This is a genomic window from Bartonella sp. F02, from assembly GCF_026929975.1.
Lineage (GTDB): Bacteria > Pseudomonadota > Alphaproteobacteria > Rhizobiales > Rhizobiaceae > Bartonella.
The window spans coordinates 1-57671 of record NZ_JANHOK010000004.1; the positions used below are offsets into that span (position 1 = coordinate 1).

Consider the following 57671-nt stretch of genomic DNA (forward strand, 5'->3'; position numbering starts at 1 on the left):
TGAGCTCTCCATTTTCTTGTCCAAAAAAGAATAAAGGACTACGTTAAAATCAATACGTAATCAGAAAATTACGCGTATTTCTTTTGAATCTCCTGAGCCACAGCTGAAGGAACAGGCTCATAATGATCAAATTGCATTGTATATTGAGCACGCCCCTGACTCATAGAACGAAGCGTATTCACATAACCAAACATATTTGCCAAGGGAACCATTGCATTCACCACTGTAGCAATACCACGTGCTTCAGTACCCGAAATTTGTCCTCGACGAGAATTCAAATCGCCAATCACATCCCCAACATAATCTTCAGGCGTTACAACTTCTACCTTCATAATCGGCTCAAGAAGCTGTGCACCAGCCTTTTTCGCTCCTTCTCGAAACGCTGCACGCGCAGCAATCTCAAAGGCCAAAACAGAAGAATCCACATCATGATAACCACCATCAATCAAAGTGGCTTTTATACCAAGCATAGGAAAGCCTGCAAGAGGTCCTGATTGCATAACACTTTCGATACCCTTCTGAACTCCAGGAATATACTCCTTAGGAACAGCCCCTCCAACAATCTTTGATTCAAAAATAAACTCATCACCTTCATGAGGTTCAAAAACAATTTTCACTCGAGCAAACTGCCCAGCACCACCAGATTGTTTCTTATGGGTATAATCAATTTCAGAATTTTTTGTGATAGTCTCACGATAAGCAACTTGAGGTTGACCAATATTGGCCTCAACCTTAAATTCACGCCGCATACGATCAACAATAATATCAAGATGAAGCTCACCCATTCCAGCAATAATAACCTGACCAGATTCTTCATCCGATTTAACACGAAATGAAGGGTCTTCTGCAGCCAAACGATTAAGAGCAACACCCATTTTTTCCTGATCAGCTTTCGTTTTTGGCTCAATAGCAATTTCAATAACAGGATCAGGAAATTCCATTCGTTCTAAAACAACAGGCTTTAAAGGATCACAAAGAGTATCACCCGTTGTTGTCTCCTTAAGACCTGCTAAAGCCACAATATCACCTGCAAACGCTTCCTCAATATCTTCACGAGAATTCGAATGCATTTGCAACATACGCCCCACACGCTCTCTTTTTTTCTTTACACTATTTTCAAGAGAAACACCCTTTTGAAGCTTTCCAGAATAAACACGACAAAAAGTCAATGATCCCACAAATGAATCATTCATAATCTTAAAGGCAAGCATGGAAAGAGGAGCATCATCTGAAGATTCACGCGTTATCTCAGCCTCAGTCTTAACATCAACCCCCCTAATAGCAGGAATATCAACAGGAGAAGGAAGATAAAAAACTACAGCATCCAAAAGCGGTTGAATTCCTTTATTTTTAAAAGCTGTACCACAAAAAACAGGATGAAACTGAACCCCTATTGTTCCTTTTCGAATGAGAGATATAAGCTGCTCATTTGTTGGCATAACACCTTCCAAATAAGCTTCTGTTGCAGCCTCATCAACCTCAACTGCCATCTCAATTAATTTTTCGCGATATTCTTCTGCTTTCTCTTTCAGATCAGATGGAATTTCCCCTTCTACAGCTGCAGAACCAATAGAACCATCCCATCTCAAGGCCTTCATTTTTATAAGATCAACAACACCTTCGAAATCATTTTCAGAACCAATTGGTAACTGCAAAACAAGAGCTTTAGCACCCAATCGTGACCCAACCATTTCTACACTACGATAGAAATCAGCTCCAATCTTATCCATTTTATTAACAAAAACCATACGCGGTACGTGATATTTTTCAGCCTGGCGCCAAACAGTTTCTGTTTGTGGCTCCACCCCAGCATTTGCATCAAGTAGCGCTATCGCACCATCAAGAACACGCAAAGAACGCTCAACCTCAATTGTAAAATCAACGTGACCAGGCGTATCAATAATATTAAAACGACGCTTCTTACCATCACTACCTACCCAAAAAGTCGTCGTCGCAGCTGATGTAATCGTAATACCACGCTCTTGCTCTTGTTCCATCCAATCCATTGTAGAAGCACCATCGTGTGTTTCTCCAACCTTATGGTTTTTACCCGTATAAAACAAAATACGTTCTGTCATCGTAGTCTTACCGGCATCAATATGCGCCATAATACCAAAATTACGATAATCTTCGATTTTATATTCACGAGCCATTTTATTTGCCTTAAACTTCTAACACATCACCAACGATAATGAGAAAACGCGCGATTAGCTTCCGCCATACGATGAACATCTTCACGTTTTTTTACTGCAGAACCACGATTATTAGCCGCATCCATCAATTCAGCAGAAAGACGATCAATCATCGTTGTTTCATTCCGTCCTCGCGCCGCTGCAATCAACCAACGAATAGCAAGAGCTTGACGACGATCAGGACGAACATCAATAGGAACTTGATAAGTAGCACCCCCAACACGACGCGAGCGAACCTCAATATGCGGAGCAACATTCTCTAACGCCTGATGAAATAATGCCACAGGATCTGTTTTCACCTTGTTTTCAATAGCATCAAGCGCACCATACACAATACGCTCAGCAACTGACTTCTTACCGTCAAACATAACGGTATTCATAAATTTTGTAATAACTAAATCACCAAACTTAGGATCTGGATTGATTTCACGTTTTTCTGCTCTATGACGACGGGACATCAGCTCTGTCTCTCAATTTATTTTGGACGTTTTGCGCCATATTTTGAACGGCGCTGTTTACGATTCTTAACACCTTGTGTATCAAGCAAACCACGGATAATATGATAACGAACCCCCGGCAAATCTTTTACACGACCACCACGAATCATTACAACAGAGTGCTCCTGAAGATTATGCCCTTCACCAGGAATATAACCAATCACTTCAAACCCATTTGTTAAACGCACCTTAGCAACTTTACGAAGAGCAGAGTTTGGCTTCTTCGGCGTTGTTGTATACACACGCGTACAAACACCGCGCCTTTGCGGACTCGCTTGAAGAGCAGGAACCTTATTACGCTTAACCGGCGTTACACGCGGCTTGCGAATTAATTGGTTTACTGTAGGCATACAACCTTCCTCTCTAATAATCTGCATTCACTTCGCTCATTTAGAGCTCTTTTGATTTCCGTTTATATACAAAAAACAGAAAAACACTTAATCTAATACACAAAGCAGGTAAAACTGTAAAACAGCCTACCCTAAAAAGCAGAGGAGGCAAAAGCCTCTTGCAACAGCGCTCGCTTTTATTTTTTAACGAACTCCATTTGAAATAATCTTATCTGAAAGAAAATCCCACTTAGTTCTGATTTCCTAATAGCGAGAACACATACATTCGTCAAGTACTAAACAACAGAAAGTTTACAAATACTAAAAATTAAGATGATATTATAATCTTCGATCTTCAATTTAAAGGAAAAATGAAGATAAAAACTATGAGTAATAATTTTACAGTCTCAAACAATTTGATGTAGTAGCTTGAAATATTATAAACAACTCAATATAGCCGCTTGCTAATTATGTGTATAAAGTTTAGAATTTAGCTATGAAAATAGTAACATGGAATATTGCTGGAATAAAAGCGCGACATGAAACATTATGTAAATGGCTACAACAAAATAAACCTGATATAGTTTGTTTACAAGAAACCAAAAGTCTTGATGATAAGTTTCCGCGCGATACAATTGAAAGCTTAGGATACCATATAGAAATACATGGTCAAAAAAGTTTTAATGGAGTAGCAATTCTCTCTAAAAAAACACCTGATGAGGTTATCCGCCAGTTACCAGGAAACGATAATGACGAACAAGCGCGCTATATTGAAGCCGTTTATTCAACAAATAAAGGGGTTATACGTGTCGCTTCTCTTTATCTTCCCAATGGTAACCCCATTGATAGTGAAAAATATCTCTATAAAATGGAATGGATGGACAGACTATACACACATGCCAAATCATTACTTGCATATGAAGAACCTTTAATTCTAGCTGGTGATTATAATGTAATTCCTGCTCCAATAGATGCAAGAAAACCTCAAGAGTGGACAGAAGATGCATTATTCCTTCCACAAACAAAAAAAGCATTTCGGCGTATTATTCATTTGGGTTTTTATGATGCTGTACGAAGTGTTACAGATAATTCTTCATTTAGTTTTTGGGATTTTCAAGCTGGTGCATGGTTCAAAAATAATGGGATTCGTATTGATCATTTTTTATTATCACCAGAAGCTGTTGATCAACTTATTTCCTCTTACAGTCAAACAGAAGTAAGAGGCTATCAAAAGCCATCAGATCATACCCCTGTTTGGGTAGAGCTTAACTTTAGTTAAATTGTAATATAACATTAGGATAAAGAAAAAAAACATCTCATTTAAAATCACAAATATACTACATTATACATAACAATACATTCTAAATATATTTACACAAAATAAAATTATAAAGCATGGAGAAAGTAATGAAAAAATTACTGCTGGCGTTTGTTGCAGCAAACATCATTGAACTCGTGAGTGCAGCACAAGCTAATAATGATACACTTGAAAAAATTAAACAAACAGGTGAAATCACTATAGGGGTTCGAGAAGCCTCAGGTCTAGCCTATGCACTTGGAAATGGCAAATATACAGGTTTCCATACAGAAATGGCAGAAAATATTATTAATGACATTTCAAAAAAAATCGGCAAACCAATCAAAATTCACTATCTTCCTATCACATCACAAAATCGAATTCCTTTATTACAAAACCACACTTATGATTTTGAATGTGGTTCCACAACAAATGATTCTGCTCGCGCAAAAGAAGCAGCATTTGCTTATACAACTTATGTTGAAGAAGTTCGTATGGCTGTAAAGAAAAACTCTAATATTAATTCTCTTGATGATTTAAATGGAAAAACAATTGCAACCACTACTGGCACAACATCTGTTCAACTTATTCGAAAAAACAAACGTGCCAAAAATATTGACTTTAAAGTTGTAAAAGGAAAAGATCACGGCGATAGTTTTTTACTACTAGAATCAGGCCGTGCTGACGCATTTATTATGGATGCCTCAATACTTGCTGGACATATTGCTAAATCGAAAAATCCGTCGGATTATGTGATTCTCGATACTATATTCTCAGTAGAGCCTATTGCTTGTATGCTCCGCTTAAATGATAAAAATTTTGAACAAGAAATCAATAATAGCATTGTACGCCAAATCAAAGATGGCACGCTCAACAACCTTTACCACAAATGGTTTATGGAACCAATTCCTCCTACATATACCGTTGTCAACCTCCCCTTATCTCAAATAACCCAATACGCTTGGGAACACCCAAACAATAAATCTCGAGAAGATTATGTTGAAAATAATCTCTAAAATTACAAAAATATATCCGCACTCTTTGAAAATTTGAGTGCGGTTGTCTTTTGGTTTATTTTCCAATAAACTAAACATTAATATACATAAATAACTCATTTATTGACTTGCAAAAAACTAACAGATTTTAGGAAATATCGATTTAATGGACTTTTCTTTCCTTTGTGCAGATGATATCACTCAGACACTGGTTTCTGGATGTTTTGGAACTCCTGGTGTAAGCCATACTTATTTAGACACACTCATAGAAAGTTTAAAAAATACAGTTATATTGTCGATCTTCTCGTTAATATTAGCGGTATTTGTTGGGATTGTTATAGGAACAGTGCGTACACTGCCAAACACATCAATATTGAATTGCATACTTCGCGCTATTGGCCGTATTTGGGTAGAAGTTATGCGCAATATTCCTCTACTCGTACAAGTATTTTTGTGGTATTTTGTTATTCCTAAGATTTATCCTCCAGCGATGAATTTTTCTTCTATTTTCTTAATGATTTGCGCCTTAGGATTTTTTACATCTGCACGCGTTGCAGAACAAATTCGATCGGGAATTGAGGCTATTCCTTCTGGACAGCGCTACGCAGCTATGGCAATGGGATTTACAACCTATCAAAGTTATCGCTATATTATATTGCCGCGCGCTATTCGAACAATTATTCCACCACTTACTTCAGAAGCAATGGGAATTGTAAAGAATTCATCTGTAGCATTTGCTATTTCTATTAATGAATTAATTCAATTTCAATACCAAACAATCGAAGAAATAAGCCATGTCTACGAAAACTATATTCTTATTACAGTTCTTTATGTTGTTATAGCTTTATTCATATTTGTCATTATGACAATGATTGAAAAAATGCTTCAAATTCCAAATTTTCAAACAGAGGAACATTGAAATATGGTAGATTTCATGAGCTCTCATTATTGGTCTTCTTTTTTTGATTATTTTTTGGAATTTGATTTTTCATTTTTTACTTTTGATGTCTTTCAGACTTATATTCTACCAGGTTTAATTTTTAGTATTTTTCTAACAGTTTTTGCAACAGTATTTGGCTTTATCTTTGGCGTATTGTTAGCAATGATGAGACTTTCGTCTATAAAACTGCTCTCTTTCTTTGCAATAATTTATATAACAGCTATGCGTTCAATACCACTTATTATGGTGATATTATGGTTTTTTGTGCTTCTCCCTTTCTTAACGGGGACATCAATTGGTGCAAATAAATCAGCGCTCATTACTTTTACTGCATTTGAAGCTGCTTATTTTGCTGAAATCATGCGTGCTGGTATGTGTTCAGTCTCACAAGGACAAAAATATGCAGGACAAGCTCTCGGAATGACATATTGGCAAAATATGTATATCGTCATTCTTCCTCAAGCTATCAGAGATATGCTGCCTGTTTTTTTAACGCAAATCATCATTCTTTTTCAAGATACAACCCTCATTTATGCAATTAGTGGGAATAGTCTTCTTAATGGTTTTGATCTTGTCGCAAATAATTTTGGTGTAAAAGAAGAATCTTATATCTTAGCAGCGGCTTTCTATTTTGTTATTTGCTTCACGTTATCGCAAATGGTTTTATACTTACAGAAAAAAATATCTATTATTCGCTAATATTTGCTAAAAAATTATTCGCTAAAAAATGTCCACTATCTGCTAACAGGAAAAAAAATGTCTACCCATATGATCGAAATAAAGAATGTTTCCAACTGGTATGGCGAAATTAATATTCTTAAAAATTGTACAACAAATATTAATAAAGGAGAAGTCGTTGTCGTTTGTGGACCGTCAGGATCAGGTAAATCAACTCTTATAAAAACTATTAACGCTTTAGTCCCTTTTCAAAAAGGTGAAATTTGGATTGATGGAGTACCAGTTCATTCGAAACAAACAAATTTATCTAAATTGCGTAGCCATGTAGGAATGGTGTTTCAACATTTCGAACTTTTTCCACATCTATCTGTTACGGAGAATTTAACAATTGCGCAAAGAAAAGTTCTGAAGCGTACTAAAAAAGAAGCTCTTGAACGTGGTTTATCATACCTTGAACGTGTCGGACTTATTGAACATAAAGATAAATATCCTGGTCAACTTTCTGGAGGTCAACAACAGCGTGTCGCTATTGCTCGTGCCTTAACTATGGATCCATTGGTTATGCTTTTCGATGAACCTACTTCAGCTTTAGATCCAGAAATGGTCGGAGAAGTCTTAGATGTTATGATTAGTTTAGCAGAAGAAGGTATGACCATGATTTGTGTAACGCACGAAATGGGTTTTGCTCAAAAAGTATCTCAGCGTGTAATTTTTATGGATCAAGGAAGAATTCTTGAAGATTGTTCGTCCGAAGATTTCTTTTCTGATCCACAAAAAAGAACACCACGCGCTCAAGAATTTTTATCAAAAATTCTTAGTCACTAATTTATTATATTTAAATTTGATATATTTTAGTGTAAATTTAAATACAAAAAGGAGAGTTTTTACTTTAAAATATTTAAAAACTATAATCTTTTCTAAATGCCTAAAAGATTATCATGTTATCGCATGATCCTTTAAAATCATTATCAAAAACAATATTACTTTTTATAGACGCTTATATCATTTTTTTACAGTTATAATAAACGTTTTGTAGCGCAAAGCGTTTCTCTATGTAAAAAACATGCGATCTCTCAACAAAAAATTTTTATAATATTGATATTTGAATGAAAATAGCCCAAAATTTTAAATTGGACTTTAATCTTCATAAAAAACTAAAAATCATAATCAACTGAGACGCTCTAAAGCAACAGATATTTTTTTCTTTGCAATCTGTAATTCTGCTATTCTTTTACGCTCAATTTCAACAACTTCAGGTTTCGCATTTGCTACAAATTTTGGATTATTCAACTTAATTGATATTTTTTCCATATCTTGTTCAACTTTGTTGATATCTTTTATTAAACGAGCACGCTCTACATCTAAATTAATCAATTGTCCTAACGGCAAACAAAAAGTTGCTTCCCCCACAATGATTTGCGCCGATATATCTGGAATTTTATCAGCAAAGTCTACCGTTTCGATCCGTGCCAGCCGTTTTAAAAGAGCTTCATAACGTTGTACACGTCCTTGTACTATCTTGCCTTCACTGATAATAACAAGTGGTGCTAATGCAGCTGCTGGAATATTCATTTCAGAACGAACAGAACGGATCTCACTAACTACATCAATAAGCCAATTAATATCGGCAGCAGCTTCCTCATCTACAAATGTTGCTTGCGGCCATTGCGTTAATGCCAACATATCTTCACGCCCTACATCTTGCATTGCTGTAAGAGACCATAATTCTTCAGTCATATAAGGCATAAAAGGATGGAGCAGTTTGTAAACTTCATCAAGAACCCAAGCAGTACATGCCTGAGCCTCCTTTTTAGCATATTCATCTGATCCTTGAAAAATAGGCTTGAGAAATTCAAGATACCAATCACATAAGGTATGCCAAATAAAATGATATAATGCGCTAGCAGATTCATTAAATTTATAATTTTCTATACCCGCAGTCACTGCCGTAACAGTTTTAGAGAGTTCTGTTAAAATCCAACGATTAAGTGCAAGCTTTACTTCTTCTGGTTCAAAAGCCAAATCATGGCAAGCGCCATTCATTTTTGCAAACCGTGCAGCATTCCACAATTTTGTAGCAAAATTGCGATAACCTGCAATGCGAGAAACATCAAGTTTTACATCGCGTCCCTGCGCTGCCATAATAGCCAAAGTGAAACGCAATGCATCCGCGCTATATTGATCAATTAATTTCAATGGATCAATAATATTTCCTTTTGACTTTGACATCTTTGCGCCTTTTTGATCCCGCACCAGAGCATGGACATAGACTGTTGGAAAAGGAACTTCACCCATAAAGTGAATCCCCATCATCATCATACGCGCAATCCAGAAAAAAATAATATCAAACCCTGTAACCGACAGAGATGTCGGATAAAAAGTTGCTAACTCAGGCGTTTTATGAGGCCATCCTAATGTAGAAAACGGCCAAAGAGATGATGAAAACCAAGTGTCTAATACATCTTGATCCCTCGTTAACTCAACTTCTCGACCATAATAAGATAACGCTGCAGCGAAAGCTTCTTCTTCACTTTTTTCAACAAAAATCATTCCATCAGGACCATACCAAGCTGGAATCTGATGCCCCCACCATAATTGACGAGAAATACACCAAGGTTGAATATTCTCCATCCAATTGAAATAGGTTTTCTCCCAATTAGTCGGAATAAAGCGCGTTTTTCCTTGACGAACAGCCTCTATCGCTGGTTTTGCTAATTCTTCAGCATTAACATACCACTGATCCGTTAATAACGGCTCGATTGGAACTCCACTCCGGTCACCGTGAGGAACAGTATGTGGATGATCATCAATAGCAACAAGATATCCCTCTTTTTCCATCAAAGAAACAATCCGATTTCGTGCAACAAAACGATCGGATTGATCTAAATCCTCCACCAATGCATTTAACTCATCAGATAAAGATAAACCATCAAAAAATGCTTCATTTTTACGCAAAAAAATCTCAGCCTTTTGTGTAAAAATATTGATTAAGCGTAGATTATTTCGCTTTCCTACTTCAAAATCATTAAAATCGTGTGCTGGCGTAATTTTCACAGCACCACTCCCTTCTTCAGGGTTGGCATGAGAATCCGCAACAATTGGTAATTTGCGTCCAATGAGTGGCAAAATAGCATTCTGACCTATAAGATTTTTATAACGATGATCTTCAGGATTAACAGCAATTCCTGTATCACCAAGCATTGTTTCAGGTCGCGTCGTCGCGATTGTTATAAAAGTTGTAGAATCCTCGGGGTTAAAAATTTTACCTTCAAGCGGATATCTAAAATGCCACAAAGAACCTTGAATCTCTTTTGATTCCACTTCAAGATCTGAAATAGCGGTTAATAATTTTGGATCCCAATTGACTAAACGCTTATCTTTATAGATTAATCCTTGCTTATAAAGAGTAACAAAAACCTCACAAACAGCCTGAGATAAACCTTCATCCATTGTAAAACGTTCACGCGACCAATCACATGAAATGCCAAGACGTTTTAATTGATTAGCAATAATTCCACCTGCTTCATCACGCCATTTCCACACACGCTCAACAAATTTTTCTCTGCCCATTTCTTGACGTGTTGGCTCTTGATTTTCTGCAAGTTTTCGCTCAACAACCATTTGTGTTGCAATCCCTGCATGATCCATACCAGGCTGCCACAAAACATTTTTGCCACGCATTCTCTGAAAGCGCACTACAATATCTTGAATTGTTGTATTTAATGCATGCCCCATATGCAACGAACCAGTAACATTTGGTGGTGGAAGCATAATACAGAAAGCTTCTTTATTTAATTTTGAGTCTAAGTTGGCTTTAAAAACGCCACGACTTTCCCATTTTTTTGCAATCCGTGCTTCTACAGAAGCGGAATCATAGTTTTTTTCTAACATCCTTATTACGCACCCATAATGCCGCTAGAAAATGCGACTTACAATAATTCCAATATAACTACATTCTTTCTTTGTGAATGCTATCTATCTCATAATAACAACGGAAAAGCAAAAAAATGTGCAAAGTTCAATATAAACTTTCCACAGCAAGATAAAATACAAAATTACAAGAAACGATAAATAACCAAATACTTAAGATATTTTTTTAATCGCTTTGACAATTTCCTCGCGTAATATTCTCTCAAGAAAAATAGGCAATTGACACTGTAACCATTCTGCTATCGCTGGACGTAATACATCCTCGGCAATTTTTTCTGCAGCAGAAATACAATATGCCGACAACTCTAAAGAATCATGAGTTATATTCTCTTGTCGCGATGTAAATGTTCTTTCACCAGTTTTTTCTGTTTCATGCAAAGAAAATTGTTCTGTAGGAGACAATTTCATATTTTGTCTATCCATTTTAACTGTATTATTTTCTGTCTCTACATTAGTGTTCACTCGTTTGAGAGATAAGTCCTGATGTTCTGAAGAAAGACCGATACGATCAGCTAAAGCTTTCATCGCATCATCAACTGATAAAGTCGCTCCATCAGTGTCTTCTGACAGCTCTGTTGAAGAATTTTCTGAAGTATTGACAACAACACCTTCATTTGAAAAACGATCCGTTTGAACAACGTTCTCTTCGATTATTTCACGGATAGATGTCAAAATTTCATCCATACTTGGCTCGCGCAATGCGTTTGAACTCTGTACCATACTTTAAAACCTCTCAAAGACGCAACAACAAACAGAATCACCATTCCAGTGTAACCAGAAGAATCACGCTATAACATATATCCTCATTCTGAATATGGCATCACACATAATTTTCTTACCTTTGATAAATAAAATGACATGCACATTTTTCAACACAACCAACTATAGATTTGTTTATTCTTTCAAAAAACACTTCTTTTTCAGAAAAATAATTTGCCATGATCGTAGAAAATTCTATTTAATCACTTTTTTAAACCTAAATCATTTGCCGTTAATTTACCAATAGCAGATTGAACGCTATAACTTGCGATAATAGCATTACGCTCTGCAATCGTTAATGCAATTTGCGCATTAATCAACTGAGTTTGAGAGTTCAAAACATCCAATGTTGTAGCCTGTCCTACACGATTTTCTTGAACACGACCTCTAAGAGCAATTTCAGCAGCATGAACGCTTTCACGATAAGCAATAACAGATGCTTGCGCACCTTCTAATTGAAACCAAGCAGAGGTCAATACCTGCTTGACATGATTATACGCCATATCAAGTTGGATACGAGCTTGTAACAACTGCTCTCTTGACTGGCGAATTTGTGCAGTAGTGCGTCCGCCTTCAAAAATCGGAATACTTAATGAAAGTCCCATAGAATGAGAAGACCCATCAATTCCAGAACCATTATAAGTTCGATTGTAAGACGTCGTTGCAGAAAAATCAATCTTAGGAAGAAGTGCTCCTTCCTTCGCTTTTACATTATAAGAACTTGCATCAATTAAATATCGTGCGTACAAAATTGCCGGATGCGTCGCAAGACTAATCTGATAAGCAGCATCAAAATTTCTTGGGAGATTTTGTGCAACAAATGGAGGTTCCAATTTTTTAGGATCAGAGCCAATGATTTGCCGATAAATAGCTTCTGCTGACTTTACATCAGCACGCGCAAGACTAAGTTCAGAAACAGCTAAAGCACGTGCAGCTTGTGCTTGAGCAAAATCAACACGAGCCCCTTCTCCTACATCAAGTTTTGCTTTCTCAGAACGAACTTGCTCTTCAAGAGTATTTAAATTTTCTTTACGAAGCTTAGCAATACGACGTGCTTGATATACATTAGCATACGCTGTGACAACATCTAAAAACATATCTTGTTCAGAATTACGAAGATATTCACGCTGTGCCTGCAACTTAACTTGAGCAGAAAAAAATGTATTTTGCGTAGTAAAACCATCAAACAATCTTTGATTGAGTCTTACCCCTATAGATCCAGAAGTGCTATAAGAGCCGGTAATCGCTTTACTTCGACCATAATTCCCAATGCCCTCAATATGCGGCAACAAACCAGAACGCGCAATAGCTACATCTTCATGCGCAATTCGAATAGCAGCACGGTCGCTATTTAATTTAGCGTTATACATGTAAGCTTGAGAAAAAGCATCCATTAATGTCTCAGAATAAGCTGATTCTACTACAAAAACACCTAATGTTAGAAATAAACATGCCTGAAATTTCTTGTTTAATTTAAACACAATAATAAATCCCAAATTAATCACACAATCGTTTGTGACCATAGATATAAAAAATATTAAAATACAAAATCAGCTGTTTTTAAAAAACCTGGAAGACATTTGACAGAAAGGTTAAAAGCGCGACGACCTGAAACAATTCCATCTTTTTTCACATAAATTCGCGCAACACCAGCATTGCCATGCCCTTCAACAACCACAAGACGCCCTCCCTCTTTTACTTGATCAAAAAGATCATCAGGAATAAAATCAACAGCACCTTCAACAAAAATCACATCATAAGGCCCTTCAGCAGCATATCCTCGTTCTAAAGACCCATGAACAACGACAACATTATCACATTGATTAGCTTCTAAAAGTTTTCTTGCTTGTTCTGAAAGAGCTTTATTGCTCTCTAACGCAACCACAAACCCAGAAAGCTTTGAAAGCAAAGCAGCACAATACCCGCTATTAGCTCCGATATCTAAAACAACATCTGATGGCTGTACTGCTGCAAGCTGCAGTAATTTTGCTAGAGAAGCAGGCCTCATCAAATAACATGCGGGCACATTTTCTTTTTGCGGAGAAATGAGAACATCAGCATCAAGATAACTCAAATCTTTAACATCTTCTGGCACAAAATCTTCACGTGGCATTGTTAAAAATGCTTCTAGAACCGATAAATTCGTTACATCGACTGTACGAATTTGATTGTCAACCATTTTGCGCCGAAGATCTGCAAAATCTACAATCATAACTAACGTCTTCTCCTACATACAACAAAACTACAATTAAAGTAGCAATAGTCAAAACCTGAATATCTTATATTCTGGGTGTTACAAAAAAGCATGCTACAGTCAATAATAAGATTTAAATTGCTCTCATTTTCATGTGCAAATATTTTTCGTCAAAAAGAAAAATTATTCAAGAGCATTATTCTCAAAAAGCATTTTGGTAAATTTAACTGGAGGCCTCGCCCGGAATCGAACCGGGATACAAGGATTTGCAGTCCTCTGCGTAACCATTCCGCCACGAGGCCTCATAAATCAACATAAAAATGTCAATAAGGGAAGGCAATGCATCCGTCAAGACATAGAAATCTATTATAATCTTTTTTCTTCTATTTATAAAATTTCCACCATTTTTTTTAAAAAAAAAATTTTTACTCTTTGCAAATCGATGTTGCTTTGCTATAGCCTTTGCTTGTTAGACAATTGAGATACTGTTCCTCGGTAGCTCAGTGGTAGAGCAACCGGCTGTTAACCGGTTGGTCGCTGGTTCGAATCCGGCCCGGGGAGCCACTTTACAACTACGTGCAGTCATACACTGAAAGATATTGGCACAGAGAGATATTGGTGCTGTTAAATTAACTAAATCCAAGTTTGCGTTTAGAAGTTTGCCAGAAATTTAGGTGTGTTTTTTCAGTTTATCTCTAACAAATTCAATAATCACTATTTAAAAATAGCGTCTAAGAAACTGCATTGTTATTTTAGAAAATGAATGATTGTTAGAAAATAAAAAATGTGAACTCTTAGCATCTTATCTGATAAATTGTTCCCACTCTATTTTTAATTTATAGATAACAGGAATAAGCTTTATTAAAAATGAGACCATCTCTTTTATAGAGTTCGTTTCTTTGTAAATCGATTGATTCCTTTTCATAAAGTCTATCAACGAACAATTTCTTATATGGTTTAAGACTCAAAAAAACACCATAAAAAGCTTGTCTCGTTTTGTGGTGTATTTTTGTATCAATTTGAATAAATATTAACGTGTAATTATAACCTATTAGAATCTCATACATTCAAAATTTGCTAAGCGTAATTTGCTTAACGCTACCATAAATCGTCATTTAGATTTCTTTTTTAATCTAAATTAACAAAAGCCAAAAACCTAAAAATATGTTCCTTACTTTCTTGGCCAAATTATTTATTCAAGATATTGATTTTTTATATCTTTCTAACACGAAATAACTTTCTATCTTTTGTAGTTTTTGTTTCTTTTTTAGATTTTCCACTTTTAGATGCAGATTGTCTGTTATCTACACGCATAGCTGTATCCGCACGAAAAGAGGATATTTTTTTACGTTGAGCTTTTTTAAAATAACGTTTCTTTATGTTTATTTCAGGTTTTAATAAAATTGGTTTTTCTGGAAATTCTCCAAACTGCGGCGGAATTTCTTCACGGATTAATTTAATCCGTATTAAACGTTCTACAGCACGCAAACGTGCTCCCTCTATATCCTTGTCAAAAAGTGTAATTGCATCACCAGAAGCACCGTTACGTCCAGTACGACCAATACGATGAACATAACTTTCTGCTTCATCTGGTAAATCATAATTAATAACGTGACTAATTCCTGGAACATCAATACCACGTGCAGCAATATCCGTTGCAACAAGAACTCTTACAGCCCCTTCACGAAAAGCCTTTAATGCACGTTGTCGAGCGTTTTGTGATTTATTTCCATGAATTGTTGCGACAGAATACCCTGTTTTCTCCAAATAATGAGAAACTGCATCAGCGCCATGTTTCGTTCGCGTAAAAACAATAACTGAAGTCAAAGCTGGATTTGTTAGAAGTTTACTCAAAGCGTTCTTTTTTTCACGCGTAGGAATACAATACAGTTTCTGCACAATTTCCGTAGCTGTTGTTCCTTGAGGAACAATTTCTATTTTTACAGGATCATTAAGTAAACTATTGGCAAGTGCAATAATTTCTTTTGGCATTGTTGCAGAAAAAAGAGCCGTTTTTCGCTTTTCATGCAAGAGCTTTGCAATTTTCTGCACATCATTAATAAATCCCATATCTAACATACGATCTGCCTCATCTAAAATCAAAAAATGAGACTGAGAAAGATCAATATACTTTTCACGAACAAGATCCATCAAGCGCCCCGGCGTCGCAATTAAAATATCCACACCAGCTTTCATACGCTTAATTTGTGTAAAACGCGATACTCCACCTAAAATCAAACACGTAGATAGGTGTGCACCTTTTGTAACAAGACGAATTGTCTCTTCAATCTGCACAGCAAGCTCACGCGTAGGAACCAAAATCAAAGCGCGTGCAGTTTTAGGAAAACGTTTATCCCCTAAATTCAAAATCTGGCTAACAACAGGTAATCCAAATGCTAACGTTTTCCCAGAACCAGTTTGTGCAATTCCTAAAATATCTCGTCCTTCCAACATCATTGGAATTGTCTTCTCTTGAATAGGTTTTGGTTTGACAATACCTGTTGCTATGAGGTTTTTAGTGATAACAGAAGGCAAGCCTAATGCTGTAAAGGAATTGACTTTATCCATATGAAAAACAAAACTTTCTTCAGCTTAATAGATTATACAAATGTAAAAAGCTGATTACATTATTCAAAAACTTGCGCAATAGAGTTCTTGATACTTAATATCTATGAATCAACGCTCAGAATAAATATAAGCGATTTGCGCAACTCATGAATGTTGTGAAAAAATACAATGAAAACGTCTAAACCAACTTTAATAAAAAGCTAATCAAAGAGCTTAAAGATGTTCTTACTTATTTTATTCGTAAGCGGATAAAAACAAAAAAAAGACATTCCTGCAAGAGATATTTATTATAAAAAACCATTTTTATTTCTCTATTATTTTTTCTTGTGGCAAATTTATTCCACTTAAAGCAGGATAAATCTCAAGAAAAACTGAATTTTCTATAGTTTTTCGTCCTCCATAAATTAAATACCACTGAGCATTATCAACAATTGCCAATGTATTATACTGAATAATACGATTCTTCGTTTCAAATACCGTTGGAATCAAAGCGTATAAAGCGCCTTTATCTGTTTTCCGATATGCTATTTTCTTTTCATCTAAATGATAAGAACCAGCAGAAATATTTTCGAATTGAGTATACAGTTTTTTAAGAAAACTCGTGCGCAAATTAGCTTCTGTTGTATCTAATCGACGTGCCATTTCCTTATAAAGACGATCTGGCATTTTAGTAGCAATTATAGCAACATCACCCTTTTTGATAGCAATATTGATATCATTTACTAAACTTGAAAGCTCGGTTTTTTGTATAACGGTTGCTTCATCAGCGCGACTTTGTCCACTTATTCCTAAAAATAAGAATATGCTCACTAAAAAGTAAAAAATAGATTTCACCATTATATCTCTTCTTTCAGTAAAAAGCTTAAATTCTCAAACAACAAAATCAAATAATGTTTGATCATTGGTAATATCACGATAAGGCCAGTCCAGCATTTTAAATTTTTCTTCTAACACGCAAAAATTATCATGTTTTGTTGTTTCAATTGCAATCAATACAGATCCAAAACTTCTAGATGATTTTTTTAAATATTCAAAACGTACAATGTCATCATCCGGAGATAATTGCTTAAGAAAATTACGCAACGCTCCAGGTTGTTGAGGAAAACTAAAAATGAAATATTTTTTTAACCCCTGACATCGCAAAGAACGCTCTTTGATATCTGGCAAACGTTCAAAATCAAAATTTCCACCTGAAACAATTAAAACAATTTTTTTTCCTTTCAATCTTTGATGAGACATACTTTTAAGAGCATCAATGGATAAGGCACCAGCTGGCTCTAAAACTATACCTTCAAGATTAAGCATTTCAATCATTGTAGAACACAATCTATTTTCAGGAACCGTAATAACAGAATCTGGCGAAAATTCCTTCAACATTGTATAATTTAACGCACCAATCTCTGCTACAGCTGCACCATCAACAAACGTATCAATACAATCAAGCTTAATACGTCTTTTACTATTCAAAGAAGCAAGAAAGCTTGCTGCCCCTTGCGGTTCAGCAAAAAGTAATTCTGTTTTCCAATGATGTTCTTGTAAAAAATTGCTGACACCACTGGCCAAACCACCTCCACCAACAGGAACAATAATTAAATCGGGTTCATTGTCTCCATTAAGTCTTTTCCACTGTAAAGTAATCTCATACAAAACTGTCGCCTGCCCTGTAATCACATGAATATCATCAAAAGGTGGCGCCATAACCCCTCCCTCGTTAGCAACAAAAGATTGCGCAGCCGCATAGCATTCATCAAACGTGTTACCAATTAAACGAATTTCAACAAACTCCTCACCAAAAATACGCGTTTTATCAATTTTCTGCTGAGGTGTTGTTATGGGCATAAAAACAACTCCTTTGCGCTTAAAATGGCGACAAGCAAATGCGACTCCTTGAGCATGATTACCTGCTGATGCACAAACAAATACTGTATCTTTCGATATTTTATCAAATAGTTCTGATACAAAATTAAATGCACCACGAATTTTATAGGATCGTATAGGTGTTAGATCTTCACGTTTCAAATAAATTTCTGCATCATATTTCTGACTAAGAAAATCATTTCGTTGAAGAGGAGTTTCAGCAAAAACATTATGAAAAACCTTCATAACTTTGGCTACATCTTGAACAAAATTACCCATAGCATCTATATTTTCTATTTTATTAATCTTCTAAAATTTCTTCTATCTTTAAAAACAATAATTGTCAGTCAATTTTTAAAAAATAAAAGAAGTTTTCCTTCATTATTAATTCTTGATTCAAGAAAAGATATAGCTTATGAAGAGGCAATCATTGCGGACGTGATGAAATCGGTAAACATAGCAGACTTAAAATCTGCCGGCCCTAAAGGCCTTGCGGGTTCAAGTCCCGCCGTCCGCACCATTTTTTCCTTAATGGTTAAAATCTCTTTTTAAGATATTGAGATTCAAGTTTTTTCTTAATTTTGTAGTAAGACTCAGTGATTTTCTAAATAATCCATCAATCGTTGGTGGGTCTCAAACACAAATACGATTATAAATATAACATGCAATCCAGAGAAATGAGAAAAAGTTTAAACATGTATAGGTTGTCTAAGTTTAACTTTTATATTCAATAAGTTCACAAATTCATAAAACTTCAATAATTAAAAAGCTTAAAACTTTGAAATATATATAAATATTATAAAAACACTTTTCCTATTTTAAAAATAAAAATTACGTTTTTTATAAAATGGAAGGTCTTCAGCTTTCACTAAAACCATATAAGAAGTTCGTGTGATTCTACTTCATCTATTTAAACGAGTATGCTGATTTTACCTAAATCATAACAATCCACTAAAATAGTGCTTCTTTAAAAAAGACAATATTTCAAATAGTTACACAAGATTAAGAATAAAAAATTATCAATGTATTCAAAAAATAATTTTTAAATGCAAGCATATCAACGGTAAGATAAATGAAACTTCACACTGTACATTAGCTTCACACTGTACATTAGATTGTATTATTTATTTGAACAATTTTGCATCAAAACAACAAACATTATTACAAAAATTCTTAAAAAAATTAATATATAAAATATATTAAAAGATTTTTTTAAAGTTATAACTGAAATAAAAAACATCACTTGGATATTTATTTCACCGAACATTAATTTTGAGTAAAAATTTACAACAAGAAAAAGCTCTATCTAAAAAATGATAGAGCCTTAATAACTGTTAATTGAAAAATTAAAATTTATAAGCTACTCCCACGCGAAAATCATTCGTCTTATAAGCAACTTCAACTTTATCATCAGAGAATTTTTTCTTCCCAAAATCTGAGTAACGATATTCCGCCCGCAAAACTACATTGTCAGTCATCGCAAAATCTGCGCCAGCACCAACAGTATAACCAACCATAACTTTTTTATCATTTGATGAATCTGTATTACTTATTAGAGGTCCTTCCTTTTCATTAACCGAAGTTGAAATTATATGCCGAAGCTGCGTATACGCAACTCCACCTGCAAAATAAGGCATAACACGGTCAGTAGCAAACCCTATACGCAACCGAGTAGCTCCAACCCATTTTTGTTTTAAGGTATGTTTTACAGTTTGTGTATAATACTGTACCTCTTTTTTAGAGAAATCTCCTGCTGTAAGTAAAGGCTCTGGACCGTGAAATTCACTACAATCATTAATCTTTGTATCTTTACTTCCAGACCACATAAAATCCGTATCAACACCCACAATAAAGCCATCAGCTAAATCAATATTAGAACCTGCATACCCACCTTTCAAAAAACCTGAAAGTTTAGGATGTAAAATTTCTTTTGAATCATTTTTTTCATATTTTTTTTTACTATTTTTTTTATTACTCTCAAAATTATTGATGGTGCTTTTACCTGACGAACCTCCAATCTGAGCACCAACATAAAATCCCGTCCAAGAGAACGAAGCAGGTGCTGCAGCGACTGGAATAGGTTCACGGTGAACCACACTATGAACGACACCATCTGAAGCATGCGCTACAGAAACAAATATAAAAGAAAAAATAGCCCCTAACGGAAAATATTTTGTATTCATAAATTACCTCCCCATTTGATATTTATGATACTATAATATTTCTATAATTGCATATCTAAATTAAAAAATCTGTAACAAAAACAACACAGTCAATAAAATAATGTTTCAAATAAGAAAAAACTAAACTTCATCCAACACTTTAACATTTCTTGCAGTAAATATATAAAGAGATTGGGAACAGTAAGCATTATCTTTTTCAAAGATTAATTTTCATTCATAGCGTACCATTAACTCTGATGATCATTTTCGCGGTTTGTGCTCATTTCAATGCCTAGATCTTTCATGAAATATTTGGAACATAAACAAACCAAAATTCTTATTTTTTTCAATTTGATAACATTTAACAATTTTTACTTTTTTAATAATAAATTTAATAAAAATTCTCACCACTAATAAATGAAGCATATTCTGCAATAACGGCATAAAATATTTTTGAACTATTGAGTTAAATAATATAAATTTTGTATATAATGAAAAATCTGTTGCAGTTTTTAAACCTAAAGCGGCATTTATTATAGATACCACATAGTGATGATATTATTCATCTTTTTCTTCATTCTTAGAGAAATTACCTACACTATGTGATAGCTAAACTTATGAGCAATTAATTTTGGTTCAGACACTAATAATTATGCTTTTTTAATCGTGTAATGAAAATCTCAAATGACTTCATTTGAAAAATGCTCTTCCTTCATTGATTTCTATAGTATCTTCTGATTTTATTACAAAGCGATCTTTATTAGGAAAAGTAATAAAACAACCCTTTATACAAACAGTGATTGTCTGATTAGCGTTTAATGAAATATTCGAAAGCGTGCTTCCTTCTGCAATAACAAGAGACTGTATTTTTGAATCGTTATTTTTTATTGTTGCTGCAAAAACTTTTGTTATACAAATATTTAGCAGCGTAAATACAATCAAAATATAAAGATATTTTATCATTCCAAAATTCCTTCTTTCACAAAACGCTCATAAAGCATAAAACGAAGCACATTAGTGATCTCAGACGTAGAAGTAATATTGGGCACGTAAATAGATAAAGTAAATGAAAAATGCTTGCTATCAAATGCTGTGAAGTTCACTTGTGGTGCAGGATTTTTTAAAACTCCTTCAGGAACAGAAGCGATCTGCAATAAAATTTCAACAACACGTTCTGGAGATATACTCGTTGAAACAGTCAAAGGAATATCTACTCGCCCCATTTTATTACGACGTGTCCAATTGCTCACATTATTATTAATAAGATTTGAATTAGGGATAACAATTGTCTTACGCTGAAATGTCTCAAGCTCTGTAGCCCGTACACTGATACGTTTCACAATACCACTAACTGACCCAGATTCTATATAATCACCCAATTTAAACGGCCGCCCAATCAAAATAATAAGTCCAGATACAAAATTCTGAACAATATTCTGTAAGCCAAAACCTATACCAAGAGAAAGGCCTCCTGCAATAAGTGCAAAACCTTTAAGATCAAAACCCGCTATTGATATTCCTATCAAAGATGATACAGCAATGCCTCCATAATTGATAACTGTTTTGATAGAGTTTCGCACACCAGAATCGAATCCTCCATTGACCATCACCGAGCTATCTAGCCAACGAACAAAAAAACGGATAAAAAACAGTGCTATAAAAAAAACAATTATTCCAATAATAATGGAGATCAAAGAAATAGACATCTGTCCAATTTGAAAACCTGTCATCAATTGCCAAAGTGCAACCATCACATCAGAATACGAAAACCCAAATTGCGTAATAATTGGCATTGCACATAATGTAATAACAACAAAATTGAGAAGGATACCACACACAATTCCTAATTGATTCATGGTTTTTTCTTCTAAATGAAACCATCTCATTAGAACACGACCAATACTCGTTTTCATAAATACACCTTCAGATGCAATAGCACGAGCACTTTGTATCCCTAAATACATCAAAACCAAAAACGCACCACTCACTATAATCAGCTGCATAATAAAACGCGCTAAACCAACATAGCCTAAGAAATCCGTTCCAAGCAGCAATAGCCCAAACCCAATAAGGGGAATACGTATATAAAATGGCCAAGGGAACGATTTTTCTATTTCATTTTGAAAATGCGCACGCCTAAATCGTAAAGGCATAAATGAAATGATTAATAAAAGAATTCCTACAAGGAAAACAGCAATAAAACTTTTTGCAATGGTTAGAGTAAGAGACGCTAAAACAGCTTGATAAACACTATCAAAAATAGCATCAAATGCTAGAATACTTGCTAACAACGTTAAAAAAATTATGAGCTGATAAGCTGTCAAGGGCGCAATATTAACAAGACGCATATGCGTCCTCTTAGGTGATAAAAGTACAACCAATATACGGCTTACTAAAAATACAAAAACGATTTGACGTCCAATTGTATAAAATACCTCTGAAAGTTTCTCTAACTTTAAATCAAAATTGCTCAACAAAAAAAACGTGAAATAAACACAAAAAACACAAACAAGAGCAGGGAACAAAATTGAAATAAATGCGACCAACAAGCGTTGCAAATAAGGAACTTCATCATCATTTTTTACAATACGGATATACACATGTTGAATAGCTTTGTGTGAAAAATAAGAGAGACCTAAAGCAGAAAAAAGTGGAATAAAAAAAGCAAGAAATAATTGCAATGGTTTGAAATAACTTACAATTTTCCACCAAGAGTCAAATAATGAAACAAAATCTATTGAAGCTTCTTTAATTTTCTCGATAATATTTTTTATCATTGGAATTGAAAGTTCCAATCTATGTGTAAGTGTACGTGTAAAAAGTTCTCTAGACTGGGAAATAGCTCGCTCTACCATTTTATTGGTAGCTAAGAATATTTCTTCAAATTGACGTACGATATGATTAATCTTAACTTTTTGTTCTAACAGATTATCACGTTCTTGATTCTTGCTTTCTAAATCTTCTTTATTATTGCTTATCCCATCCAATTGGTTAAGCAGTATATTGATCTCATTAAGAGGATCTCTCAAAACAAATGCTGATTCTAAAGCGCGTTTATTAATATTCTGCGCTTGCAAACGTCGTTCTATTAAAATGCGTTCATCTTCTGTTTCTTGTTCAAAATTTTGTTGTAAAGCTTTGACATCATTTTTAAGCTTTTCAATAATTAATTGCTGTTGCTGAATAATGTCTACGATTGAATGTGCAGTTTCTGATTGCTCAACCACCGCGGGCTCTGATGCAAGAACTATCCCTGCAAAAGAACTGAAAACATTGCCAACTATACAACTCAAGAAAAAAATCTGTATTGTTTTTTTTAAAAATGAATTCATAGCTTTACTTAAAAGAAAATGAGTGCTCAAAATATCTTGTTTTAAATATGGCGGAAGAAAAATGTTTCCAACTTTTTATAGAATTTAACTATAAAAGCTTTTTCTCATCTCATAATACTGATAAAGAAAAGAATGAAGTAATTTAAAGATTCATAAATTTAAAGAAAGTGCACCAATATGTTTTTTTTGCATTTACATTGCAAAAAAGAAAGTTTTCTTTCTTTGACGACTTGGCTTTTTTTATCTAGTTTTAGCATGTGGTTAACGAATGAATTAAGTGTGTGTACTCACTTAATTGATCAACAACATGCTATAAACACACTTAACATCAATACGCTTCATTCCAAAAATAAATATAATGGATTAAATATTGCAACGTTTGCAAACAAACAATTTATAACACTTCATAAAACTTTGATCCCACTTTTTACCATTTTTGAAAATATATTCCTATTAAATGTATTTTCAAATCTCACTATAATTACCGATAAACAATCTCATCAGTTTCATACACAATATTTTTCATATCAACGCGCTCCTCCTTTTACTTGATCTGAAAAAGTATTGTTCTATTTTATTTTTGCTCTCGACCAAAACAACCGTTAAATAATTATCACCGGAATTTATTATGCGTACACCTGTCTGGTTAACTATTTTTTATTGTCTTATTCTTTTAGGTAGCGTTTACATTGCCTTACCAAACCTATTCTCACAAGAACAAATCGAAAATTCAAAATTCCTACCAAATACTCACGTAACGCTTGGACTAGATCTTCAAGGAGGATCTTCTCTTTTGTTAGAAGTAGATACTAAAACATTAAAACGCGATCAATTACACACAATTTTAGATGAAGTGCGTAAAAAACTACGTGAAAATAAAATCAAACCATCAAACATCCGCACTATCGAAGATAGTGTGATGATCATTCTTTCCGATCCCACACAAAATAAACAAGCCATTACTGCTTTAGAAACATTGATTACACCAATACAAAGTAGTTTTGGTACAATATCTAATGATCTTAGTATCAGCGTTCAAGATGAAGTTATCCACGTTACATTGACGGAAGCAAATATTAAAAATCGTATCAACTACGCTGTAGAACAAAGCTTAGAAATTATTCGTCGACGAATTGACCAAATTGGTGTGAGTGAGCCTGCTATTCAAAAAATAGGAACTGATCGTATTATGGTTCAGTTACCTGGATTACAAGATCCAAAGCAGTTACGTGATCTTTTAGGAACGACAGCAAAAATGTCTTTTCATCTTGTTCCCTTCAATGTTGATATCAATAATCCTCCTCCAGGTATTTCAGTTCTTCCAGGATATAACAATGAAAAACAACTCTATGCTATCTATGATCAAATTGCTTTAGATGGAAACGTTCTTAATGATGCACGAGCAGGATTTGATCCGCAAATACCAGGACGTTCTATTATTTCATTTACAATGAATTCTATTGGATCAAAAATATTCGCAGAAATAACCCGTAAAAATATCAATCATCCTTTTGCAATTGTTCTTGATAACAAAGTCTTAACAGCTCCTATTATTAATGGTGTTATTCCTAACGGACAAGGTCAAATAACCGGAGACTTTACTCCCAAAGAAGCATCAACGCTTGCGGCATTACTTCGAGCTGGATCCCTCCCCGCACCTTTAACTGTTATTGAAGAAAGAACTGTAGGACCAAACCTTGGTGCAGATGCTATTAAAATGGGGCTCTATACGGGTATTATAGGCTTTGCTCTTGTTGCAATGTTCATTCTTCTTCTCTATGGGGTTTGGGGTATTATTGCCAATATAGCACTAGCTCTTCATACTATTTTGACCTTTGCTGCACTGAGTCTTCTCGGAGCGACACTCACACTACCTGGAATTGCCGGTATTATTTTAGGTATTGGTATTGCTGTTGATGCTAATATTTTAATTAATGAACGAATCCGTGAAGAAAGCCGAAAAGGCGTTAGTGCTTTTGCTGCTTTAGATCGAGGCTTTCAACAAGCGTTTGCAACAATTGTTGATGCTAATGTTACTGCTATCATCGCGACTATTTTACTTTTTTGGTTTGGCACTGGTCCTGTTCGCGGTTTTGCTGTCACAATGTCACTCGGCATCATTATTTCTATGTTTACCAATATCACCATAGTACGCATCATGATGATTTGGGTTGTCCGTAAATGGAAAATAAAAACTCTTAATATTCAATCTTTGTTCAGCGTTATTTCTCAAAATACAACTTTTCATTTTATGAACGCTCGTTTTATTGGTATTGGCGTTTCAATTATCTTATCTCTTGCATCAATTTTTCTATTTTTTAAACCTGGTTTAAATTATGGAATTGATTTTGTCGGTGGAAGTCAAATAAGTATTACAACAAAAAAAACTGAAAATTTAGCAACTTTACGTTCAAAACTTTCCACTTTGGATATTGGTGAAATTACACTACAAAATATTGACAATGAAAATACAATTCTCATTCGTATACAACAACAAAGTGGTGGTGAAATACAACAAACTATTGCTATCGATAAAGTTAAAGTGGCTGTACAAAGTATTTACGAAGATGTCGTCTTCGATCAAATAGAAGTTGTTGGCCCTAAAATTTCAGGTGAACTTGCTACAGCAGGTTTCATTGCCGTTATTTTAGCAGCTATCTCTATGTCACTTTACATTTGGTGGCGATTTGAATGGTTTTTTGCCGTTGGAGCAATTGTTACACTCATTCTTGATACGACAAAAATGGTTGGTCTTTTTGCTTTATTTCAGTTTGACTTCAATTTAACGGCCATTGCAGCACTGTTAACCATTGTTGGTTATTCCATCAATGATAAAGTTGTTGTTTATGATCGAATGCGTGAAAATATGCGTCTTTATAAAAAGATGCCACTGCGCGAATTGATTGATTTATCAATTAATCAGGTTCTTGTACGCTGTCTTTTTACATCGACTACAACAGTGTTAGCAATGTTGCCCATGGCACTATGGGGCGGAAGTGCTGTTCATAATTTCGCACTTCCTATGGTGATTGGAATTATTATCGCGACATCATCTTCGATTTTCATTGCAGCTCCTATTTTATTATTATTAGGAGATTGGTGGAATAAGCGGAATGATGCAAATGTAAAAACTGTAAAACCGCACAAAAGTACGGCTAAAACAAAAATATAATTTGAAAAGTAGCAGATCAATTCACAAGATGTGCTACTTTTCTCACTGATAAAAACGAAAATTATTTTAAATCATCTATTACAAAAACTATAAACAACTATGCTTCATGATACACCACTTATTACAACGATTGTTGCAGGCTTATGTCTAGCGTTTGTTTTTGGAATGATTGCTAATCGTCTCAGAATTCCACCTTTGGTGGGATATCTTTTAGCAGGAGTTATTGTAGGACCGAATACAGGTGGATTTAGAGTTGATTCTGTCCTTATTAAACAACTTGCTGAAATTGGTGTTATTTTGCTGATGTTTGGTGTAGGTTTGCATTTTTCATTAAAAGATCTTTTATCAGTTAAAACGATTGCTATTCCTGCAGCTATTGCACAAATGGTCTTTGCTACTTCTATGGGGCTATTTCTTGGTTGGATCATGCAATGGAATTTTAGTACGAGTTTAATATTTGGTTTAGCCTTATCAACAGCAAGTACAGTAATTCTATTACGTACTCTACAAGAACAACGACTGATTGAAACAGAAATAGGACGCATTGCTATCGGCTGGCTTATCATTGAAGACTTAGCCATGATCCTTATACTTGTTCTCATGCCTGCATTGGCTAGTATCTTAAATAATACAACAAATACATCGACAGATCATTTTATTCGATGGTTGAGTTTCAATATTTGGGATATAATTGGCTTTACCATTTTTAAAGTCATCGTATTTATTACTCTCATGCTCATCATTGGACGACGTATTATTCCATGGTTACTCGAAATTAGTGCTCAATCGGGATCTCGCGAATTATTTCGTCTTAGTGTCTTTGCTACTGCACTAGGAGTAGCGTTTGGAGCTGCTCATTTATTTGGAGTTTCACTGTCTCTTGGCGCTTTTTTTGCAGGTATGGTTATGAGTGAATCAGAATTAAGTCATCGTGCAGCCGAAGAATCTCTTCCCTTACGAGATGCGTTTTCTGTCCTCTTTTTTGTTTCTGTAGGAATGCTATTTGATCCAATAAAAATTATAACTGACTTTTCTCCTCTTCTAGCAACCCTATCCATTATTATACTTGGAAAATCTGTTATTGCTTTTTTTATTATTAAAGCTTTTCGTTATTCTAACGGAACAGCTTTTACTATTTCAGCAAGTCTTGCACAAATCGGGGAATTTTCCTTTATCTTAGCGGGATTAGGTTCAAATTTTAGACTCTTAAATGATGATGCGCGCGATTTAATACTTGGAGGTGCTATTCTTTCTATATTACTTAACCCTCTTGTTTTTCTCATTATTGATAGAATTAAAAAACGTCTAGAAAATTATTCAGAAAACACACAAAATACAAAAACAATTACTCACATTGATTCTATAAATCTTGACGATAAACTTTTATCTGTTACATCAAAAATTGATCACGTTGTTATTATTGGTTTTAGTCGTATTGGTAAACGTATTGCTCTCTCTTTAATGAGAGAAAACATTTCCGTCTTAGTTGTAGAAGAATCAAGACGTCTCGCTGATACCGCGATTGCAAGCGGAATTGAAACAGTTTGTGGCAATATTATTAAAGAAGAAATTATTAATGCTGCAAATATTAAAAATGCTTGCAAAATTATTATTGCAACCCAGAGTCCTATTGAAGTAGGACAATACATAGCAAATATACGAAACATTAGAAAAGATATTCAGATAATAACCTACGCCTTATCTGATTCAGAAATATCCTATCTTATTGATTTAGGTGCAAATATTGTAGTAATTGAAGATGAAGAAATTGCTAAAGGTATTATTGAGCATATAACAGGACAACGATCTGAAACTAATAATCATAAATTATAGGGACAGAAAATACAAATGAGCAAAATAAGTGGATATAAGAGTATAAAATTCAAAAATTTTATATGGCCGTTAATTGGTATCATAGCGATGATTATATCAATACGTGTTCTCTATATAAAATTGTCTGCTATTTCTTTTAATGATGTCCTGAATCGTTTAAATGACTTAAATATATATAATTGGTTATTCGCTTGTTTTTGTTCACTGATTGCTTACGCTTCTCTTGCGGGATATGATCGAATTGCTTTGCAGCATCTTGGGCGCAAAATTTCTTGGATATTTATTACCATATGTTCATTTACTACTTATGCGCTTTCGCATAATATTGGCGCTTCTGTTTTTTCTGGTGCTGTAGTGCGCTATCGCGCTTATAAAGTAAAAGGATTAAGTGGGTCAGAAATCGCTATATTAGTAGGTTTTTGCTCTTTTACTTTTGCGATTGGTATTGTTTTACTTTCTGGTATTGTTCTCATTGCACAACCCCAAATTATTACTCTTGTTTATTCTGATCTTCCCATATGGTTGGGAAGAATAATTGGTGTAGTTTTACTTACTTGCATAGCTCTTTACATTTTTGGAAGTTGGCTTCAATTAAAACCGATATCTATAGGGAAAAAATTTAAACTCTCTTATCCGAAATTGAAAATTGTAATCCAACAACTTATAATTAGCCCATTAGAGATTTTAGGTGCAGCGGGAATTATATACGCAGTACTTCCTCATGGTAATGACATCTATTTTATTTCTGTGCTTGGCGTTTTTCTTGCATCTTTTAGCATAACTCTTCTTTCAAACGCTCCTGCAGGAGGTGTAGGAGTTCTTGAAGCTTTATTCATAACAGGGATGCCTACTATAGATCCAGCTGACGTTATTGCCGCACTTATTGTATTTAGAATGCTTTATTTGATCATCCCATTTATCCTATCATTATTTTTTGTAGCAATTTTCGAAATTCAACAATACAGAAAAGGACAAAACAAAAATCATGTGAATCAAAAATAGCATGACTTCATTATTGCTTATACAAAGAAAAATAATAATCACTGTGATCTATATAATGACACGATAAATATAATTTTCTTAATTTTATTTATATTGAATATTATTTTTTTTCATATGAAATCAGTATTTTCGATATATTCCTGCGATCCATTTCGATAACTTTAAAAAACAAACCTTCAGCCTCAAAGCTTTCACCTTCATTCGGTAAATGACCAAAATGCCATAGCATAAACCCTGCAAGTGTAGTATAACGATCTGCCTCATCCACCAAATCGCGCTCGAGATAACCACTTAAACGACGAATATCAGCATATCCTTCTACAAGAAGACTTCCATCTTCAAACTTTTCTGCCACAACAGGTTCTTCATCACCATCAGAGAAATCGCCTGCTATCGCTTCAAGAATATCGGTTGGTGTTGCAATACCTTCAAAAGAGCCGTGCTCATCAACAATAATAGCAAGCTGGATCGAAGAATGCCGTAACTGCTCCATTAATCGTAAAACACTTGTATTTTCATGAACCACAAGAGGTTCGCGCATAACCTTTTTCCAATTGATCTTTTTTCCTTCTGCTAAATTTAAAAGAAGATCTTTTGTTAAAGCAACACCAACAAATTCCTCTACTTTTTCATACGCAAGAATTAAACGACTATGCTTAACCCGTTGCAGTTCCTCACGCATTTCATTTTCATCACCATTGATATCTAACCATTCAATCTCATTTCGCGGCGACATAATAGAACGCACAGGGCGATCAGCTAAATCAAGAACACCACGAATCATCTCTTTTTCTTCTGGACGAAAAATCTCTGAAGCTGCTGCTTGTTCTGCAATGACATCTACAGTTTCACCGAGATTTCCATCTTTTTTCCCACCTCCTAAAAGTCTTAAAACAGCATCAGCAGTCCGTCCGCGGAGATCATTGGTTGTAATTCTTTTTTCACGATTATGCCGTCCAATTTGATTAAAGGCTTCAATAAGAACTGAAAAACCTATTGCCGCATATAGATAACCTTTTGGAATGTGGAAACCAAATCCTTCAACGACAAGAGAAAAACCAATCATCATTAAAAAACCAAGACAAAGAATTACAATAGTGGGATGGCGGTAAATAAATTGCATAAGGATACCAGATCCCCACATCATCACTCCCATAGCGATAATAACAGCTATATACATCACAATAGCCTGATCTTTAGTGATCATACCTGTCGCAGTGATAATACTATCAAGAGAAAAGACTGCATCAAGCACAACAATTTGAATAATAACTTGCCAAAAAACAGCATAGATACCCTCTGTTTTTTTCTCATTCGTTGTCCCTTCAAGTCTCTCATGTAACTCCAAAGTTCCTTTTGCTAACAAAAAAGCACCACCACTTATTAAGATAAGATTGTGCCAGCTAAATACAAAAGATGCGACGGAAAAAATAATCTTATCAAGATTCATGATCCAGCCAATAACAGTCAGTAAGAAAAGCCGCATAACCAATGCTAAACTTAAACCTATTAATCGTGCACGATCACGTAAATGTAACGGCAATTTTTCTGCTAAAATTGCAATAAAAACAAGATTATCTATTCCCAAAACAATTTCAAGAAAAATCAATGTTACCAAACCAAACCACGCGTAAGGATCAGCAATCCATTCCATTATTATAACCCACCTTTACAAAGAATATCTTGAAAAACTCAACTGCACATTGCTGATGAAACAAAAATTCATAAGTTTCTATTCACACAATTGGTCAACAACACTCAGCACAAATAGCGCTTTAAAACAAATACCCGAATAATACCGCTTAAACTCGTATGAATATTGATAAAATTTATAAAGGAAAATAGCGATTGACACCGCTTAAAGCGAAAAGAAGATTCTTCTAAATTGTTCCCGGGCATTACGCTCGATGATCCTCCGACTATAGTTCTGTATAATAATCAAAACATTCATTTATAGATCTCTTCATAATGGGTCTAATTTTGTATAAGATCAAGAGGCGATAATATTTTAACTTGAAACATTTATTCTATTGAACAATAGAATTCAATGTACTTCATACAAAAAACAACAAAATAATCTAGACATCTCACTTCAATAACGTTATAGAACCAATCGCTCTTTTTAGACAAAACACGGGTGATTAGCTCAGTTGGCAGAGCAGCTGACTCTTAATCAGCGGGTCGTGGGTTCGATCCCCTCATCACCCACCATTAAAATTGGATTGCTAGTATAAATTTTCCAAATCTAAAATGCTATCAAAATTATTTTTTATTGGCATGATTAATAAAATTCTTTAGCTTTACAATGATAAACATCTCCCTTGAATATCAAAATCTAACTTTAAAAGTCTTTTTTGATTTCCACATGTTCTAACTTATCAAATATTGATTTTTTTTTGAAAAAACGACACATTTCACTACAGTATTTCACCACTGCAAATTTCTCTTCAACATCACTGTATGTCGTTTTGATATCACTACTGTTCTATAATTTTGCATACCTACTGTATTTTAAAAGTGTATTATAGAAAAACTTTTCAGATTTATTTTTATCATAAATTAAAATTGCAAACCATATTGTCACATCAATAATTAGTTTTATCCATTCATTTAAAATTTATGGATTATTTATTTGACAGAAATTCATGTATATAGCGATATTACTGATCATCAAATCAATATTTAAAACTAATAAACTAGTATCTCTTTGAATTTAATTAGTAAAAAATTCTCTTTATATACACTTTATTATCCGATACATATATAAAGAATAATTTTAAAATTTATATAACATTATCAGCAATATTAAGAATCAAAATAAAGTAGAAAAATTAACACTGTGTCATTTTTGACTTAAAACATGGTAAAAAAATGCAAAAAATTTTCCATTTTTTAAGTCTATTATGCTGAAATCCGTAGTTTTTCTATAAACCTATGACAATACTGATATTTTTTGTCATATCATTTCAAAAAAAACATCTCAATTTTTCTTTTTTACAAGCTATCTTCCATAGTTAATAACGTTTTTTTCCTTTACAACTCATGTGTATAATGTTTCCCTGGTTAGGTTTTTTTATAAAAAATGTCTTTTTTAGTATAATTTTAATTTGAATATTAATGATAAAGGGAACCCCTAAAAAATGGATGAAAAACAAAATTTAGGTAAAAATCGTAAAAGAAAGTTGCAACGCGGCCTGAATAATCGCCACGTCCAACTCATCGCCATTGGTGGTGCAATTGGAACAGGTCTCTTCATGGGATCAGGAAAAACAATTAGTGCTGCAGGTCCTTCAATTTTATTAGTTTACGCTATTATTGGTTTTGTTCTCTATTTTGTAATGCGCGCTATGGGAGAACTGCTACTTTCCAATATCCAATATCGATCCTTTATTGATTTCTCAACAGATCTTTTAGGACCAAGCGCCGGATTTTTTATCGGCTGGAGTTATTGGTTGTGTTGGATTGTAACGGGAGCTGCAGACATTATTGCGATTATTAATTATACACAATTTTGGTGGCCCGCAATTAATCCATGGATACCTGTTTTTGCCTGCATGTTTGTCTTTTTAACATTTAACCTTGTTGCAGTGAAATTATTTGGAGAACTTGAATTTTGGTTCAGCCTTATCAAAGTTATCACAATTTTGGTGCTAATCTGTGTTGGATTTTATATGATTTTTACTGGATTCATTTCTCCAAATGGCACCGTTGCTTCTGTAAATAACGTATGGAATGATGGAAATATCTTTCCTCGTGGAGTTATGGGATTTTTTGCTGGATTTCAAATTGCCATTTTTTCTTTTGTTGGAATTGAACTTACTGGAACAACCGCAGCTGAAATTCAAGATCCTGGGAAAGTTTTACCAAAAGCAATCAACTCTATCCCTTTTCGCATTGTGTTCTTCTATATCTTCTCCCTTTTTGTCATTATGTCAGTTACACCTTGGAATCAAGTCGTTCCAGATAAAAGCCCATTTGTACAAATGTTTCGACTTGCTGGTATTCCAATAGCTGCTGGTTTAATCAATTTTGTTGTTCTTACAGCAGCTGCATCTTCTGCTAATAGTGGCATTTTCTCTACCAGTCGCATGGTTTATGGTCTTGCAACTAAAAAAGGAGCACCTAAATTTTTAGGAAAGCTTTCCAAGAATAACGTCCCATCTAACGCATTATTCTTTTCGTGTTCATGCGTTTTATTAAGCTATATAATTCTATTGTCATTTCCAAGCGTTATAGGTGCCTTTACAATCGTTACGACCATTTCTGCAATTTTATTTATGTTTGTATGGTCAGTGATTATCGTTAGTTATATTATTTATCGCCGTAATCGCCCTGAACAACATGAGACATCTATCTATAAAATGCCAGGTGGTGTTTTCATGTGCTGGATTATGTTAGCTTTCTTTGCTTTCATTATATATTTATTAACGCTAGAACCTGATACTTTTATTGCTTTAAAATACGCTCCATTATGGTTTATATTCTTAGGAGTAATGTATTTTCTCTCTAAAAAACAAAATATTTCTAGTGATAAAACATAAACTGTTGCATATGAAGAATATGAAAAAGGGGTAATTGAAATTACCCCTTTTTTTATACATAAAATTCTCTGTAATATAAAATTTAATTCCGTTTTTTATCGACTAAAGCATTCGACTTAATCCAAGGCATCATAGCACGCAGTCTTTCACCAACTTCTTCAATGGGATGCTGATCATTTAATCGTCTCATACCTTTAAAATGAGCTGCACCAGATTTATATTCCTGCATCCAACCAGATGTAAATTTGCCCGTCTGGATATCTTTCAAAATACGCTTCATTTCTGTTTTTGTGGCATCAGTAATCACACGTGGGCCAGACATATATTCACCCCACTCAGCTGTATTTGAAATTGAATAGTTCATATTCGAAATACCGCCTTCATACATAAGATCAACAACGAGTTTAACCTCATGCAAACATTCAAAATAAGCCATTTCCGGTGCGTAACCCGCTTCTGTTAATGTTTCATAACCTGCACGAATAAGCTCTACGAGACCACCACAAAGAACAGCTTGCTCACCAAAAAGATCAGTTTCGCATTCTTCTCTAAAAGTCGTTTCAATCACGCCCGCACGCCCACCACCAATAGCACAGGCGTAAGACAAAGCGATATCATGAGCATTTCCTGAAATATCCTGTTCAATGGCCATTAAACAAGGAACACCACAACCATTTTCATATTCATTACGAACTATATGACCTGGACCTTTTGGAGCAATCATCACAACATCAAACGTTTTTTTGGCCTCAATTAAACCAAAATGAATACTCAAACCATGAGCAAATGCAATCGTAGCTCCATCATGTAAATAATCATGAATATGTTCTTTATAAATATCAGCTTGCAACTCATCAGGTGTTGCCATCATAATAAAATCTGCCCATTTTGCAGCTTCAGCAACACTTACAACTTCAAAACCATCTGTTTCAGCTTTTTTAGCTGTAGCTGAGCCTGAACGCAAAGCAATTTGCACATTTTTTACACCAGAATCTCTTAAATTCAAAGCATGAGCGCGTCCTTGTGAACCGTACCCAATAATAGCAACTTTCTTTTCTTTAATTAAATTCATATTTGCATCACGGTCATAATAAATACGCATAAAACTACTCCCTTATATCTATATAATTTAAACTCAGATATTTTATCCGATCAAAAACAGCAAAATCTTAGACGCTTTGCCTAGTACGAACACCAAACCGCCTCTTAATAACAACACAGCAACTGGATATTTTTAAAATTTGCGTATCATAAATAACTAAATTAAAAACATGAATAATTTTTCAAAATTATATTCAAATCTAAAAATAAATTTTAGCTACCACTCAATAGCAAATAGCATATTACAAAAACAATCTTGTTACAGGAAAATATATTATAGCTTTTACCTTTCTTGTCTCTAATACCTTCAAAATTATTATTATTTATACTTTATATAACCATTAATCATGAAGTAAATAAAAATAGATAACAAGAAAAGTTACAAAATAATAATGATCACTTTGCCACATTTTAAGATAAAAAATCGTTCTTAAATAAACTAAAGAACAATCTTTTCATTCATAGTACTTGAAATAAACTATAGGCCAAGCACAGTTATTTTATTTACATGAAAAACTCTCCATTTTATCAGTACAAAATAATAAAATTAGAACTCCAAAGGTATGAAGAGCTATATTTACTCTATAAATCAAACTCATAAAATGAAAGAAAACTTATCTCAAAATAATCAACATAAGGAAAATTTATTTCAATAACCGGATAAAACGTTGAACAGTCTCGTACATACCATACTCTAGTGCATCAGCAATCAGGCCATGACCAATAGAAACTTCATCCAACCAAGGGATCCGTTTAATCAGTGCAGGAAGATTAACTGTTGTCAAATCATGTCCTGCATTAATTCCTAACTGAAATTTTTGAGCGCTTGTGGCTGCTAGAACAAGTTTCTGCAGTTCCTGTTCTTGCTTTTTTCTGTCCTTAAATGCAGCAGCATAAGGTCCAGTATAAAATTCTACACGATCAGCACCAATTTCTTTAGCAATCTCAAGACCATCTAAAACAGGATTAGCGAATAACGAAACACGAATTTTTTTTTCTTTTAAACGCCAAATGATAGGAGCTAAAAACTCTGCATTATCAGAAAAATTCCAACCATGATCAGAAGTTGATTGATCAGGATCATCCGGCACAAGAGTAATCTGATCAGCATATTTTTCTGCAAAATTTAAAAATGTTTCACTGGGATAACCTTCAATATTAAACTCAGCAGAAGGAAAATTATTAATTAAAGAACGTATATCTGGCAAATCAGAAAAACGAATGTGTCTTTCATCTGGTCTTGGGTGAACCGTCAAACCTTTTGCACCCGCTTCAAGTGCTATTCGTCCAATATTTTTTACATTTGGCCACGGTAGATTCCGTCGATTACGTAAAACAGCAACAGCATTAAGATTAACTGAAAGCTTTATAGCCATCCCCATTTCCATTTCATAAATATTTAAAAATAAAAAAATATATAATCTCAGCGCAAATTCAAACAACAATCATCATTTTATCGAACAATCGTTAGACGTTCTGCTGCACGTGTAATTCCCGTATAAAGCCAACGTATATACATATCACGAAATGCAAAACCCTCATCAAATAAAACAACATTATCCCATTGAGATCCTTGAGCTTTATGAACTGTTAATGCATACCCATAATCAAAATCATCATATCGTTTTTTTAATTGCCATGAAATAGGATTATCAGGATTCTCAAAGACTGCTTTTAAAAGCTTAATTTTAGTGACACCGCGCTCACTTTCCTCTGGTTTAACAAGAAGATTGATACCTGGCTTAACAGTTTCCTTCTGTGCAGTTAAAACTTTCCATAAAGAACCATTTAATAAACTTTTTATAGGATCATTTCGCAAACATACAAGCTTATCTCCAGCTTGTGGATAATCTGTTGTAAATCCCTTCAACTCACGCAAACGTCGATTATAAAGATGACGCGTTCGATTAATTCCGACTAAAATCTGATCTGCATCAAGAACAAACTGTTGATTAATTTCTTTTCGCTTAATAACACGAGCTAATCCATAATCTCCGTAAGCAATATCACGTCCTTCACGCACATCCATAGCCAAACGAATAATTGGATTATCCCGTGCTTGTCGATGAATTTCTGATAAAAGAAAATCAGGAGCACTTTCAGAAAAAAAACCACCTCCTGATACGGGAGGTAATTGTCCTGGGTCGCCAAGAACAAGAATAGGCGTCCCAAAGCTCATCAAATCACGTCCTAATTGCTCATCTACCATTGAACATTCATCAATAATGACAAGTTTAGCTTGTGAAACTGAACTTTGTCTATTCAACACAAACGTTGGTGCAATAGATGTTTTTCCCGTTAATTCATCAGAAACTTCTTCCTCTCCACGAGGACAATAAATCAAAGAATGAATAGTGCGAGCATTACTCGCACCTTTGGAGCGCAAGACTTGTGCTGCTTTCCCTGTAAATGCAGCAAATTGAACTGAACCATCAACTGTTTCTGCAAAATAACGGGCAAGTGTCGTTTTTCCTGTTCCAGCATAGCCAAAAAGACGAAAAATAGGAGAGTGCCCCTTTTTTAACCATGTAGCTACAGCCTTTAATGCATTATCCTGTTCTGGAGAAAATTGCATAATTCACCAAAATAAAAATCGTGCAAAAAAACAAAAATTATTACGAAAAATACCCTGCATCTCTTCACGCCATTTCTAAAAATTACGGCTCATAAACTATTATTCTCTGTTTAATATATTTCACAAAAACCGATTAAGGAGTAAAAAATATTCACTGTATGAACAATTTTGATTTTTTTCATAATTTCAAACAAAAAGATCAATTATCCGATTTTAAAAAGAATTTATTGTTTTCCGTAAATTTATATCCTCTCAAATACCTATCAATTTATCACGTAAACATAACTCTTATCAGCTAAATCCTCTTTATTGGAACTCTCAAATTCTTATACAAGCAATTGTCCTTCATCAGAAATAGCATTCGCAATAGCTTCATCGTTAGCTTCATCAGAAAGCAACATATCATTATGTGCACACCCAGATGGGATCATTGGAAAACAATTCACTAAATTATCAATACAACAATCAAATAAAACTGGTTTATCACATTCAATCATCTGTTGAATTTTATCATCAAGTTCGTCTGGCCTTGAACAACGAATACCAACTGCCCCATATGCTTCTGCTAATTTAACAAAGTCAGGTATCGATTCAGTATAAGAATGAGAAAGACGATTGCCATGGAGTAATTGCTGCCATTGACGTACCATCCCCATATAATGATTATTCAAAATAAAAATTTTTACAGGTGTCTTATATTGCATGACAGTTGCAAGCTCTTGAATATTCATCTGAATTGAAGCATCACCAGAAATACATATAACTAACGCATTAGGATGAGCGATCTGAACTCCAAGAGCAGAAGGTAAACCATAGCCCATTGTTCCAAGACCACCAGATGTCATCCAACGTTTTGGTTCATTAAAATGGCAATATTGTGCAGCCCACATCTGATGTTGTCCAACATCCGTTGTAATATAGGTATTCATATTTTTGCTCAATGTATGCAAACGTTCAAGCGCATATTGTGGCATAATAGTCTCTTTTTTCTTGATATATGCTAACGAATTACGTGCTCTCCAACGATTAATTTGCATCCACCATTCATCACAATTTTTTTTATCAAATGCCAGCTGCATAGCACGTAAACCTTGTACCATATTTTCTAAAATATGAGCCACATCTCCAATAATGGGAACATCTGCTTTTACGATCTTATTGATAGAAGAAGGATCAATATCAATATGAATAATACGTGCGTGAGGGGCAAATGCATCAAGTCTTCCAGTAACACGATCATCAAACCGTGTACCAACAGCCAACATAACATCACAATCATGCATGGTCATATTTGCCTCATATGTCCCATGCATTCCAAGCATTCCAAGCCAATTTTTACCAGAGGCAGGATAAGCACCAAGTCCCATTAATGTTGAAGTAATCGGAAAATTTCCTAATTGAACGAGCTCTCGTAAAAATTGTACCGCTTTAGAACCTGATGAAATGACACCGCCACCAGAATAAATAACAGGTTTTTTTGCTTCTGCTAAAAGAGAAACAGCATAATCAATATTTTTCGTATCAACCTTCAATTGTGGTTGAGAACTGGAGATCATCGTGGAAGGCGCTCTATAAACACCTGAAATAAATTGAATATCTTTAGGAATATCAATTAAAACTGGCCCTGGACGTCCGGATTGAGCAATATGAAATGCTTCATGAATAACCTGTGCAAGATCATTAACATCTTTAACAAGCCAATTTTGTTTAGTACAAGATTTCGTAAGATTAATAGTATCTGCCTCTTGGAAAGCATTTGTTCCCATCACACTTGTAGGCACTTGACCAGAAAAACAAACAATAGGGATAGAATCCATAAAAGCATCTTGCAGAGGTGTAACTGCATTGGTTGCTCCAGGGCCAGAAGTTACAAGCATCACGCCAACTTTTCCAGTACTCCGAGCATAACCCTCAGCGGCATGACCTGCTGCTTGCTCATGACGAACCAAAATATGTTGAAATGAATCTTGTTGATAAATAGCATCAAAAATAGGGAGCACAGCTCCTCCAGGATAACCAAAAATATGTTTAACTTCCTGATCAATAAGAGCTTGAACAACCATCTCAGCTCCTGACATTACTTGTCCGTCCATCTTTTCTTTTATTTTTGAATGTTTCTCCATTTTTTCTACTCGCCTACTTTATCGCAAAATAAAAAAGGCTTCTAAAAAAGAAGCCTACAGCACATGAGTACAAAATCGTATGATTATACTCCCCACCGCACGACAATATTATAAAAAACTGTTATTGCAGAGGAGCGATAATATTATCTCTTTCTTTCGTCAATCAAAAATTATCTTTTGATAACTCTTTACCATAACACTCTCTTCAATTCTTTCATGAAGAGATGTGTTTCCATTCTCCATCAAATTGATTCCGAAACCATGTCATTTGTCTTTTTGCATATCTTCTCGTTTGCATTTTTGCAGATTCAATAGCATCTTCAAAGCTTTTGTGTTTATCGATATAAGCAAAAAGTTCAGAGAGACCAATCGCTTTCATCGCCGGCAATAAAGGAGAAAGCATAAGATTTTTTATAGTTATAACTTCTTCTAAAACTCCTTTTTCAATCATATAATCAAACCGTTTATTAATGCGTTCATAAAGCAATTGACGGGGCGGAATGAGAAGAAATTTTTCTAAATTATCTTGCAAAATTACAGGTGTTGTTTTTTGTTTTTGCCACCAACTAAGCATTTTTCCTGTCGTTTCATAAACTTCTAAGGCACGAATAATCCGTTGACCATCTTGAGAAGAAATTTTTTCTGCAATAGCACTATCAACTTGCAATAAGCGATGATAAAGGCTCTCAGCTCCATCTTCATCAAGTCGTTTTCGCCATTTTTGTCGAATACCATCTGGAATATGAGGGATATCAGAAATTCCACCTAAAAGCGCGCGAAAATAAAGCCCTGTACCACCAACAAAAATCAGCGTTTTTGATTTAAGTTCATTTAAAATCTTACCAACATCACACAACCATTGTCCCACAGAGTAGTGACAAGCAGGGCTCACATAACCATAAAGATAATGGGGAACAATCATGGTCTCAGCTTTCGTTGGCCGTGCAGTTAAAATATTCAACGTATCATAAATTTGCATTGAATCAGTGTTAATAATGACAGCATTTCTTTCTTGAGCCATTTTTAATGCAAGTTCAGATTTCCCGCTTGCCGTCGGACCAGCTATCAATATAACTGTTCTTTGCATCATAAATAAACGTCCCTTATGCTTATCAATCAATCAGTTATACAATATGCGAACTTGATTTAAAAATTTCAGGAGATTTTTATGGTATCATAAACAAAGTTCTTTAAACTGTGAAAATGAAATGAAAAATATCTAATTCTGATATTATTTTATACCATATCAATGATATTCAAAACTATTACAATGTCGTTATAAGTTCTCAAGAGTTTTCCAAACTTCTCTACACTCACAACACCTGAAAATAAAATTAATCCCATAGCTAACGGTTGCGTGATCAAAAATAAAAAGAGCACAAATAACTAAAAATCTAAATCAATCCATCTGAAGTGTTACAAATCGCAACTCTCCATCTGGACGAGAAACAACCAATAAAGCGTTTTTGCGTCCTGCTTCACGTAATTTATGTAACCGTTTTTTAACATCATCAATTGTCGTGACTGCACTTTGATTAATATCAACAATCACTTCACCAACGCGAATACGCTTTTTATCTGCCACACTATTTCGCGCAACAGATGTTACAACCATTCCTTTTAGCTTATCAGGAATTGAATAACGTTGACGCAAATGAGGAGTAAGCTCTAATAATGTCATTCCCATAAATTTCACTGCTTCATTTTCTGAAACAGCATCATTTTCCTCATTATCACCAATCTTTTCTATCTGGTTTCCATCTAAATCTGTTTCAATCAAACGACCTGGTTTAACTTTAACTGTTTTTTCTTTTCCATCACGCAAAATAGCAACATTAACCACTTGTCCTATTGGACTTTCTGCCACTAACCTCGGCAAATCACGCGCGTTTTTTATTTTTGTATTCCCAAAACGAAGAATAATATCGCCAACACGTAACTGACGATTGTCAACTTCTGCATGCTCTATCTTTCCCGCAACTAACGCTCCAACGACCTCACTTAATTTCATTTTTTTTGCAATATCAGTTGTAACCGGTTGAATACGGAGAGCTAACCATCCTCGCCTCACTTCCCCAAAATCACGCAACTGATTAATAATAGAAATAGCCATATCTGATGGTATGGCAAAGCCAATACCTATTGATCCACCAGAAGGCGAAACAATCGCCGTATTAATTCCAATGACCTCACCATTTCTATCAAAGAGAGGTCCTCCAGAATTACCACGATTAATCGCTGCGTCTGTTTGAATAAAATTATCATAAGGACCAGCATTGAGATCACGATTACGTGCAGAAATAATCCCAACTGTTACACTTCCACCAAAACCGAAAGGATTACCAATAGCCATAACCCAATCACCAATACGCGTTTTTTCTGAATCACCAAAGCGCACAGCGGTTAATTTTTTTCTTTCTGGAGAGACCTGAAGTAAAGCTAAATCTGTTTTACTATCTTTTCCAAGAAGTTTTGCCTTTAATTTTGTTCCATCAGAAAAATTGACTTCAATATCATCAGCATCAGCAATAACATGATAATTTGTAACAATAAGCCCTTTTTGTGCATCAATTACAAACCCCGATCCCAAAGAATGCACTTTTTGAAACTGACTATCATTTTGATCATCTCCTGATGAAAAAAAATCATTAAAATATTCTTGTAATAAAGAATCCTTTGGAATAGAAGGCGTGGTTGTATTCTCATCCTGCTCAACTCCTTCAACCGTTTGTGCAATAGAAATATTGACAACTGTCTCTAAAAGCGCAGCAGCTAAGTCAGGAACAGACAACCGCGTGTTTTTTTGCAAATCAACATTGGACCAACTTATTGAGCCTGATAAAAACAAAATCACACAAACTGCAGCTATTGTAAAAAAGCGATTCAGCAACATATTTTGACCCACCAGACACATTCGTTTCACGCTGCTAACAGCATTTTTAAAATTATTTAGGTAAAACAAGCACGTTTATCGCAATATTATATTACTTTTACTACAAAAGAAAGTAACCATAGATCAAGTCTTTAACAAAACTAAAATCTATGGCTATAATCTATGTTCTATTTATTCTACAGAACAAAAACCTTACTTACTGGGATAAACTGGCTGTGCAGACTCTTTATTTCTCTGCGACAGATTATTGGTATACAATGGACTACGAAAATACAAAAAGAAATCCTCTTTTGGTGAAATCACCATTGGCGTGTGTTCCAAATTTTTATATTGCTCCATCGCCAACCAGAAATCATAAAATGACGGATTATCTTTTCGTACATTTAATAAAATACGAATACTTTCAGCCTGACCTTCTCCTCGAGTAACTTCAGCATCACGTTTTGCAGCCGCTACTATTTCTTCATATTCACGATTAGCTTCTGCTACAATACGGTCTCGCTCTTGCTGACCACGGGCACGAATATTTTCCGCAACTGCCTCACGCTCAGCTGCCATCTGCCGATAAACATCTTCTGAAACAGCATCTGTTAAATCAGTTTTGCGAATACGCACATCAACAATGGTAATCCCCAATGAACCTGCATCTACAGAAAATTGCCGCTGCACTTCAGCCATCATTGCTCCACGCTCATCGGATAAAGCTGCTTTAAATTCTCGTTTACCATAAACAGCACGCAAAGCATCAATAAAACGCGGGGCAAGATTTTCACGTGCAGCCGTCTGTGGTCGACCTGATGCAATTCGCTGTAAAAAAAGTTTAGGATCAGTAATACGATAAATAAAAAATGCGTCAACTTCATAATACGCACCACCTTGAACCTGCACAGACTGAGTAGGCAAATCATACCGCAGCAACCGATTATCAATAATAACTGTCTGATCAACAAAAGGTATTTTAAAATAAATACCAGAAGCAGGTTCAACTCTAACAATTTGTCCAAAACGCTTAATTGCTATTTGCTGACGAGGATAAACAATAAAAATAGACATCCATAAAGCAGCAAAAACGAATGCGATAACACCAAATATAAATAAGAAACGATATTGCTGCATATTAATATCCTCCAGAAACATTAGAATCCAATAAAAATTGAGACTTCTCTGGTCTTGTCGTTGTTTTTTCCGGTGCACTCCTCAACAATTCATTGAGTGGCAAATAAGGTACTCCTGGAGAGACTGTTTGATCAAAAACTAACTTATTAGGCGAAGATAAAATACGCCCCATAGTTTCCATATAGAAGCGATAACGAGTAGCGACTGGTGAAACAGCAGCTTCACGCGCTATAGCTTGAAAACGCTCAGCACGTCCTCTTGCTTCTTCAATCATTCGCGCTTTTTCGCCTTTTGCAATTTCTCGTGTGCGCGAAGCTTCACCATTCGCTAAACCAATTTTATGAAAGCGTACACGGTTACCTTCTTCAATCATCCGCCCACGTTCTTGTTCTGCCTGTTGAACAGAGTTAAACGCCGCAGCAACTTTAGTAGGAGGCGCAGCTTCACTAATTGAGACACGATTTATCTCAACTCCAAGTTGATATTTATCTGCTGTCAACTGAATAATTTTTTTGACATCATCAGCAACTTCTTCTTTCTTATCCCGCAAAACATCATCAACAGGCCGTGAACCGATCACCTCACGCATTGCACTTTCAGCAACTTGACGCACTGTTCCTTCTTGATCATTCACATTAAACAAGAATTGGCCAGGATTCGAAATTCGATAATACACAGAAAAATTGACATTCACAATATTCTGATCACTCGATAACATCAAACCTTCACTTTGCTGTGTTTGACCAGATTGACCACCAATTGCAATCACTTTCTCTGTTAAAGGTACTTTCATATAAGTTTCAATTGGCCAAAAATGAAAATGCAGACCATCACTAACAATTCCTTCTTTAGGAACACCAAAACGCAATTCCACAGCTTGTTCATTTTGCTGGATAATGTAGATGGATTGATAAAACCAAAAGAGCACTGCCAACAAAAATACTATGATAAAAACACTACCTTCACCAAATTGCTTCAGCTGGTCTTGTCCTTTACGCAAAATATCATCAATATTAGGCCCATTACCACCACTATTCCCACCAGAACCAAAAGGACTCTTAGGTGATGTTTTTTGATCACCATTGTGTTTATTCCTATCGCCACCCCATGGGCCACTGCCATTTTGATTTGTCCAGGGCATTATCACCTCTTTTATATATTTAGCGTCTTTATATATTTAGTGTCACCAACTGAAATACACCAACTATTTATAATAATCTAATCTTACAGAGTATTTCTTTATTGATTAACGATAAAGTTGATAAATCTCTTAACACATTTCAACCATTTATTGTCGTTCATAAATAACAAAACGTGTTGGATGGCTATCTTTCTCCCCTGCTGGAATAGACTGAACCTCAACAATAGTCCACTCTTTCTTATCAAAAACAGGAAAAAAACGATCACCCTCAATAAAAGCTAATATTTCTGTCAGAAATATTTTATCAGCAATAGCTAATCCTTGTTGAAAAATTTCCCCACCACCAATAATAAAAATTGCATCTGCACCATCTCGAACAACTACCTTTTCTGCAAGAGAACAGGCCTCAGATAAAGAATGAACGATAACAGCACCCTCCGCTTTAAATGTCCGATCACGTGTAATCACTATATTCGTACGTCCTGGTAGAGGACGTCCAAGAGAATCCCATGTTTTTCTTCCCATAATAATAGGTTTACCTAAAGTCAAAGCTTTAAAACGTTGTAAATCTGTCGACAAGTGCCACGGCATTGCACCTTCACGACCAATAACCCCATTTTGTGAAACAGCTGCAATTAAATAAACTGGAACAGTCATACGGCCACCGGAGCTTTAATATGTGGCAAAGCTTTGTAATTAAGCAATTCAAAATCCTCAAACTTAAAAGCAAAAAGATCGGTTACTTCTGGATTTATATGCATGACTGGCAAAACACCCGGCACACGGGATAATTGCTGCTTTGCTTGCTCAAAATGATTAGAATAAAGATGAGCGTCACCAAGAGTATGAACAAAATCTCCTATTTCTAAACCAGTTACCTGAGCAATCATCATTGTTAAAAGCGCATAAGAAGCAATATTGAATGGAAGACCCAAAAAAATATCTGCAGAACGTTGATAAAGTTGACAAGACAACTTACCATCAGCAACATAAAATTGGAATAAACAATGACACGGCGGTAAAGCCATATCTTCTATGAGCGCAGGATTCCAAGCTGATACAATCAAACGGCGAGAATCAGGATTTGTACTAATCAAAGTCAAAAGATTGCTGATCTGATCAACATGTTTTCCCTCTGATGCAGGCCAAGAACGCCACTGATATCCGTAGACAGGACCAAGATCTCCTTTTTCATCAGCCCATTCATCCCAAATAGAGACTCCCCTTTCCTTTAACCAAGAAATATTTGTGTCTCCCTTAAGAAACCATAGAAGTTCATAAATAATTGAGCGTAAATGCAGTTTTTTTGTTGTTAACAGAGGAAATCCCTCTCGTAAATCAAACCGCATCTGATACCCAAAAACTGATCGCGTCCCAACACCCGTTCGATCCGAACGATCAACACCATTGTTTAAGACATGAGACAAAAGATCAAGATATGCTTTCATAAAAGTATTATGACCGATTCTACCTAACGCAGAAAATAGAAATTTTAAAAATAATCTAAATAACCTTTCGAAACATATTTTACGTAAAATTATTATTATACCAATTGAATTTTAATAACTCAAATTGTAAATAGCTTTAAAAATTATTAAAGAAACAAATTAGACATACTTAAACATAATGCAACATAATAGAAAACTATATAAGGGATAACTCTAATGGAGAATGAAACACAAATAGTGCAAAGCGATACAAGAAAACGCGTTTTTTCTATCATATCTAGCGCATCAGGAAATCTTGTAGAATGGTATGACTTTTATGTCTATTCTTTTACATCGATTTACTTTGCTTCACAGTTTTTCCCATCAAATGGTGATGTTATTGCTCAACTTTTAAAGGCTGCAGGTGTTTTTTTTATTGGTTTTCTTATGCGCCCCATTGGTGGATGGCTCTTCGGTTTCATTGCTGATCGTTATGGTCGCAAACGCTCAATGCTTATTTCCGTTTTTATGATGTGCAGTGGTTCATTTTTAATTGCCATACTTCCTACCTATGAAACGATTGGAGTTACTGCAGCGTTTCTTTTGCTTTTACTCAGAATGCTTCAAGGACTTTCCGTTGGCGGCGAATATGGAACGACTGCAACTTATATGAGTGAAATTGCTTTAAAGAATCACCGAGGCTTTTTTAGCTCTTTCCAATATACGACATTAATTGGTGGTCAACTTTTAGCAAGTCTTGTTATTTTCATTCTTGCACTTTATCTCACAGAAGATCAGCTCAAATCTTGGGGATGGCGCATTCCTTTTGCGATTGGAGGATTAGCAGCAATTGTAGCGATTTATCTCCGTCGGTCTCTTCATGAAACAACAACCAAAGAAGCACGTTCCAAAGCACAAGCTGGAAGCATTGCAGAACTTTTACGCAATCACCGAAAAGCTTTTTTTCTTGTCATCGGTTTCACAGCTGGAGGATCGCTTACATTTTACACATATACAACTTATATGCAGAAATATCTGATAACAACCGCTGGCTTTGATAAACATACAGCTACGACTATAATGACGGCAGCGCTTTTTGTATTTATGTTAATCCAGCCAGCATTTGGTGCTTTGGCAGATAAAATTGGAACCAGAAACTCACTCCTTATTTGGAGTTCTCTAGCAATCTTCTCTACGATTCCTGGGCTTAAAATAATTGGCAGTACTGATAATATGTGGGTTGCTTTATCCGTTATTGTTGGAATGCTTTGCGTTATAAGTTTTTACACATCTATATCTGGTATAGTGAAAGCAGAAATGTTCCCCGCTTCAATAAGAGCAATAGGAGTTGGATTATCTTATGCTATTGCCAATGCTCTCTTTGGTGGTTCTGCTGAATCTGTAGCTCTTGGATTAAAAGAAATGGGATATGAATCTACCTTTTATGTTTACATCACTTGCATGATGATTATTGCATTCATTGCAGTTCTCATGATGCCAGATGCTCGAAAAACAGGATATCTCCAAAAAGATGAGATTGATTAAATTTTATTCATTAAACAAAAAAGCCCAAAAATTGGGCTTTTTTGTAAGAAGTCAAGTGTAACGCTTTATGCATGCGTATCTAATATATTCTAACCGCTGTATTTTTTTATCACTAGAGCTGACGACTCCATTAAATGATATTATTGCAGCTTTATCAAAACTACATCACATAAAATATCTTCGTTATACTCGTATTTATAAAACGTAGTTTGAATATTTTTTCTCCAATACCTTCACAGAAAATCATCAATTTATAATTGAATTTTGATGATTCAAATTATAAAGCTAAAAAATAAACATTATACAGGGGGGGATCTTATTTCAATGAATAATGAAAAAGTCTCAGTATCACACGATACAAAAAAACGTATTTTTTCTATTATGTCCAGCGCATCTGGAAATCTTGTAGAATGGTATGATTTTTATATTTATGCTTTCACGTCCGTTTATTTTGCATCCCAATTTTTTCCTGCAGATGAAGATGTTGTTATTCAGCTTATAAAAGCAACAGGAATCTTTTTTGCTGGTGTTCTTGTACGCCCAATCGGTGGTTGGTTTTTTGGGTACATTTCTGATCGCTACGGCCGTAAACAATCGATGCTTATTTCTGTTTTCATGATGTGTGCTGGTTCATTCTTAATTGCTATACTCCCCACCTATGAAACCATCGGTGAATCTGCAGCTATTCTTTTACTTTTACTCCGCATGCTTCAAGGACTCTCAGTTGGTGGTGAATACGGAACGACAGCAACCTATATGAGTGAAATTGCTTTAAAAAATCACCGAGGTTTCTTTGGTTCTTTTCAATATACCACATTAATTTTTGGCCAACTTTTAGCGAGTCTCGTTGTATTTATTTTGACGCTCTATCTGACAGAATATCAATTAAGAGAATGGGGATGGCGCATTCCTTTTGCTATTGGAGGATTTGCCGCAATTGTAGCAATTTATCTCCGCCGCTCACTTCATGAAACGACAACAAAAGAAAGTCGTTCTCATAAAACAGCTGGAAGTATTGTAGAACTTTTCCGGAATCATAAAAAAGCTTTTGTCCTCGTTATGTGCTTTACAGCCGGAGGTTCGCTTTCATTCTATACATATACAACTTATATGCAAAAATATCTGATAACAACAACTGGGTTCGATAAGCAGACAGCAACAACGATAATGACTGTCGCACTCTTTATCTTTATGTTAGCTCAACCTATTTTTGGTGCTCTAGCTGATAAAATTGGACCAAGGATTTCACTTCTTATTTGGAGTATATCGTGCATTCTGTTTATGGTTCCTGGGCTTAAAATAATTGCTCATACTAATAGTACATGGGTTGCTTTATTCATTATTATTGGAGCTTTATGCATTATGAGTTTTTATACATCCATCGCAGGCATCATAAAAGCAGCACTCTTTCCCTCTTCAATACGAACTATGGGCGTTGGGTTAGCCTATGCTGTTGCCAATGCACTTTTTGGAGGATCCACTGAATATATAGCACTGAAATTTAAAAGCCTTGGATATTCAACCGCCTTTTATTATTACTTAATTATCATGATGATAATTGCATTTATTGCGATTATCTTGATGCCAAATATTCGAGATGGAGGATATCTTAAAGACGATGAAATCCATTAAATTTTGATGTAAAATAAAAAAGCCCAGTTTCTGGGCTTTTTTTGTCATCATTAGATCAACAGTTTTACTTTAAAATTTATCTCAATTGGATAAAATATACTCAATTCTTTGACAGTAAAAAAATAATACAGCAACTTTTTCATTATAAAACAAGAAAACAATATCTGAACTGCTTTGTTACAAACTTATGAAAAGCTAAATCATATAAACTAACTGAAGAATATCTTCTTTCATAAAAAGATAATTCAACGCATCTTCCAAAACAACTTCCACAGAAAATTGTTACCATATGATTGAACTTTAATAATTTCAATTATAGAGGTTAGAAGGAAACAATTATTGTTAAGGGAGGGGATATTACTTTATGAACAATAAAATAGATTCAGTATCAAACGATACAAGAAAACGTATCTTATCTATTATATCCAGTGCATCTGGAAACCTCGTAGAATGGTACGATTTTTACATTTATTCCTTTACATCAATTTATTTTGCATCACAGTTTTTTCCATCAAATGGTGATGTTATTGCTCAACTTTTAAAAGCTGCAGGTGTTTTTTTTATTGGTTTTCTTATGCGTCCCATTGGTGGATGGCTTTTTGGTTTCATTGCGGATCGTTATGGTCGTAAGCGTTCAATGCTCATTTCTATTTTTATGATGTGTGGTGGTTCACTTTTAATTGCTGTCCTTCCCACTTATGAAACACTTGGAGTAACTGCAGCAGTTCTTTTGCTTTTACTTCGAATGCTTCAAGGACTTTCAGCTGGTGGAGAATATGCTACAGTAGCGACTTATATGAGTGAAATTGCTCTCAAAAATCGCCGAGGGTTCTTTGGCGCTTTCCAATCAACCACACTTATTGCGGGACAACTTCTGGCGACTCTTGTTGTATTTATTTTGACGCTCTATCTGACAGAAGATCAATTAAGAGAATGGGGATGGCGTATTCCTTTTGCTCTTGGTGGAATAGCAGCAATTGTTGCTGTCTTTCTGCGTCGCTCACTCCATGAGACAGCTACTAACGAGAGTCGTTTATCTAAAAAATCTGGTAGCCTTGCAGAAGTTCTACGCACTCATCGGAAGAACTTTTTTCTGGTTATCTTCTTTGCAGCTGGAGGATCTCTCACATTTTATGCTTGTACAACTTATATGCAGAAATATCTGATTACAACAAGTGGATTTGACAAACATACAGCTACAACAATAATGACCATTGCACTCTTTGTTTTTATGTTGCTTCAGCCTTTATTTGGTATTTTAGCAGATAAAATTGGACTAAAAACATCACTCCTTTCTTGGAGTATATTATCTTGTATTTTCATACTTCCCGGTTTTAAAATCATTGGAAATACAAACAATATGTGGATTGCCTTATCAATCATTATTGGAATGCTCTGTATTATGAGCTTTTATACATCTGTCAATGGTGTTGTAAAAGCAGCCTTGTTTCCTTCTTCAATCCGTGCGATGGGCGTTGGAGTATCTCATGCTATTGCTAATGCCCTCTTTGGCGGTTCAGCTGAATCTGTAGCCTTGGGATTAAAAGATATAGGACATGAATCTTTTTTCTATTTTTACATCATTGGTATGGTGATCATTGCATTTATTTCACTGCTCTTGATACCCAATATCCGAGATGGTGGATATCTTCAAAAAGATAATATCCGTTAATTTTTTTACTTCTAGACGAAAAAACCCAATTTTATTGGGTTTTTTTAGTTATCATGCAATCAATTATCTAAATTTTATCAAGCGCACCAAGTTGTTTAGCAACTAAATAATAAAAAGTTACACGACTTTTTCTATGTTCTCCTGACAGCATTTCAGCAACGTTTGACACTGCTTCTTTCGCACTTTTTGCATCAACATCTAAAGTATCCTGAACCCAGTTTTCAACGCGCTCTAACTCTTTTGGATCTGATGTAGCAACAAGTGATGCATCTTGATTTCTCATCACCAAAGCTAAACGCTTTTTTAGTCGTTCGATTGCATCCTTATCAGGATTTGAATCGTGTAATTTAATATTTTCTAAATCATTTTTCATTTTGCATATCTCCGAAAATTTATAGTCATGCCCTTCAACCACATCCTATAATCTATAAATGATGAGAAGATTTAAATGTTCCCTCTTCCCCAAAGACTTTTATTCGTCTATATTATAGAGGCTGGCTTGCCAGATATGGTAATAAATGGACAATGAAATAAACCCATTGGACCCGGGGGCGGTACCCGGCGCCTCCACCAAAATATAAATTTATGATTATATTTTAGTGGGGGCGAAATAGGATCGACAAGGGCGTAAAGATTGCTCTTTTACTCGGCATTGTACCACCGTTATCGGGCTAAATGAGTAGTTGCAAATGACAACTATGCGGAAGCACGTCTCGCTGCTTAAAGTGGTGCGAAGGCTTCAAATTAAGTCTTAAACCGTCGCAGGTTTAAGCGGGGTTCGGAGGCACCTGGCAACAGAAGCCTTCACTATTTATGCGGTGCTTATTATTGATCTATTCGAAATTTATCATAAAATTCACGTTTTTCTTTATTAATTAAGTGCATAGTAAGCAAATATTACTAGATTTAAGAAATATTTCATTGCACTATACTATCAGCACTATTAATCGCTGTATAAAATTTAAAAGGAATAAACTTCGATGGTTCAAGATCAAATCCGTTACGACATTCTCGTTCAGGATGCGCTCCGTGGAGTTATCCGCAAAGTTTTGTCAGAAGTTTCCAAAGCAGGTCTTCCAGGGAATCACCATTTTTTTATTACTTTTTTAACCCACGCGGCAGGAGTGAAGATTTCTACGCGACTTAAAAATCTTTATCCAGATCAAATGACAATTGTATTGCAACATCAATTTAGAGATTTAAACGTATCAGACACTGCTTTTGAAGTAACGCTTTCTTTCAAAGAAATAACAGAAAAACTCGTGATTCCTTTTTCTTCTATCCAAGTTTTTTATGACCCCGTAGCAGCATTTGAAGCAGCGTTTGATCTCCCTTCTAATCTCACTTCTGAAAACAATGAAAAGTCAGAAAACGCTTCAGACTCATCGAGCGCTCTATCAGAACAACAAAAAACAGAAAATACATTTACAAAAGAACAAGATATTAACATAAATGAAGAACATTCAAATAGTGATGCTAAGCAAAGCGCTGATGTTGTCTCTTTAGATTCTTTTCGAAAAAAATAAATGAATTGTGTCTGTAATGAAGTTAATCAATCTTCGCCAATTTCGAAAACGTAAAAAACGTGCAGAACAAACCATCCATGCAGAAGAAAACCGCCATCGTTTTGGACGAACTAAAGCTGAAAAAAGATTTGGTAAAAGAGAAGCTCTAAAATCTGAAAATTTTCTTGATAAAAATCGTTTATCGAACACTGAATGAAAATGCGAATAAACAATCGCCGCTTTTTCTATCATAAATTTAACTATATATTAAAATGAAAATTCTTTTTAAAATTTCATTGTTTTAAGTTATTTTCTCATCAAAATATTCATACTATCCAAGGGATTTTTACCTTGAATAATTTTTTGAACTTCTATGGCTATAGGAGTATGAATGCTTTCTCTTTGAGCAATTTGAGTAATAGCCCTAGAGGTTTTTATTCCTTCAGCAACTTCTCCAAGGTCGCTTAAAATATCTTCTAAAGATTTATTTTGCGCTAATCCTAATCCAACACGATAATTTCTCGATAAAAAAGAATTAGCCGTTAAAAATAAATCACCCGCACCAGAAAGTCCCAAAAAGGTTTGCATTTTTGCGCCAAAATACGCTCCAAAATGACACATTTCTACCAATCCACGTGATAAAAGAGAAGCTTTAGCATTTTGGCCTAATTTTAATCCATCACATATCCCCCCTGCTATAGCGATAACATTTTTATATGCGCCTGCAACTTCTCCGCCAATTATATCATTTTCAATATAAGGTTTGATAAAAGAAGGCATTATACTTGCAAATTCTTGAGCAAGAATTGAATTCTCCGAATGAATAACTAAAGCACATGGAAGTCCTAAAATAACTTCTTTAGCAAAACTTGGACCTGCCAAAAAACAAAAGTTTTCCGTAGAGATGAAATTTTTAACGATTTGACTAACGAATATTTCTGTCTCTTCTTCAATTCCTTTACTTGCAATGAGTATTTTAGAATTTGGACTTAAACGCGCGTGAACGAACCATTCTCTTAAAGCCTGTGCACTAATAGCAATGACAAAAAGGTCAGAAACTAAACTTTCTTCCAAAGAACATTGTGCAATAATTGGATAAGAATTTTGATTGAGAATTTCATTTAAAGGCAATAACGCAGAAGCAATATTGCGTCTCGAAACAATTCTAACTTCATTCTTTTGCGCAAAAGCAAATGCAAGAGCTTTGCCCCAAGCTCCTCCGCCAAAAACAGTAACTTTCATCTAATTCCTTAACTCTTTAGACATCTATTATCCACGTGTTATCACATTTTCTCTTTTCAAATAAAAAGAGAGTATCACAATATTATTCTAGAGCACTATTTATATACAATATTATAAAACAACAAAACTATTAACAAATCAGTTGTATAGAAATCCTCCTCAATGATACACTTGAGAGCTTATCAGCTCAAAGAAATTAGGCTTAATAGAGAAAAATCATAAGAGTGAAACCAATTTATTAATCTCTCTTAATCTAAGATCTACACTGCACGCAAAACATGTGTCCAATACCTCTTATATCCGAAAGTCAGTTTTAATTTTATTTTTTCTGTAAATTTTCTGTTTTTTAAAGAAATCTTATTGGATTTTTTCTGAGAAAAATTTTTTAGGTCTAGCGTCTAAGTAAAAAAAAGATTACAAAAAATATGATGAATAATTTTTCCGATCATATCCCATTAGAAAACGAAGTAGATCCTTGTAAACCTGCTGATAATTCTGGAATAGCAGCTCGTGCTATAGCTGCAAGAGAAAAAGCATATACATCTCATTATTTAAAAAAACTAAATCCTGAGCAACAACAAGCTGTTATGAACACAGAAGGATCTGTTCTCGTTCTCGCAGGTGCTGGAACAGGGAAAACACGTGTCCTTACAACGCGGATTGCTCATATTTTACATCTTGGACTTGCTTCTCCTCAACAAATACTGGCTGTCACTTTTACCAATAAAGCAGCACGTGAAATGAAAACGCGCATTGGTGAACTCATTGGTGAAACTGTTACAGGAATGCCTTGGCTTGGAACATTTCATTCTATCGGTGTAAAAATTTTACGTCGCCACGCAGAACTTATCAATTTAAAAAGCAACTTTACTATTCTTGATAATGACGATGTTATTCGTCTTTTGAAACAGATTATTCAAGATGAAAATTTAGATGAAAAATGTTGGCCAGCACGTAATCTAGCAATGATGATTAACGCATGGAAAAATCAGGGACTTTTACCCAATCATATTCCAGAAAGTGAAGCCTACTCTTTTGGAAATGGTATGGGACGTGAACTTTATCACAACTATCAGCAACGGTTAAAAAGTCTTAACGCTTGCGACTTTGGCGATCTTTTGCTTCATTCTATTCACATACTCCAAAATAATCCAGATATTCTTCACGAATATCATGCTCGGTTTCGTTATATTCTTGTTGATGAATATCAAGATACAAACACCGCTCAATATCTTTGGCTGCGCCTTTTAGCTCAACATCCTAAAGGACAGCAAGTTAATCTTTGTTGTGTTGGTGATGATGACCAATCGATTTATGGATGGCGTGGTGCTAAAATTGATAATATATTACGTTTTGAAAAAGACTTTTCTCCTGCAACAATTATTCGTTTAGAACGTAATTACCGCTCTACTTCACATATTCTTAAAACCGCTTCTCATCTTATTTCCTATAACCAAGAAAGACTTGGAAAAACTCTTTTTTCTGACCAAATAAATACGGATGAAAATAAAGTAAAAATCCACTCAGCATGGGATTCAGAAGAAGAAGCACGTGCAATCGGTGAAGAAATTGAACAAGCGCATCAAACTGGGCATCCATTAAATCAAATGGCGATATTGGTGCGAGCTTCTTTTCAAATGCGTGAATTTGAAGATCGTTTTGTAACGCTGGGTCTCAACTACCGTGTTATTGGTGGTCCACGTTTTTATGAACGAATGGAAATACGGGATGCTATGGCTTATCTACGTGTGGTTGTTCAACCATCTGATGATTTGGCCTTTGAGCGCATTATCAACACTCCAAAACGCGGTTTAGGAGATGCAACACTCCGCTATCTTTACAATAGCGCTCGCGCACGTTCTACTTCTCTGTTTTCTGCTGCGACTGAAATAATGGAAACAGATGAATTAAAACCTAAAGCCAGAAATGCTTTGAAAAATATTATTGAAAAATTTCTTTGTTGGCAAAATATGCTCCAACATACACCCCATATAGAACTTACTGAAACAATCCTTGAGGATTCTGGATATCTAGCAATGTGGCAAGAAGATCGTTCACCAGAAGCACCAACGCGGTTAGAAAACCTCAAAGAAATGATCCGTTCTATGGAGCAATTTGACAGCATTCACAATTTTTTAGAACATGTTTCACTCGTTATGGATACTGATAGCAATGAAAATATGGATGCAATTAATATTATGACTCTCCATTCAGCCAAAGGGCTTGAATTTGAGACCGTTTTTCTTCCAGGTTGGGAAGAAGGACTCTTTCCTCATCAACGCTCTCTCGATGAAGGTGGTCGTTCAGGACTAGAAGAAGAAAGACGGCTTGCTTATGTTGGATTAACGCGAGCAAAAAAAGATCTGCATATATGGTTTGTCTCCAATCGGCGCATCCATGGGCTTTGGCAATCTACAATTCCTTCTCGTTTTCTTGATGAATTACCAGAAGAACATATAGAAATAGCCGAAACTGTAACATCCTATGGTAATTATAATCAATCACGCTTGAAATATCAGAACTCTTTTCAGAATGAATATGTAACGCCAGGGTGGCAGCGTGCGCAAAAAAAGAAAATCAAAACAACACAAAATTGGGATTCTCAATCAACATCTCATATCAAACAAATTAATTATGGTGATATTGATTCAAGTTCTAAAACCACTCAATCTGGTAAAGGAAAAGCCATCTCTCCGTCAGAAGCTGGCACATCTTCTATTTTTGCCATCAATGAGCGCATTTTTCATATAAAATTTGGTTATGGTTCTATTGTAGCAATAGATGGAAACAAATTAACCATTTCATTTGATAAAGCTGGAGAAAAACGCGTTCTCGATAATTTCGTCACAAAAGCCTAATCACGGCTACAATTAATGATATCTCTCAATAAAAACTTTTCTCATTGTCTCTTATAAATCTTATGCCCATTTATCGATAAAAGCCTCAATGGATAGATTTTGCATATCAGGTAAGGCTTTATAAATTTCATTCAGTGGCCAATCCCACCAATTCATCTTCAAAAGTACCTGTATTACATTTTCAGGAAAACGCATCCGCAACTTCCTTGCAGGTACACCAGCAACAATTGCATAAGGAATAACATCTTTTGTTATAACAGCATTAGCACCAATAACAGCGCCGTGTCCAACAGTCACGCCAGGCATAATAACCGCTCCATGCCCAATCCATACATCATGCCCAATCAAAACACGTTTTTCAGAACGTTTTTTGCGAAAAGAACTATCCAATGCCATATAACGAAAATATTCATTAGGACGATACGTTATTTTATGTGTTGAAAGCCTTTCCATTGGATGCGCTAATGCATTAATACGAACATGAGACGCTATCGAACAAAAACGACCAATATCACTATAAATAGCCTCACTATTGCGCTCAAAATAAGAAAAATCACCAACAG

General features: G+C 34.9%; 42 protein-coding genes, 4 tRNA genes and 1 other RNA gene (1 of these 47 running past the window's edge). 19 read left to right on the forward strand and 28 right to left on the reverse strand.

The annotated features are described in order from the left end of the window. Nucleotides 1–68: 68 nt before the first annotated feature. Genes fusA through rpsL form a run of 3 tightly spaced genes read right to left on the reverse strand, consistent with a single transcriptional unit; the run spans nt 69 to nt 3039 of the window. A complete protein-coding gene (gene fusA, locus NPY00_RS04010) occupies nt 69–2153 on the reverse strand; it encodes an elongation factor G (RefSeq protein WP_269020793.1) in 2085 nt (694 codons plus the stop codon). A 26-nt stretch (nt 2154–2179) separates the two neighbouring features. Beyond that, nucleotides 2180–2650: a 30S ribosomal protein S7 gene (gene rpsG / locus NPY00_RS04015; RefSeq protein WP_269020794.1), complete on the reverse strand. Its 471-nt coding sequence runs from the start codon at nt 2648–2650 to the stop codon at nt 2180–2182. Between the two features lie 17 nt (nt 2651–2667). Further along, a complete protein-coding gene (gene rpsL, locus NPY00_RS04020; protein ID WP_269020795.1) occupies nt 2668–3039 on the reverse strand; it encodes a 30S ribosomal protein S12 in 372 nt (123 codons plus the stop codon). A gap of 475 nt (nt 3040–3514) precedes the next feature. Here rpsL and xth point away from each other — a divergent pair, with 475 nt between their 5' ends. The 5 genes from xth (at nt 3515) to NPY00_RS04045 (ending at nt 7753) form a co-directional block, all read left to right on the forward strand. Beyond that, nucleotides 3515–4297 (forward strand): exodeoxyribonuclease III, encoded by a 783-nt coding sequence (gene xth / locus NPY00_RS04025; protein WP_269020796.1) that lies wholly within the window; start codon nt 3515–3517, stop codon nt 4295–4297. A 128-nt stretch (nt 4298–4425) separates the two neighbouring features. Next, nucleotides 4426–5331 (forward strand): transporter substrate-binding domain-containing protein, encoded by a 906-nt coding sequence (locus tag NPY00_RS04030; RefSeq protein WP_269020797.1) that lies wholly within the window; start codon nt 4426–4428, stop codon nt 5329–5331. Nucleotides 5332–5476: 145 nt separating this feature from the next. Further along, a complete protein-coding gene (locus tag NPY00_RS04035) occupies nt 5477–6229 on the forward strand; it encodes an amino acid ABC transporter permease (RefSeq protein WP_269020798.1) in 753 nt (250 codons plus the stop codon). A gap of 3 nt (nt 6230–6232) precedes the next feature. Further along, entirely contained in the window at nt 6233–6949 is a 717-nt protein-coding gene (locus NPY00_RS04040) for an amino acid ABC transporter permease (protein WP_269020799.1), read from the forward strand. 57 nt (nt 6950–7006) lie between these two features. Continuing rightward, complete coding sequence (locus NPY00_RS04045; protein ID WP_269020800.1) at nt 7007–7753, forward strand: amino acid ABC transporter ATP-binding protein; 747 nt, start codon at nt 7007–7009, stop codon at nt 7751–7753. A gap of 342 nt (nt 7754–8095) precedes the next feature. Here NPY00_RS04045 and NPY00_RS04050 read toward each other — a convergent pair whose 3' ends face one another. The 5 genes from NPY00_RS04050 to NPY00_RS04070 all read right to left on the reverse strand — a co-directional run bounded on the left by NPY00_RS04050 (nt 8096) and on the right by NPY00_RS04070 (nt 14113). Beyond that, nucleotides 8096–10819: a valine--tRNA ligase gene (locus NPY00_RS04050; protein ID WP_269020801.1), complete on the reverse strand. Its 2724-nt coding sequence runs from the start codon at nt 10817–10819 to the stop codon at nt 8096–8098. Between the two features lie 192 nt (nt 10820–11011). Beyond that, nucleotides 11012–11578: a DUF2497 domain-containing protein gene (locus NPY00_RS04055; RefSeq protein ID WP_269020802.1), complete on the reverse strand. Its 567-nt coding sequence runs from the start codon at nt 11576–11578 to the stop codon at nt 11012–11014. A gap of 242 nt (nt 11579–11820) precedes the next feature. Next, nucleotides 11821–13122: a TolC family outer membrane protein gene (locus NPY00_RS04060; RefSeq protein ID WP_269020803.1), complete on the reverse strand. Its 1302-nt coding sequence runs from the start codon at nt 13120–13122 to the stop codon at nt 11821–11823. A 32-nt stretch (nt 13123–13154) separates the two neighbouring features. Beyond that, entirely contained in the window at nt 13155–13829 is a 675-nt protein-coding gene (locus NPY00_RS04065) for a protein-L-isoaspartate O-methyltransferase family protein (protein WP_269020804.1), read from the reverse strand. Between the two features lie 210 nt (nt 13830–14039). Next, nucleotides 14040–14113 (reverse strand) — tRNA-Cys (locus NPY00_RS04070). Between the two features lie 187 nt (nt 14114–14300). Between NPY00_RS04070 and NPY00_RS04075 the strand changes: the two genes are divergently transcribed. Then, nucleotides 14301–14375 (forward strand) — tRNA-Asn (locus tag NPY00_RS04075). A gap of 648 nt (nt 14376–15023) precedes the next feature. Here the strand turns inward: NPY00_RS04075 and NPY00_RS04080 are convergent. The 3 genes from NPY00_RS04080 to ilvA all read right to left on the reverse strand — a co-directional run bounded on the left by NPY00_RS04080 (nt 15024) and on the right by ilvA (nt 18515). Beyond that, complete coding sequence (locus NPY00_RS04080) at nt 15024–16379, reverse strand: DEAD/DEAH box helicase (RefSeq protein ID WP_269020805.1); 1356 nt, start codon at nt 16377–16379, stop codon at nt 15024–15026. Between the two features lie 303 nt (nt 16380–16682). Then, nucleotides 16683–17213, reverse strand: a complete 531-nt coding sequence (locus NPY00_RS04085) for a hypothetical protein (protein WP_269020935.1) — start codon at nt 17211–17213, stop codon at nt 16683–16685. A gap of 36 nt (nt 17214–17249) precedes the next feature. Continuing rightward, the gene (ilvA, locus tag NPY00_RS04090; protein WP_269020806.1) at nt 17250–18515 is read right to left on the reverse strand and encodes a threonine ammonia-lyase IlvA; all 1266 of its coding nucleotides are present in this window, start codon (nt 18513–18515) and stop codon (nt 17250–17252) included. Nucleotides 18516–18668: 153 nt separating this feature from the next. Here ilvA and NPY00_RS04095 point away from each other — a divergent pair. Then, nucleotides 18669–18756: transfer RNA gene (locus tag NPY00_RS04095), tRNA-Leu, on the forward strand. Between the two features lie 826 nt (nt 18757–19582). Here the strand turns inward: NPY00_RS04095 and NPY00_RS04100 are convergent. From NPY00_RS04100 to NPY00_RS04110, 3 genes are all read right to left on the reverse strand, one after another. Then, nucleotides 19583–20419 (reverse strand): outer membrane protein, encoded by an 837-nt coding sequence (locus NPY00_RS04100; protein WP_269020807.1) that lies wholly within the window; start codon nt 20417–20419, stop codon nt 19583–19585. A 669-nt stretch (nt 20420–21088) separates the two neighbouring features. After that, nucleotides 21089–21361 (reverse strand): hypothetical protein, encoded by a 273-nt coding sequence (locus NPY00_RS04105; protein ID WP_269020808.1) that lies wholly within the window; start codon nt 21359–21361, stop codon nt 21089–21091. Beyond that, nucleotides 21358–23730: a mechanosensitive ion channel family protein gene (locus NPY00_RS04110; RefSeq protein WP_269020809.1), complete on the reverse strand. Its 2373-nt coding sequence runs from the start codon at nt 23728–23730 to the stop codon at nt 21358–21360. Before NPY00_RS04110 ends, NPY00_RS04105 begins: the two co-directional genes overlap by 4 nt. A 628-nt stretch (nt 23731–24358) precedes the next feature. On the opposite strand from NPY00_RS04110, the gene secD reads away from it, so the two are divergent. The 3 genes from secD (at nt 24359) to NPY00_RS04125 (ending at nt 29737) form a co-directional block, all read left to right on the forward strand. After that, nucleotides 24359–26902 carry a protein translocase subunit SecD gene (gene secD / locus NPY00_RS04115; protein ID WP_269020810.1) on the forward strand — a complete coding sequence of 848 codons (2544 nt, stop codon included), beginning with the start codon at nt 24359–24361 and terminating at the stop codon, nt 26900–26902. 99 nt (nt 26903–27001) lie between these two features. Beyond that, complete coding sequence (gene ybaL, locus NPY00_RS04120; RefSeq protein ID WP_269020811.1) at nt 27002–28735, forward strand: YbaL family putative K(+) efflux transporter; 1734 nt, start codon at nt 27002–27004, stop codon at nt 28733–28735. Between the two features lie 42 nt (nt 28736–28777). Then, a complete protein-coding gene (locus tag NPY00_RS04125; protein WP_269020936.1) occupies nt 28778–29737 on the forward strand; it encodes a lysylphosphatidylglycerol synthase transmembrane domain-containing protein in 960 nt (319 codons plus the stop codon). A gap of 100 nt (nt 29738–29837) precedes the next feature. On the opposite strand, the gene NPY00_RS04130 is transcribed toward NPY00_RS04125, so the two are convergent. Next, the gene (locus NPY00_RS04130) at nt 29838–31391 is read right to left on the reverse strand and encodes a TerC family protein (RefSeq protein ID WP_269020812.1); all 1554 of its coding nucleotides are present in this window, start codon (nt 31389–31391) and stop codon (nt 29838–29840) included. A gap of 481 nt (nt 31392–31872) precedes the next feature. Between NPY00_RS04130 and NPY00_RS04135 the strand changes: the two genes are divergently transcribed. Together NPY00_RS04135 and cycA are read left to right on the forward strand one after the other, a co-directional pair. After that, nucleotides 31873–31948 (forward strand) — tRNA-Lys (locus tag NPY00_RS04135). Between the two features lie 929 nt (nt 31949–32877). After that, a complete protein-coding gene (gene cycA / locus NPY00_RS04140) occupies nt 32878–34278 on the forward strand; it encodes a D-serine/D-alanine/glycine transporter (RefSeq protein WP_269020813.1) in 1401 nt (466 codons plus the stop codon). An 82-nt stretch (nt 34279–34360) separates the two neighbouring features. Here the strand turns inward: cycA and ilvC are convergent, their stop codons facing one another. The 10 genes from ilvC to NPY00_RS04190 all read right to left on the reverse strand — a co-directional run bounded on the left by ilvC (nt 34361) and on the right by NPY00_RS04190 (nt 46675). Further along, entirely contained in the window at nt 34361–35380 is a 1020-nt protein-coding gene (ilvC, locus tag NPY00_RS04145) for a ketol-acid reductoisomerase (RefSeq protein ID WP_269020814.1), read from the reverse strand. A 643-nt stretch (nt 35381–36023) separates the two neighbouring features. Further along, a complete protein-coding gene (locus NPY00_RS04150) occupies nt 36024–36755 on the reverse strand; it encodes a pyridoxine 5'-phosphate synthase (RefSeq protein ID WP_269020815.1) in 732 nt (243 codons plus the stop codon). A 77-nt stretch (nt 36756–36832) separates the two neighbouring features. Then, the gene (locus NPY00_RS04155) at nt 36833–37954 is read right to left on the reverse strand and encodes an ATP-dependent DNA helicase (protein WP_269020816.1); all 1122 of its coding nucleotides are present in this window, start codon (nt 37952–37954) and stop codon (nt 36833–36835) included. Between the two features lie 326 nt (nt 37955–38280). After that, nucleotides 38281–40077 (reverse strand): acetolactate synthase 3 large subunit, encoded by a 1797-nt coding sequence (locus NPY00_RS04160; RefSeq protein WP_269020817.1) that lies wholly within the window; start codon nt 40075–40077, stop codon nt 38281–38283. Between the two features lie 214 nt (nt 40078–40291). Next, a complete protein-coding gene (miaA, locus tag NPY00_RS04165) occupies nt 40292–41167 on the reverse strand; it encodes a tRNA (adenosine(37)-N6)-dimethylallyltransferase MiaA (protein WP_269020818.1) in 876 nt (291 codons plus the stop codon). A gap of 309 nt (nt 41168–41476) precedes the next feature. After that, the gene (locus NPY00_RS04170) at nt 41477–42970 is read right to left on the reverse strand and encodes a Do family serine endopeptidase (RefSeq protein ID WP_269020819.1); all 1494 of its coding nucleotides are present in this window, start codon (nt 42968–42970) and stop codon (nt 41477–41479) included. 192 nt (nt 42971–43162) lie between these two features. Further along, a complete protein-coding gene (gene hflC, locus NPY00_RS04175; RefSeq protein ID WP_269020820.1) occupies nt 43163–44086 on the reverse strand; it encodes a protease modulator HflC in 924 nt (307 codons plus the stop codon). A 1-nt stretch (nt 44087) separates the two neighbouring features. Continuing rightward, nucleotides 44088–45227, reverse strand: a complete 1140-nt coding sequence (hflK, locus tag NPY00_RS04180; RefSeq protein WP_269020821.1) for an FtsH protease activity modulator HflK — start codon at nt 45225–45227, stop codon at nt 44088–44090. Nucleotides 45228–45374: 147 nt separating this feature from the next. Beyond that, nucleotides 45375–45884 (reverse strand): dihydrofolate reductase, encoded by a 510-nt coding sequence (locus NPY00_RS04185; protein WP_269020822.1) that lies wholly within the window; start codon nt 45882–45884, stop codon nt 45375–45377. Beyond that, complete coding sequence (locus tag NPY00_RS04190; RefSeq protein WP_269020823.1) at nt 45881–46675, reverse strand: thymidylate synthase; 795 nt, start codon at nt 46673–46675, stop codon at nt 45881–45883. Before NPY00_RS04190 ends, NPY00_RS04185 begins: the two co-directional genes overlap by 4 nt. A gap of 216 nt (nt 46676–46891) precedes the next feature. Here NPY00_RS04190 and NPY00_RS04195 point away from each other — a divergent pair, with 216 nt between their 5' ends. From NPY00_RS04195 to NPY00_RS04205, 3 genes are all read left to right on the forward strand, one after another. Beyond that, entirely contained in the window at nt 46892–48199 is a 1308-nt protein-coding gene (locus NPY00_RS04195; RefSeq protein ID WP_269020824.1) for an MFS family transporter, read from the forward strand. A 324-nt stretch (nt 48200–48523) separates the two neighbouring features. After that, on the forward strand, nt 48524–49831 hold the full coding sequence (locus NPY00_RS04200; RefSeq protein ID WP_269020825.1) for an MFS family transporter: 1308 nt from the start codon (nt 48524–48526) through the stop codon (nt 49829–49831). A 364-nt stretch (nt 49832–50195) separates the two neighbouring features. After that, the gene (locus NPY00_RS04205; RefSeq protein ID WP_269020826.1) at nt 50196–51503 is read left to right on the forward strand and encodes an MFS family transporter; all 1308 of its coding nucleotides are present in this window, start codon (nt 50196–50198) and stop codon (nt 51501–51503) included. Nucleotides 51504–51570: 67 nt separating this feature from the next. Here NPY00_RS04205 and NPY00_RS04210 read toward each other — a convergent pair whose 3' ends face one another. After that, nucleotides 51571–51876 carry a DUF2853 family protein gene (locus tag NPY00_RS04210; protein WP_269020827.1) on the reverse strand — a complete coding sequence of 102 codons (306 nt, stop codon included), beginning with the start codon at nt 51874–51876 and terminating at the stop codon, nt 51571–51573. Between the two features lie 81 nt (nt 51877–51957). On the opposite strand from NPY00_RS04210, the gene ssrA reads away from it, so the two are divergent. The 3 genes from ssrA to NPY00_RS04225 all read left to right on the forward strand — a co-directional run bounded on the left by ssrA (nt 51958) and on the right by NPY00_RS04225 (nt 53225). Continuing rightward, nucleotides 51958–52312: a transfer-messenger RNA gene (ssrA, locus tag NPY00_RS04215) on the forward strand. A gap of 171 nt (nt 52313–52483) precedes the next feature. Further along, the gene (locus tag NPY00_RS04220; RefSeq protein WP_269020828.1) at nt 52484–53029 is read left to right on the forward strand and encodes an SspB family protein; all 546 of its coding nucleotides are present in this window, start codon (nt 52484–52486) and stop codon (nt 53027–53029) included. 16 nt (nt 53030–53045) lie between these two features. Further along, on the forward strand, nt 53046–53225 hold the full coding sequence (locus tag NPY00_RS04225; protein ID WP_269020829.1) for a DUF4169 family protein: 180 nt from the start codon (nt 53046–53048) through the stop codon (nt 53223–53225). Between the two features lie 89 nt (nt 53226–53314). Here NPY00_RS04225 and NPY00_RS04230 read toward each other — a convergent pair whose 3' ends face one another. Further along, nucleotides 53315–54250 carry an NAD(P)H-dependent glycerol-3-phosphate dehydrogenase gene (locus tag NPY00_RS04230; protein WP_269020830.1) on the reverse strand — a complete coding sequence of 312 codons (936 nt, stop codon included), beginning with the start codon at nt 54248–54250 and terminating at the stop codon, nt 53315–53317. A 428-nt stretch (nt 54251–54678) separates the two neighbouring features. On the opposite strand from NPY00_RS04230, the gene NPY00_RS04235 reads away from it, so the two are divergent. Further along, nucleotides 54679–57108: an ATP-dependent helicase gene (locus NPY00_RS04235; protein ID WP_269020937.1), complete on the forward strand. Its 2430-nt coding sequence runs from the start codon at nt 54679–54681 to the stop codon at nt 57106–57108. Nucleotides 57109–57168: 60 nt separating this feature from the next. Here the strand turns inward: NPY00_RS04235 and NPY00_RS04240 are convergent, their stop codons facing one another. Next, nucleotides 57169–57671: the 3' portion of a DapH/DapD/GlmU-related protein gene (locus NPY00_RS04240; RefSeq protein WP_269020831.1), read on the reverse strand. 127 nt of this gene lie beyond the right edge of the window; the window shows 503 of its 630 coding nt (coding positions 128–630); the start codon falls outside the window, past its right edge — the gene reads right to left on this strand; it ends in the stop codon at nt 57169–57171.

What these genes read in the sequence shown, in the direction of transcription:
- fusA (WP_269020793.1), bottom strand. Translation starts at nt 2,153, where the DNA reads ATGGCTCGTGAATATAAAATCGAAGATTATCGTAATTTTGGTATTATG.
- rpsG (WP_269020794.1), bottom strand. Translation starts at nt 2,650, where the DNA reads ATGTCCCGTCGTCATAGAGCAGAAAAACGTGAAATCAATCCAGATCCT.
- rpsL (WP_269020795.1), bottom strand. Translation starts at nt 3,039, where the DNA reads ATGCCTACAGTAAACCAATTAATTCGCAAGCCGCGTGTAACGCCGGTT.
- xth (WP_269020796.1), top strand. Translation starts at nt 3,515, where the DNA reads ATGAAAATAGTAACATGGAATATTGCTGGAATAAAAGCGCGACATGAA.
- NPY00_RS04030 (WP_269020797.1), top strand. Translation starts at nt 4,426, where the DNA reads ATGAAAAAATTACTGCTGGCGTTTGTTGCAGCAAACATCATTGAACTC.
- NPY00_RS04035 (WP_269020798.1), top strand. Translation starts at nt 5,477, where the DNA reads ATGGACTTTTCTTTCCTTTGTGCAGATGATATCACTCAGACACTGGTT.
- NPY00_RS04040 (WP_269020799.1), top strand. Translation starts at nt 6,233, where the DNA reads ATGGTAGATTTCATGAGCTCTCATTATTGGTCTTCTTTTTTTGATTAT.
- NPY00_RS04045 (WP_269020800.1), top strand. Translation starts at nt 7,007, where the DNA reads ATGTCTACCCATATGATCGAAATAAAGAATGTTTCCAACTGGTATGGC.
- NPY00_RS04050 (WP_269020801.1), bottom strand. Translation starts at nt 10,819, where the DNA reads ATGTTAGAAAAAAACTATGATTCCGCTTCTGTAGAAGCACGGATTGCA.
- NPY00_RS04055 (WP_269020802.1), bottom strand. Translation starts at nt 11,578, where the DNA reads ATGGTACAGAGTTCAAACGCATTGCGCGAGCCAAGTATGGATGAAATT.
- NPY00_RS04065 (WP_269020804.1), bottom strand. Translation starts at nt 13,829, where the DNA reads ATGATTGTAGATTTTGCAGATCTTCGGCGCAAAATGGTTGACAATCAA.
- NPY00_RS04080 (WP_269020805.1), bottom strand. Translation starts at nt 16,379, where the DNA reads ATGGATAAAGTCAATTCCTTTACAGCATTAGGCTTGCCTTCTGTTATC.
- ilvA (WP_269020806.1), bottom strand. Translation starts at nt 18,515, where the DNA reads ATGGGTAATTTTGTTCAAGATGTAGCCAAAGTTATGAAGGTTTTTCAT.
- NPY00_RS04100 (WP_269020807.1), bottom strand. Translation starts at nt 20,419, where the DNA reads ATGAATACAAAATATTTTCCGTTAGGGGCTATTTTTTCTTTTATATTT.
- NPY00_RS04105 (WP_269020808.1), bottom strand. Translation starts at nt 21,361, where the DNA reads ATGATAAAATATCTTTATATTTTGATTGTATTTACGCTGCTAAATATT.
- NPY00_RS04110 (WP_269020809.1), bottom strand. Translation starts at nt 23,730, where the DNA reads ATGAATTCATTTTTAAAAAAAACAATACAGATTTTTTTCTTGAGTTGT.
- secD (WP_269020810.1), top strand. Translation starts at nt 24,359, where the DNA reads ATGCGTACACCTGTCTGGTTAACTATTTTTTATTGTCTTATTCTTTTA.
- ybaL (WP_269020811.1), top strand. Translation starts at nt 27,002, where the DNA reads ATGCTTCATGATACACCACTTATTACAACGATTGTTGCAGGCTTATGT.
- NPY00_RS04130 (WP_269020812.1), bottom strand. Translation starts at nt 31,391, where the DNA reads ATGGAATGGATTGCTGATCCTTACGCGTGGTTTGGTTTGGTAACATTG.
- cycA (WP_269020813.1), top strand. Translation starts at nt 32,878, where the DNA reads ATGGATGAAAAACAAAATTTAGGTAAAAATCGTAAAAGAAAGTTGCAA.
- ilvC (WP_269020814.1), bottom strand. Translation starts at nt 35,380, where the DNA reads ATGCGTATTTATTATGACCGTGATGCAAATATGAATTTAATTAAAGAA.
- NPY00_RS04150 (WP_269020815.1), bottom strand. Translation starts at nt 36,755, where the DNA reads ATGGCTATAAAGCTTTCAGTTAATCTTAATGCTGTTGCTGTTTTACGT.
- NPY00_RS04155 (WP_269020816.1), bottom strand. Translation starts at nt 37,954, where the DNA reads ATGCAATTTTCTCCAGAACAGGATAATGCATTAAAGGCTGTAGCTACA.
- NPY00_RS04160 (WP_269020817.1), bottom strand. Translation starts at nt 40,077, where the DNA reads ATGGAGAAACATTCAAAAATAAAAGAAAAGATGGACGGACAAGTAATG.
- miaA (WP_269020818.1), bottom strand. Translation starts at nt 41,167, where the DNA reads ATGATGCAAAGAACAGTTATATTGATAGCTGGTCCGACGGCAAGCGGG.
- NPY00_RS04170 (WP_269020819.1), bottom strand. Translation starts at nt 42,970, where the DNA reads ATGTTGCTGAATCGCTTTTTTACAATAGCTGCAGTTTGTGTGATTTTG.
- hflC (WP_269020820.1), bottom strand. Translation starts at nt 44,086, where the DNA reads ATGCAGCAATATCGTTTCTTATTTATATTTGGTGTTATCGCATTCGTT.
- hflK (WP_269020821.1), bottom strand. Translation starts at nt 45,227, where the DNA reads ATGCCCTGGACAAATCAAAATGGCAGTGGCCCATGGGGTGGCGATAGG.
- NPY00_RS04185 (WP_269020822.1), bottom strand. Translation starts at nt 45,884, where the DNA reads ATGACTGTTCCAGTTTATTTAATTGCAGCTGTTTCACAAAATGGGGTT.
- NPY00_RS04190 (WP_269020823.1), bottom strand. Translation starts at nt 46,675, where the DNA reads ATGAAAGCATATCTTGATCTTTTGTCTCATGTCTTAAACAATGGTGTT.
- NPY00_RS04195 (WP_269020824.1), top strand. Translation starts at nt 46,892, where the DNA reads ATGGAGAATGAAACACAAATAGTGCAAAGCGATACAAGAAAACGCGTT.
- NPY00_RS04200 (WP_269020825.1), top strand. Translation starts at nt 48,524, where the DNA reads ATGAATAATGAAAAAGTCTCAGTATCACACGATACAAAAAAACGTATT.
- NPY00_RS04205 (WP_269020826.1), top strand. Translation starts at nt 50,196, where the DNA reads ATGAACAATAAAATAGATTCAGTATCAAACGATACAAGAAAACGTATC.
- NPY00_RS04210 (WP_269020827.1), bottom strand. Translation starts at nt 51,876, where the DNA reads ATGAAAAATGATTTAGAAAATATTAAATTACACGATTCAAATCCTGAT.
- NPY00_RS04220 (WP_269020828.1), top strand. Translation starts at nt 52,484, where the DNA reads ATGGTTCAAGATCAAATCCGTTACGACATTCTCGTTCAGGATGCGCTC.
- NPY00_RS04225 (WP_269020829.1), top strand. Translation starts at nt 53,046, where the DNA reads ATGAAGTTAATCAATCTTCGCCAATTTCGAAAACGTAAAAAACGTGCA.
- NPY00_RS04230 (WP_269020830.1), bottom strand. Translation starts at nt 54,250, where the DNA reads ATGAAAGTTACTGTTTTTGGCGGAGGAGCTTGGGGCAAAGCTCTTGCA.
- NPY00_RS04235 (WP_269020937.1), top strand. Translation starts at nt 54,679, where the DNA reads ATGAATAATTTTTCCGATCATATCCCATTAGAAAACGAAGTAGATCCT.